This is a genomic window from Pseudactinotalea terrae (assembly GCF_009733845.1).
Classification (GTDB): domain Bacteria; phylum Actinomycetota; class Actinomycetes; order Actinomycetales; family Beutenbergiaceae; genus Pseudactinotalea; species Pseudactinotalea terrae.
This window is the reverse complement of sequence record NZ_WNXZ01000004.1, coordinates 1-57671: the sequence shown is the minus strand read 5'-3', so window position 1 is coordinate 57671 and position 57671 is coordinate 1. Positions and strand designations below refer to the sequence as shown.

Annotated in this window: 49 protein-coding genes (1 of these 49 running past the window's edge); 26 read left to right on the top strand and 23 right to left on the bottom strand. The window is 70.8% G+C overall.

Going from position 1 to position 57671, the window contains the following annotated elements; genetic code table 11:
• The 5 genes in view from GPA03_RS14140 to GPA03_RS14120 are tightly spaced (at most 47 nt apart) and all read right to left on the bottom strand, a layout consistent with a single transcriptional unit that may run on beyond the window.
• On the bottom strand, positions 1-1120 hold the 5' portion of the coding sequence (locus tag GPA03_RS14140) for an FAD-binding oxidoreductase (RefSeq protein ID WP_156252684.1). It extends 563 nt beyond the left edge of the window; only the first 1120 of its 1683 coding nucleotides appear in the window; it begins with the start codon at positions 1118-1120; the stop codon falls past the left edge of the window.
• 43 nt (positions 1121-1163) lie between these two features.
• Complete coding sequence (locus GPA03_RS14135) at positions 1164-1907, bottom strand: lysophospholipid acyltransferase family protein (RefSeq protein ID WP_162458379.1); 744 nt, start codon at positions 1905-1907, stop codon at positions 1164-1166.
• Positions 1904-2704 carry an SDR family NAD(P)-dependent oxidoreductase gene (locus GPA03_RS14130; protein WP_241681308.1) on the bottom strand — a complete coding sequence of 267 codons (801 nt, stop codon included), beginning with the start codon at positions 2702-2704 and terminating at the stop codon, positions 1904-1906. Before GPA03_RS14130 ends, GPA03_RS14135 begins: the two co-directional genes overlap by 4 nt.
• Complete coding sequence (locus GPA03_RS14125; RefSeq protein WP_156252682.1) at positions 2701-5010, bottom strand: HAD-IB family hydrolase; 2310 nt, start codon at positions 5008-5010, stop codon at positions 2701-2703. Before GPA03_RS14125 ends, GPA03_RS14130 begins: the two co-directional genes overlap by 4 nt.
• 47 nt (positions 5011-5057) lie before the next feature.
• On the bottom strand, positions 5058-7367 hold the full coding sequence (locus tag GPA03_RS14120) for a glycoside hydrolase family 3 N-terminal domain-containing protein (RefSeq protein ID WP_156252681.1): 2310 nt from the start codon (positions 7365-7367) through the stop codon (positions 5058-5060).
• Between the two features lie 47 nt (positions 7368-7414).
• Here GPA03_RS14120 and GPA03_RS14115 point away from each other — a divergent pair, with 47 nt between their 5' ends.
• Positions 7415-9817, top strand: a complete 2403-nt coding sequence (locus tag GPA03_RS14115) for an AAA family ATPase (RefSeq protein ID WP_241681307.1) — start codon at positions 7415-7417, stop codon at positions 9815-9817.
• On the opposite strand, the gene GPA03_RS14110 is transcribed toward GPA03_RS14115, so the two are convergent.
• Together GPA03_RS14110 and GPA03_RS14105 are read right to left on the bottom strand one after the other, a co-directional pair.
• Positions 9744-10409 carry a DUF6461 domain-containing protein gene (locus GPA03_RS14110; RefSeq protein WP_156252680.1) on the bottom strand — a complete coding sequence of 222 codons (666 nt, stop codon included), beginning with the start codon at positions 10407-10409 and terminating at the stop codon, positions 9744-9746. The genes GPA03_RS14115 and GPA03_RS14110 overlap by 74 nt on opposite strands.
• 10 nt (positions 10410-10419) lie before the next feature.
• Positions 10420-11427 (bottom strand): PHP domain-containing protein, encoded by a 1008-nt coding sequence (locus GPA03_RS14105; protein WP_156252679.1) that lies wholly within the window; start codon positions 11425-11427, stop codon positions 10420-10422.
• A 40-nt stretch (positions 11428-11467) separates the two neighbouring features.
• Between GPA03_RS14105 and GPA03_RS14100 the strand changes: the two genes are divergently transcribed.
• From GPA03_RS14100 to GPA03_RS14055, 10 genes are all read left to right on the top strand, one after another.
• The gene (locus GPA03_RS14100; protein WP_162458378.1) at positions 11468-12097 is read left to right on the top strand and encodes a maleylpyruvate isomerase N-terminal domain-containing protein; all 630 of its coding nucleotides are present in this window, start codon (positions 11468-11470) and stop codon (positions 12095-12097) included.
• 47 nt (positions 12098-12144) lie between these two features.
• A complete protein-coding gene (locus GPA03_RS14095) occupies positions 12145-12903 on the top strand; it encodes a GntR family transcriptional regulator (protein WP_156252677.1) in 759 nt (252 codons plus the stop codon).
• Between the two features lie 204 nt (positions 12904-13107).
• Positions 13108-13833 carry an isochorismatase family protein gene (locus GPA03_RS14090; protein ID WP_156252676.1) on the top strand — a complete coding sequence of 242 codons (726 nt, stop codon included), beginning with the start codon at positions 13108-13110 and terminating at the stop codon, positions 13831-13833.
• 59 nt (positions 13834-13892) lie between these two features.
• Positions 13893-14588 (top strand): cysteine hydrolase family protein, encoded by a 696-nt coding sequence (locus GPA03_RS14085; RefSeq protein WP_156252675.1) that lies wholly within the window; start codon positions 13893-13895, stop codon positions 14586-14588.
• 26 nt (positions 14589-14614) lie between these two features.
• Positions 14615-16240, top strand: coding sequence for an ABC transporter substrate-binding protein (locus tag GPA03_RS14080; protein WP_156252674.1), 1626 nt, complete (start codon positions 14615-14617; stop codon positions 16238-16240).
• 4 nt (positions 16241-16244) lie between these two features.
• Positions 16245-17195 carry an ABC transporter permease gene (locus tag GPA03_RS14075; protein WP_162458377.1) on the top strand — a complete coding sequence of 317 codons (951 nt, stop codon included), beginning with the start codon at positions 16245-16247 and terminating at the stop codon, positions 17193-17195.
• 40 nt (positions 17196-17235) lie between these two features.
• Positions 17236-18228 (top strand): ABC transporter permease, encoded by a 993-nt coding sequence (locus GPA03_RS14070; protein WP_156252672.1) that lies wholly within the window; start codon positions 17236-17238, stop codon positions 18226-18228.
• Positions 18207-19232: an ABC transporter ATP-binding protein gene (locus GPA03_RS14065; RefSeq protein ID WP_206673572.1), complete on the top strand. Its 1026-nt coding sequence runs from the start codon at positions 18207-18209 to the stop codon at positions 19230-19232. The genes GPA03_RS14070 and GPA03_RS14065 overlap by 22 nt, the downstream gene beginning before the upstream one ends.
• Complete coding sequence (locus tag GPA03_RS14060; protein ID WP_156252671.1) at positions 19229-20254, top strand: ABC transporter ATP-binding protein; 1026 nt, start codon at positions 19229-19231, stop codon at positions 20252-20254. The genes GPA03_RS14065 and GPA03_RS14060 overlap by 4 nt, the downstream gene beginning before the upstream one ends.
• Positions 20255-20296: 42 nt before the next feature.
• On the top strand, positions 20297-21526 hold the full coding sequence (locus GPA03_RS14055; RefSeq protein WP_156252670.1) for an MFS transporter: 1230 nt from the start codon (positions 20297-20299) through the stop codon (positions 21524-21526).
• A 3-nt stretch (positions 21527-21529) separates the two neighbouring features.
• Here GPA03_RS14055 and GPA03_RS14050 read toward each other — a convergent pair whose 3' ends face one another.
• On the bottom strand, positions 21530-21877 hold the full coding sequence (locus GPA03_RS14050; RefSeq protein WP_156252669.1) for a YciI family protein: 348 nt from the start codon (positions 21875-21877) through the stop codon (positions 21530-21532).
• Between the two features lie 163 nt (positions 21878-22040).
• Between GPA03_RS14050 and GPA03_RS14045 the strand changes: the two genes are divergently transcribed.
• Entirely contained in the window at positions 22041-23840 is a 1800-nt protein-coding gene (locus GPA03_RS14045) for a 13E12 repeat family protein (protein ID WP_156252668.1), read from the top strand.
• 117 nt (positions 23841-23957) lie between these two features.
• On the opposite strand, the gene GPA03_RS14040 is transcribed toward GPA03_RS14045, so the two are convergent.
• The 5 genes from GPA03_RS14040 to GPA03_RS14020 all read right to left on the bottom strand — a co-directional run bounded on the left by GPA03_RS14040 (position 23958) and on the right by GPA03_RS14020 (position 28269).
• The gene (locus GPA03_RS14040) at positions 23958-24806 is read right to left on the bottom strand and encodes an SRPBCC domain-containing protein (RefSeq protein WP_156252667.1); all 849 of its coding nucleotides are present in this window, start codon (positions 24804-24806) and stop codon (positions 23958-23960) included.
• Positions 24803-25123, bottom strand: a complete 321-nt coding sequence (locus tag GPA03_RS14035) for an ArsR/SmtB family transcription factor (RefSeq protein ID WP_156252666.1) — start codon at positions 25121-25123, stop codon at positions 24803-24805. Before GPA03_RS14035 ends, GPA03_RS14040 begins: the two co-directional genes overlap by 4 nt.
• Positions 25124-25228: 105 nt before the next feature.
• Positions 25229-25951, bottom strand: a complete 723-nt coding sequence (locus GPA03_RS14030; RefSeq protein WP_156252665.1) for a ThuA domain-containing protein — start codon at positions 25949-25951, stop codon at positions 25229-25231.
• Positions 25948-27063 carry a Gfo/Idh/MocA family protein gene (locus tag GPA03_RS14025; RefSeq protein WP_170296895.1) on the bottom strand — a complete coding sequence of 372 codons (1116 nt, stop codon included), beginning with the start codon at positions 27061-27063 and terminating at the stop codon, positions 25948-25950. Before GPA03_RS14025 ends, GPA03_RS14030 begins: the two co-directional genes overlap by 4 nt.
• A gap of 3 nt (positions 27064-27066) precedes the next feature.
• Positions 27067-28269 (bottom strand): ROK family transcriptional regulator, encoded by a 1203-nt coding sequence (locus GPA03_RS14020; RefSeq protein ID WP_156252663.1) that lies wholly within the window; start codon positions 28267-28269, stop codon positions 27067-27069.
• Between the two features lie 135 nt (positions 28270-28404).
• Between GPA03_RS14020 and GPA03_RS14015 the strand changes: the two genes are divergently transcribed.
• From GPA03_RS14015 to GPA03_RS13990, 6 genes are all read left to right on the top strand, one after another.
• Entirely contained in the window at positions 28405-29160 is a 756-nt protein-coding gene (locus GPA03_RS14015) for a sugar phosphate isomerase/epimerase family protein (RefSeq protein WP_156252662.1), read from the top strand.
• Positions 29157-30260 carry a Gfo/Idh/MocA family protein gene (locus GPA03_RS14010; protein WP_156252661.1) on the top strand — a complete coding sequence of 368 codons (1104 nt, stop codon included), beginning with the start codon at positions 29157-29159 and terminating at the stop codon, positions 30258-30260. Before GPA03_RS14015 ends, GPA03_RS14010 begins: the two co-directional genes overlap by 4 nt.
• 130 nt (positions 30261-30390) lie before the next feature.
• Positions 30391-31509 (top strand): Gfo/Idh/MocA family protein, encoded by a 1119-nt coding sequence (locus GPA03_RS14005; RefSeq protein WP_194239526.1) that lies wholly within the window; start codon positions 30391-30393, stop codon positions 31507-31509.
• A 47-nt stretch (positions 31510-31556) separates the two neighbouring features.
• Positions 31557-32519, top strand: a complete 963-nt coding sequence (locus tag GPA03_RS14000; protein ID WP_156252914.1) for a sugar phosphate isomerase/epimerase family protein — start codon at positions 31557-31559, stop codon at positions 32517-32519.
• 51 nt (positions 32520-32570) lie between these two features.
• Positions 32571-33170, top strand: a complete 600-nt coding sequence (locus GPA03_RS13995; RefSeq protein ID WP_156252659.1) for an HdeD family acid-resistance protein — start codon at positions 32571-32573, stop codon at positions 33168-33170.
• Between the two features lie 18 nt (positions 33171-33188).
• Positions 33189-34115 carry a guided entry of tail-anchored proteins factor 1 gene (locus tag GPA03_RS13990; protein WP_156252658.1) on the top strand — a complete coding sequence of 309 codons (927 nt, stop codon included), beginning with the start codon at positions 33189-33191 and terminating at the stop codon, positions 34113-34115.
• Here GPA03_RS13990 and GPA03_RS13985 read toward each other — a convergent pair whose 3' ends face one another.
• Positions 34116-36254, bottom strand: coding sequence for an MGH1-like glycoside hydrolase domain-containing protein (locus GPA03_RS13985; protein WP_156252657.1), 2139 nt, complete (start codon positions 36252-36254; stop codon positions 34116-34118).
• 16 nt (positions 36255-36270) lie between these two features.
• Positions 36271-37209 (bottom strand): aldo/keto reductase, encoded by a 939-nt coding sequence (locus GPA03_RS13980; protein ID WP_156252656.1) that lies wholly within the window; start codon positions 37207-37209, stop codon positions 36271-36273.
• 89 nt (positions 37210-37298) lie between these two features.
• Between GPA03_RS13980 and GPA03_RS13975 the strand changes: the two genes are divergently transcribed.
• The 5 genes from GPA03_RS13975 to GPA03_RS13955 are packed head-to-tail and all read left to right on the top strand — an operon-like array spanning position 37299 to position 41944.
• Positions 37299-38072 carry a DeoR/GlpR family DNA-binding transcription regulator gene (locus GPA03_RS13975; RefSeq protein WP_156252655.1) on the top strand — a complete coding sequence of 258 codons (774 nt, stop codon included), beginning with the start codon at positions 37299-37301 and terminating at the stop codon, positions 38070-38072.
• The gene (locus tag GPA03_RS13970; protein ID WP_156252654.1) at positions 38069-39187 is read left to right on the top strand and encodes a four-carbon acid sugar kinase family protein; all 1119 of its coding nucleotides are present in this window, start codon (positions 38069-38071) and stop codon (positions 39185-39187) included. Before GPA03_RS13975 ends, GPA03_RS13970 begins: the two co-directional genes overlap by 4 nt.
• Entirely contained in the window at positions 39184-40200 is a 1017-nt protein-coding gene (gene pdxA, locus GPA03_RS13965; protein WP_156252653.1) for a 4-hydroxythreonine-4-phosphate dehydrogenase PdxA, read from the top strand. The genes GPA03_RS13970 and pdxA overlap by 4 nt, the downstream gene beginning before the upstream one ends.
• A gap of 33 nt (positions 40201-40233) precedes the next feature.
• Complete coding sequence (locus GPA03_RS13960) at positions 40234-41127, top strand: aminoglycoside phosphotransferase family protein (protein ID WP_206673571.1); 894 nt, start codon at positions 40234-40236, stop codon at positions 41125-41127.
• Positions 41128-41158: 31 nt separating this feature from the next.
• Positions 41159-41944, top strand: a complete 786-nt coding sequence (locus tag GPA03_RS13955; protein WP_156252652.1) for a hypothetical protein — start codon at positions 41159-41161, stop codon at positions 41942-41944.
• A 10-nt stretch (positions 41945-41954) separates the two neighbouring features.
• Here the strand turns inward: GPA03_RS13955 and GPA03_RS13950 are convergent, their stop codons facing one another.
• The 4 genes from GPA03_RS13950 to GPA03_RS13935 form a co-directional block, all read right to left on the bottom strand.
• On the bottom strand, positions 41955-43118 hold the full coding sequence (locus GPA03_RS13950; protein ID WP_156252651.1) for a Gfo/Idh/MocA family protein: 1164 nt from the start codon (positions 43116-43118) through the stop codon (positions 41955-41957).
• Between the two features lie 11 nt (positions 43119-43129).
• Positions 43130-44488 carry a cryptochrome/photolyase family protein gene (locus tag GPA03_RS13945; RefSeq protein WP_162458376.1) on the bottom strand — a complete coding sequence of 453 codons (1359 nt, stop codon included), beginning with the start codon at positions 44486-44488 and terminating at the stop codon, positions 43130-43132.
• Between the two features lie 39 nt (positions 44489-44527).
• Positions 44528-46477 carry a penicillin-binding transpeptidase domain-containing protein gene (locus GPA03_RS13940; protein ID WP_156252650.1) on the bottom strand — a complete coding sequence of 650 codons (1950 nt, stop codon included), beginning with the start codon at positions 46475-46477 and terminating at the stop codon, positions 44528-44530.
• Positions 46478-46650: 173 nt separating this feature from the next.
• A complete protein-coding gene (locus GPA03_RS13935) occupies positions 46651-48348 on the bottom strand; it encodes an MDR family MFS transporter (RefSeq protein ID WP_156252649.1) in 1698 nt (565 codons plus the stop codon).
• A gap of 91 nt (positions 48349-48439) precedes the next feature.
• Here GPA03_RS13935 and GPA03_RS13930 point away from each other — a divergent pair, with 91 nt between their 5' ends.
• From GPA03_RS13930 to GPA03_RS13920, 3 genes are all read left to right on the top strand, one after another.
• Positions 48440-49054 carry a TetR/AcrR family transcriptional regulator gene (locus GPA03_RS13930; RefSeq protein ID WP_156252648.1) on the top strand — a complete coding sequence of 205 codons (615 nt, stop codon included), beginning with the start codon at positions 48440-48442 and terminating at the stop codon, positions 49052-49054.
• A gap of 150 nt (positions 49055-49204) precedes the next feature.
• Positions 49205-50956, top strand: a complete 1752-nt coding sequence (locus tag GPA03_RS13925; protein WP_156252647.1) for an ABC transporter ATP-binding protein — start codon at positions 49205-49207, stop codon at positions 50954-50956.
• The gene (locus tag GPA03_RS13920) at positions 50953-53034 is read left to right on the top strand and encodes an ABC transporter ATP-binding protein (RefSeq protein ID WP_421958421.1); all 2082 of its coding nucleotides are present in this window, start codon (positions 50953-50955) and stop codon (positions 53032-53034) included. Before GPA03_RS13925 ends, GPA03_RS13920 begins: the two co-directional genes overlap by 4 nt.
• A 6-nt stretch (positions 53035-53040) precedes the next feature.
• Here GPA03_RS13920 and GPA03_RS13915 read toward each other — a convergent pair whose 3' ends face one another.
• The 4 genes from GPA03_RS13915 to GPA03_RS13900 form a co-directional block, all read right to left on the bottom strand.
• Positions 53041-54093, bottom strand: a complete 1053-nt coding sequence (locus GPA03_RS13915; protein WP_156252646.1) for a Gfo/Idh/MocA family protein — start codon at positions 54091-54093, stop codon at positions 53041-53043.
• Positions 54093-55376, bottom strand: a complete 1284-nt coding sequence (locus GPA03_RS13910; RefSeq protein ID WP_162458375.1) for a sulfatase family protein — start codon at positions 55374-55376, stop codon at positions 54093-54095. Before GPA03_RS13910 ends, GPA03_RS13915 begins: the two co-directional genes overlap by 1 nt.
• A complete protein-coding gene (locus GPA03_RS13905; protein WP_156252644.1) occupies positions 55373-57004 on the bottom strand; it encodes an extracellular solute-binding protein in 1632 nt (543 codons plus the stop codon). The genes GPA03_RS13910 and GPA03_RS13905 overlap by 4 nt, the downstream gene beginning before the upstream one ends.
• 56 nt (positions 57005-57060) lie before the next feature.
• Positions 57061-57671, bottom strand: a 611-nt coding sequence (locus tag GPA03_RS13900; protein ID WP_156252643.1) for a carbohydrate ABC transporter permease, incomplete at its 5' end; no start/stop codon positions are given.

Below are 57671 nucleotides of genomic sequence, written 5' to 3'. Positions count from 1 at the left end.
TCGCGGCGCCGCCCTCGTAGCCGATGTAGGAGATGCAGACCTTCTCCAGATCCCATCCACGCTTGGCCAGCAGGTCGAACACCAGCGGCCCGAGCTTGCCGGACAGCGAGGTCGACTCCTTGCGCGTCGCCAACGAGAAGCCCGTCTCGTTCGCATCGCTCACGCGGGTGATCGACGGCGAGGCGTCCGACGTCGAGATGTCCCGCATCGCGCCCAGACCGGCCGCCCAGTTCGGGAACAGGTAGGCGATGACCTCACGGTTCTCAGGGAGCCTGTGGACGTTGACCCACGCCTCGGTGATCACGCCGAGGCGGCCCTCCGAGCCCAGGATCATCTCGCGCACGCTCGGCCCTGTGGAGGTCGAGGGCAGCGGCCGCAGCACCAGCACCTTGCCGGGCTGCACCACCCGCATGCCGCGCGCGATCTCACTGATGTCCCCGTACCGGTCGGACTGCATGCCCGATGAGCGGGTCGCGATCCAGCCGCCAAGTGTCGAGTGCTTGAACGAGTCGGGCTGGTGCCCCATCGTCCAGCCCCGCGGGTTCAGCTGCGCCTCGATGTCCGGGCCGAGACCGCCGGCCTGGATGCGCGCGAGCCCCGAGCCCTCGTCGATCTCGAGAACCTGGTTCATCCGACCCATGTCGAGAGAGACGATCGCCCGGTCCTCGTGCGCGGGTGGGGTCAGGCTGCCCGAGATGTTCGAACCGCCGCCGAACGGGATCAGCACCGCGTTCTTCTCGATCACGAGGTCGACGACTGCCTGCACCTCCGCCTCGTTGGCCGGGTAGACCACGGCGTCCGGGACGCGCGGCAGGTGGCCCGCCCGCACCCACACCAGGTCGCGCATGCCCTTGCCGTAGGTGTGGACCACACGGTCCATGTCATCGGTGATGACATGGTGATCCCCGACGGCGGAGCGCAGCGCCTTCCCGAGATCCTCACCGAGGCGGGACTCGGGTACCTCGATGTCGTCGAACTGCGGCGGCGGGGTGCCCGGCAGCGACAGGTCGATGCCGATCTTGTCCAGCACGAACGGCGCGAAGTGCGGCTTGTCCTCGTGGTGGAAGGCGATGCCCTCGACACCCCAGCCCCACCACTTCTGGTGCGTGACATCACTCATGCCTGGTTCTGCTCCTTCGCCGGGTCTGCCGGGTGGTTCATGGTCACGAGGCGTCTTCTTGCGCGTCGAGGTGACGGCCGCGACGGCGGTAGCGGTCCTCGTCGTGGATGAGCACCGTGGTCGACTGGGTCGTGTACATGGCACGGACGCGGCCCTCCACGCGGGCGTTGAAGTCGGCGAGCGACTCGCCGGCCCGCACGCGCAGCGGCTTGCCGATCAGCAGCTTCACGGGCGGGCGACCGGGCTTGGGCCAGTTCCGGCCCACCGGCATCGCCTCGTGCGCCCCGACGATCGCGACCGGCACCACCGGCACCCGCAGCGCGCGGCCGAGGGCGGCGGCCCCCGGCTTGAAGGACTTCATCACGCCGTCGCGCGAGCGCGTCCCCTCGGGGAAGATGCACAGCGGCACCCCCGAGCGCAGCAGCGAGACGCTCAGGCCGGCGTTCTTCGACTTCCGCACGCCTCGGTCCACGGGGTAGGAGTTGAAGAACAGCCCCACGAGGTTGCTGCGGATCGGGTTGTTGTAGAAGTAGTCGCCCGCGGTCGCGGTGGCGAGGTCACGCGTGAGCGTGTACGGCAGGTAGGTGAACATCGTCGCGGCGTCGAGGTGGCTCGAGTGGTTCGCGACCACGATGAAGGGACCCTGCAGCCCCTCCACGTTGCGCTCACCCTCGACCGTGACCTTCACCTCGGCACCGATCACGGTGCGCAGGATGAAGCGCTGACACACGTACCGCACGGCGCGGTGCCATGCCCAGTGGTAGCGGTCGCTCGGCTTCCGGCTCACCCCTTCGCCCCCTTCCGCAGCATCGCGGTCCCCCACCGCACCAGCCCGCGCGGCGCGTGCCGGATGAGAAAGGCGATGATCGCGAACCTGGTCGAGGGTATCGAGCGGTCCTTGCCGCGCTCGAGGTCGTTGAGCGCGTCGCGGACCAACCGGTCGGACTCGAGCCAGAGCCAGTCAGGGATCTTCGACGTGCGGATCTCGGCCCGGTCGTGGAACTCGGTGCGTACCCAGCCGGGGATCAGCGTCAGCACCCGCACCCCGGTGCCCTCGAGCTCGAGCGACAGGGCGTCGGAGAACGTGTTCACCCAGGACTTGATCGCCGAGTAGTTGTTCTGGGCGATCATCCCGGCCACCGAGCCGATGTTGATGATGGTGCCGTGCCCGCGCTCCGCCATGACGTGCGCGGCGTTGCCCGCGAGCACGAGCACCGCGCGGATCATGATGTCGACGGCGCGCGTGTGGACCGAGAGATCGCCGGTCGCGATCGGGTCGTGCAGGCCGTGGCCGGCGTTGTTGACGAGGACCTCGACCGGGCGCTCCTCGTCGCGCAGCCGGGCTGCGACCTTCTCGACCTGGTCCTGGTCGCTGAGGTCGGCCTGAAGGACCTCGACGTCGACGCCGTAACGGCGGGTCAGCCCGTCGGCCACGCTCGCGAGCCGCTCGGGATCCCGAGCGACCAGCACCAGGTCGCAGCCACGCGCGGCCAGCGCGCGTGAGAACGCGTACCCGATGCCGGAGGTGCCACCGGTCACCAGCGCGCGGCCGTGCAGCGGCGAGAGCCCGTCGATGCCGCTCACCGGCGCGTCTCCGATCGAGACCGACCACCGCCGGGCAGCGACCCCGTGACGCCACCGACGACGCTGCGCGCGATCGTGCCGAACCTGCTGTCGGCCGCGTGGGTCCAGGACGCCACCGGCCACCGCTTCTCGCGGGCGTAGCGGTACAGGTTGGCGTCGGGGTTCACCACGGTCGGGTGCCCCACCAGCTCGAGCCACGGCCGGTCCGCGTAGGTGTCGCCGTAGCCGTAGGAGTGCGCGAGGTCGTAGCCGTGCTCGCGGGCGTAGCGGCCCAGCCACGTGGCGCGCGCCTCGTCCACCAGGGGCGAGATCGCGAGGTGCCCGGTCCAGCGGCCCTGGGCGTCGACCTCCATGGAGCCGGAGACCACGTCGTCGAACAGGTGCGCGATCGGCTCCACGAACACGTCGATCTGCCCGGTGATCAGCACGAGCCGGTGACCGGCCGCCCGGTGCGCCTCGATCCGCTGCATCGCCTCGGCGAGCATGCGCGAGCGCAGCAGCGGAGCGACCTTGGTCGCGACCAGGCGGCGCAGCTCGGCCTCGTCGGTGCCGGCGTAGCGGCGCATGAACGAGCGGATGAAGTCGCCACGGTCGCGCTGCTCGGCCTGCAGGTAGGTCATCGAGCGACCGACCATGCCGCCGACCTCGCCGAGCGCCTTGTGCGGGCCCTGCGCCATCTCGACCCACACGTAGGTCTCGAGCAGGTTCGCGGCAGCGATCGTGCCGTGCAGGTCGAACACCGCGAGCACGTCGGAACGCTCGGGCAGCCTCACCGGCCCGCTGCCGTTGGTCTTGCCGCGCTGCTCGCGCGCCCGCATCAGGCCCGGAACGTTCGGGATGTGCACGGTCTGCAGGTAGTACGGCCAGTCGATCTCGGTGACGTCGAAGCCGTGCTCGGCCTTGCGCTCCTCCGGCAGCGCGTCGTGCAGCGCACGCGTGCGCGCGTCATCGAAGATCACCTCGGTCTGCGTGTACGGCTGGTACAGGTCGGTGAACTTGCGCAGCGTGCGCAGGTCCCGCTTGGCCTTGTAGATCCCGGAGATCCATGTGCGGGTGGTCTCGTTCGCGGGCAGCTTCCCCACCAGCTTGTCGGCGACCTCGACCGCCTTCTCGCGGCGGCGCAGGCTCCGCTCGACCGCCGGACCGTTCGGGAACGTCCAGTTGGGCACCTGCACGAAGCTGCCCTCGTCGTCGCGGAGCGGGTGCTCGCGGAAGTAACCGCGGATCAGCCCGACGACCTCCCCGAACCGGAGCGGGTTGGTGAGCCCGGAGCCGACCTGGAAGTACTGCGCCTGCCCCACCGGCGGCGGCGAGGCGGCGGCCGCGAGGATCGCGTTGACCGCGTGGTCGACTGGGATCACGTCGAGGATCGTGTCGTGCAGCGCCGGGAACTCGGGGAGCATGCCGCGCCCGTACGCCGCGATCAGCGGGTCGGCCACCTTGAAGCCGTCGATCCAGCCCGGGTACGGGTGCTTGAGCGAGGACTCGATGATCGTGGGGCGCACCACCGAGAGCCGGTGCTCGCCGCTCCACAGCTGCTCGGCCACGCGCTCGCCGAGCGCCTTGGTGAAGGTGTAGACGTCGGGCCAGCCCAGCGACAGCGCGCGCGTGCGGCCGGCCTCGACCAGACGGTCGTTGACCCAGGCCTTGCGCGCCTCCTCGGCCGCGGCCGAGACGGCCTGCGCACCGGCACGGCGGTGCGCAGCGCGCGCCTGCGCGAGCATCGGCTTGAGCAGGTCGGGGCGGCGCGACGCCGCTTCCGCCTCGTCACGGGCCGCGAGCGCCCGGGCGGTCTCGAGGCTGCGGTCGATCGTGTGCTCGAGCGAGCGCTCCTCGGAGACGCCCTTGCGCAGACCAGCCACGTAGCAGGTGGACACGTGCACCACGTGCGGGTCCGAGCCGGAGCGCAGCAGCGCCTCGTACAGGCTCACCGGGCCGTCCACGTTGGCGGCGAACGCCTCGTCGATCGGGAGATCGAAGGAGACCGTCGAGGCCGAGTGCACGACGACGTCGATGTCACCCGGGAGGTCGGGGACGTCGCCCAGGTCCCCCGAGATCACGGTGACGCGGCTGGCAGCCTCGGCATCCGCCGTCGAGGCCCCCACGCGCTCACGCCAGGCCGAGAACACGGGCTTGCGGAGCAGCTTGTCGACGCGCATCTGCGCGGTGAGAGCGCCCCGCGGCCGCACCAGCAGGCTGACGCGGGTCGACGGATAGGCCGAGAGCAGCTTCTCCAGGACCGCCTGTCCCACGAAACCGGTCGCCCCGGTCACCAGGACATGCGAGTTGCTCAACGGATCCGACACCGAACAGACTTTACGCGGAACGACGGGTGTCCGTGGTCCCCGCCGGCTCACCGCTCACCGAACCGTTGGAGCAGCGCTGCCAGCGTCTCGGTCGTGAACGCCCGGCTCAGCCCCATCATCGGCACCTTGACGATCGGCATCGCCGCGAGGAACGCGTGCATGGCCGCGTCACCCGCGGCGGGATCGAGGATCGTTCCGAGCTCCTCGACCTCGGCCATCAGCGCAGGCCCGGCCTCCGGATGGGCGAGCCACTCGGCCACGGTCGAGTACGCCGTCAGCGGCGCCACGAGGGCCGGCGCCACGATCTCGATCTCGGCGCTCAGCGGCAGGTCGCGCGAGGACGCGCCGACCGCGACCGCCACGGTGCCCGGCTCGAGGACCCACTCGTGCCGGCGGACGTCCCAGTGGCTGAGGTCGCGCCGCGTGAGGGTGAGCTCCACGGCGCGGCTCTCCCCGGGCGCCAGCTCCAGCCACGCGAACCCCCGCAGCTCTCGCGGGGCCCTCGCGATCGCCGATCCCGGCCGCCCCACGTACACCTGCGGCACCGCCACGCCGCTGCGGTCACCCGTGTTGGTGACCTCGAGGCCGACGCGCACGACGGCGTCCCTCGCCCCCGTCTGCTCGGTCACCTCCGTCGCTTCGACGGCGAGCCCGGCGTACTCGAAGGAGGTGTAGGTCAGACCGTGGCCGAAGGGGTAGGAGACGTCGGCGCCGACCGCGTCGAGGCCGCGGTAGCCGATGAACAGGCCCTCGCCGTAGCGGACGGTGCCGTTCTCGCCGGGGAAGCTCAGCTGCGCCGGGATGTCGGTGAGGCGCCGCGCGATCGACTCGGCGAGCCGCCCGGAGGGTGCCGCGTCCCCCGCGACGAGGTCGATCGCGGCGCTGCCGCCGGCCTGGCCGCCGAGCCACAGCTCGAGGATCGCGTCGGCGTGCTGCTCCCAGTCGGCGACCGCGACCGCCGCGCCGTTGGCGAGCAGCACGATCGTGCGCTCGGCGACGGCGGAGACCTCACGGAGCAGCTCGACGTGGCTCGCGGGGATGTCGAGGTGGGTGCGGTCGTAACCCTCGGACTCGTCGATGGCGGGCAGCCCCAGCACCAGCACCGCCGTGGCACCGCGCGCCGCTGTCACCGCCTCGGCGCGCAGCTCGGCGTCGGAGCGCGGGTCCGCCACCTCAGCCTCCGCGAGGCGGTAGCCGGGGAAGAACGGCACCGCCGTGCCGCGCTCGGCGAGCGCGCCGACCATGCTGTCCAGGCGCGTCGGGTTGACCTGCGAGGAACCCGCACCCTGGTAACGCGGGGTGCGCGCGAGCTCCCCGATCAGCACCACGGCCCCGGCCGCACCCTCGAGATCGAGCGGGAGGGCGCCGTCGTCGTTCTTGAGAAGGACAGCGGTCCGGGTGGCGACCTCACGCGCGAGGGCGTGGTGCTGCTCGACGTCGAACGAGCCGGGCTCGGCGAGCGCGGCCTGTGCACGGGCGACCATCTGCAGCACGCGGGTGACCGCGGCGTCGAGGTGGGCCTCGTCGAGGTCGCCCGCGCGCACCGCCTCGACGATCCGGGCGTCGTTGATCCCGAACGAGGCGGGCATCTCGAGGTCGAGGCCCGCGGCCACCCCGGCCGGGCGGTCGTCCACGGCGCCCCAGTCGGAGACCACGAGACCCTCGAAGCCCCACTCCTCGCGCAGCACCTCGGTGAGCAGCCACGGGTGCTGCGAGGCGTAGGTGCCGTTGACCTTGTTGTAGGAGCACATCACGGTCCACGGCTGCGCGCGCGTGATCACGGTCTCGAAGGCCGGGAGGTAGATCTCGCGGAGCGTGCGCTCGTCGACGCGGGCGTCCACGCGCATCCGGTCGGTCTCCTGGTTGTTGACGGCGAAGTGCTTGAGCGAGGTGCCCACGCCCTGGGACTGGATGCCGGTCACCAGCGCGGCCGCGAGCTCACCGGCGAGATGCGGGTCCTCCGAGAAGTACTCGAAGTTGCGGCCGCACAGCGGGCTGCGCTTCATGTTGACGCCGGGTCCGAGCAGCACCGCGACCTCGTTCGCGCGGGTCTCGCGGCCGAGCGCCTCGCCCACCCGGAGCATCAGCTGGGGGTCCCAGGTGCTGGCGAGACCCGCCGCGGAGGGGAAGCAGGTGGCCGGGACCGAGGCGTTCAGGCCGAGGTGGTCGGTCGCTCCCGCCTGCTTGCGCAGCCCGTGCGGGCCGTCGGTGACCATGACGGCGGGGATCCCGAGGCGGTCCACCGCCTGCGTGTGCCAGAAGTCCTGGCCCGAGCACAGCGAGGCCTTCTCCTCGAGCGTGAGCTCGCGAAGGATCCGGGGGATGTCTGCCGCTGCGAACGTGCCGGTCTCGGTCATGCCACGCACCTTATTGAGGAGTCGGCGCCCGCGGGCATGATGTGCGGGTGAGTGATCCTTCGCCCGTGCTGCAGGTCACCGAGGAGTTCAGCCGCGCGCTCGACCTCTTCGAGGGCGGCAGCAACCTGTTCCTCACCGGCCGGGCCGGCACGGGCAAGTCCACGCTGGTGCGGCGGTTCGTCGAGAGCACCGACCGCCGGGTGGTGGTCGCCGCTCCGACCGGGATCGCGGCGCTCAACGTGGGTGGATACACGCTGCACCGGCTGTTCGGCTTCCGACCCGACACCTCGCTCGCGGACGTGCGTTCCGGGCGCTACTACCCGGGCCGGTTCGCCGCCACGATCGCGGGCCTGCAGACCCTCGTGATCGACGAGGCCTCGATGGTTCGCGCCGACCTCTTCGACAAGGTCGCCGCCGCGCTCGAACGGTTCGGGCCGCAGCGCGGCGAGGAGCTGGGTGGGGTGCAGGTCGCGCTCGTCGGCGACCTGTTCCAGCTCCCACCCGTGGTCTCGACGGCGGAGGCCGGGCACCTGGCCTCCGCCTATCCCACGCCGTACTTCTTCTCAGCGCGGGCCTACCGGCCCGAGATCTTCCCGACGGTCTCGTTGACCACGGTGTTCCGGCAGCAGGGCGACGACAGGCTCACCTCGGCGCTCAACGCGATCCGCGAGGGCACCCTGCTGAGCTCGGCGCGTTATGAGCTGGACGAGCGTGTCGATGTCGACTTCGAGCCGCCCGCCGCCGAGATGTGGCTGACGGTCGCGCCCACCAACCGGGTCGTGACCGCACGCAACAACGCGCGCCTGGAGGCGATCGACGAGCCCGAGATCGTGCAGCACGCCTGGGCCAGCGGTGACCTCGACGGGTTCGACCCACCTGTCCCCGACGTGCTCCGGTTCAAGGTCGGCGCCCAGGTGATGCTGCTCAACAACGACCCGAGCGACCGGTGGGCCAACGGCACGCTCGGCACGATCGTGGGGTTCGACCCCCATGACCAGGCTGCCACGGTGCGGCTGCAGAACGGGCGAGTGGTCGCCGTCGGGCATCACACCTGGGACGTGACCCGGCCGGTGGTGGCGGGCGGCTCCATGCGGCACGAGATCGTGGGCACGTACACGCAGCTGCCGTTCACGCTGGCGTGGGCGATCACGATCCACAAGAGCCAGGGCCAGACGATCGACCGGCTCGTGGTCGACCTGCGTGGCGGCACGTTCGACTACGGGCAGCTGTACGTGGCGCTGAGCCGGTGCACCTCGCTCGAGGGGCTGGTGCTGCGGCGGCCGGTGCTGCCGAAGGATATGAAGGTCGACCGCAGGGTGGTGCGGTTCCTGCAGGGCAGCGCGGGCAGCGGCGCGAAGCACCGCCGCTGCGCCATCGGGGTGCTGACGGTCGGCGAGGAGGGGCAGCGGTCGCGGCCGCGACCGGTGGAGCTGGCGGTCGCGTTCGAGGACGGCACGGCGATCAGCACCCTCGTCAATCCTCAGCGCGACCTCGCCGACGCGCGCTCGGCGTACGGGATCGGCGTCGACGACGTGCTGCTCGCACCCACGCTCGCGCAGGCGTGGGCGGTGATCGCCCCGATGCTGGCGGGGTGCACGCCGGTGGGCCCGGATGTGGACGAGCTGCTCGGGTTGCTGGATTTCGAGCTCAAGCGGCTCGGGCACGTGATCGTGCTGCCCCTGGGTGTGCCCACGCGGGGCCGCGCAGGTGGCCGGAAGGCGCTCGAGCGGGCAAGGGCGGCGCTCGCCGCGGCCGAGGGGATCGACGGCGGTGGGGCGGCCACGGCTTTCGCACTCACCGACGAGCTCCCCGACGCGGGCTGCCTGGTGAGCCGCGACGCGGGGGTCGAGGCACCAGCCCTGGTCGAGATGCCGATGCTGTCGGCCTACCTGGAGCTGAGCCGACAGCTCGGCCCGCTGCTGCGGGGGGAGGCCGAGCAGGTGGAGCTGATCGCGGGTCCCGAGGCCGGACCGGCACGCGAGGTGATCGCGACCCAGCTGCGCGAGGCCGCCGCTGCCACGCCACTGACCGCCGAGGTGGTGCGGCGGCTGCAGGCGGTCGAGAAGTCGCTCGGGCTGAGCGTCCTGTCCGAGGAGCTGCTCGCCGAGAGCGCGGTGCCCGACATCGCCTCGGTGCTGGTCACGGGCACCCGGGTGTGCTTCACGGGCATGATCCAGCTCCCCGACGGGCGGCTGCTCGACCGAGACGACGCCCACGACCTCGCCCTGCGCGCCGGCCTCGTGCCGGTCGCCAACGTGAGCAAGACCCGCTGCGACGTGCTCGTGGTGGCCGAGGCCGGCACCCAGTCCGGCAAGGCCCGCAAGGCGCTCGAGCTCGAGAAGCCGGTCTACACGGCCGAAGAGTTCCTCGCGTGGTTCAGGGAGACGACGGGGGTGTCAGCGAGTACGCCGTCGGCCGTGCCTCCAGCTCCGCCCAGAGCTCGCTGGTGAGCCACGCACCGGTGAGCTCCTGCTGAGCTTCGATCCCCCAGCGCAGCTGCTCGACCAGATCCTCCGGCGGCGCACCGATCTGCTCAGTCAGCTGCGGCAGTCGCTCGATGCCGTGGGGCTGTCCGAAGATGCCGGCGACGACCTCGCCATCGACCGCAATCTCGACCTCGGTGTCGTAGTTGACGCTCCAATAGACCATCACCGCCGTACCGCCCTGCGAGGCCGCTTCGAGCACCGCCGGGTTCGTCCCGACGTATCCGATGGGCTCGACGACGATCACCCCCTCGCCCACCGGGGCGATGACCGCCCATGCCGGCTGCTCGCCCCCGGTCCACGGCGCGTCGAGGTGCTCGCTGGGCAGCACCGGGGCACCACCTGCACCGAACGCCGCGAGCACGGTGTCGAGGCTCGTACCCCCGATCGCGGTGATCGTGGCGGCCTCGAAGGCGTCGACCGCCCAGTCGGGCTCGCTCGAGTGCGATACATCCGCGCTCGACGGCGACATGCCCGTGCGCTCCGGGTCTGCTGCTCCCCCGCCGGTGCACGCGACGGCGAGCAGCGCCACGGCTGCCGCCACTGCTCCGTACGTCACCCTGCGCACGTCAGCGGGTCCACGCGAGCAGGTCGTCCGCCGCCATCGTGTTGATGATGCGGTCACGCTCGATGCCGAGCTTGGCCACGCGCGCGCACCCGTAGTCGAGGAAGTCGAGCTGGCCGGGGGCGTGGGCGTCGGTGTTGACGGCGAACTCGCAGCCGGTCTCCATGGCGAGCTCCAGCAGGTCGGTGGGTGGGTCGCGCCGCTCGGGGCGAGAGTTGATCTCGACCGCGACGCCGAACCGGCGGCAGGCCTCGAACACCAGCTCGGCGTCGAAGGTCGACTGCGGCCGGGTGCCACGGCCTCCCGTGATCAGCCGGCCGGTGCAGTGCCCGAGCACGTCCACGTGCGGGTTCGCGACGGCGTGGACCATGCGGCGGGTCATCTGCTCGGCGGGCATGCGGAGCTTGGAGTGCACCGACGCCACCACGATGTCGAGCTCCGCGAGCAGCTCGGGCTCCTGGTCGAGCGCACCGCCATCGAGGATGTCGACCTCGATGCCGGTGAGGATCCGGAACGGTGCCAGCTCGGCGTTGAGCGCCTTGACCCGGCGGATCTGGTCGCGCAGCCGGTCGGCCGAGAGCCCGTTGGCGACCGTGAGGCGCGGCGAGTGGTCGGTGAGCACCAGGTACTCGAGCCCGGTGCCGATCGCAGCGGCTGCCATGTGCTCGATCGGGGAGCCGCCGTCGGACTCGTGGGAATGCGTGTGCAGGTCGCCCCTGATCCAGGCGCGCACCTCGGCGGCTCCGGGTGCCAAGGCCTCCGCGCCCGACTCGAGCTCGGCGAGGTAGTCGGGCACACCGCCGTCGAGCGCCTGGGTGGCGACCAGGGCGGTCTTGGGCCCGACGTCGGCGAGCTGGGTGAGCTGCCCTGCCGCCGCCAGCTGGGCGACCTCGTCGGGTCCGATCGCCTCCAGCCGGTCCGCAGCCTTGCGGTAGGCCTTGATCCGGTGGGTCTGCTCGAGCTGGCGCTCCAGCAGGAACGCGATGCGGCGAAGCGCGACGACGGGGTCCACCCCGCCATCTTCCCGCGCCCAGCGGATATATCGTGGTCGCATGCCGCTGAAGTTCGTCCGGGCTGTCGAGGCGATCACCCCGCTGGTGCGCTCGCCCGAGGTCGCGGCGCGCTGGGACGAGGAGTCAGCGCTCCCGGGCATGACGGTCGGCGGGCTGACCCGGCACCTGGTCAGCCAGCCGGAGTGCGCGGTCGAGTTCCTCGCGATCGAGTTCCCCACCGACCGGGTACGGGTGCTGTCACTGATCGAGTACGCCGACCAGCTCGACTGGCTCGACGCGCCCACCGACGCGCCCGAGAACACCTCGATCCGGGACGACTTCAACGAGATGGGCGGCGCCGGCGTCGAGGACTCGGTCGCGGTGCTCGACGCCGCACTCGCCGGCCTGGGTCCCGCCATCACAGCCGCCGGCCCGACGACGTTCGTGCCCTGGCAGGGCTGCGCGCTCGCGACCGACGACTTCCTCGTGATGCGGTTGCTCGAGACCGTGGTGCACGCCGACGACCTCGCGGTCAGCGTCGGGCTGCCGACGCCCGCCTTCGAGCCTGAGGTCATGGAGCCGGTCGTGGAGCTGCTGGCCGCGCTCGCGCTGCGACGGCGCGAGCCGATCGACGTGGTGCGTGCGCTCGCAAGGGCTGAGCGAGAGCGCGGGCCGACCTCGGCGTTCTGAGGCGGTCGTGTGACATCCTCGAAACACCCGCCGGTTAGCGTCCGACCGTGGCGCAACCGATCGTGGCGACCTGGCGCCGCGCGCGTGATGCGCGCCGGCTGGCGAACGTGCTGCGCTCGCACATCCTCCGCCAGTACGGCACGGGACAGCGCTTCATGAGCGAGCAGGACCTCGCCAGCGCGTACGCGGTCAGCCGCAACCTCGCGCGCGACGCACTCGCGCTCCTGCAGGCCGAGGGCGTGATCTCGCGCCAGCAGGGCATGGGCACCTTCGTGGCGTCGTCGAAGCAGCTGAACGGTGGTCACGGACCGGTGCGCGGGTTCTCGTTGCGCGAGGGCGCGTACCACGAGGTGCTCGCGCTCGGCCCGATCCCTGCCACGACGCCGGTCGCGGAGATCCTGGAGGTCTCGATCGACGAGAGCGTGGTGCTGCTCGAGCGGCGCACCGTCGTGGCCGCGGAGCCGGTCGCGATCTGGACCAGCTACCTGCCCAGCGGCATCGCCGGGGACCTCGGGCCTGAGGACCAACGGCTCTGCGGTGACTACTACGACGTTCTCGACGAGCTCCTCGTGGACGAGGGCGGTGTGCTGGGCGTCGAGCAGAACGTCGATGCCACGGTCGCTCGGGGTGATGCCGCCCAGCTTCTCGGCGTCCCCGAGGGGTCAGCGCTGATCCGGATCGAGCGCCGCGTCTACTCGGGCGCCAAGCGCGTCGTGGACTACGGCTTCGGTGTGCTGCGCGCCGATCGGATCGCCATCGGGACCTGGCAGACGCGGGGTCCAGCGGTGGTCCCGGCCTTCGCCTGAGCAGCGGCAACCCATGCGCAGGGGGTGCGCAAGGGTGGCGTAACCAGGGCGCTTCGCACCATCGGTACAGGTCAGCGCCCCGCAGCGATGCCTGGCACCTGAATTAACGGTGCAGAAATCGGCGGGGTCCCCGGCGCGACACGGGACTGCCCCAGCCTTCATCTCACAGCCGTTCCACCACCGACGTGAGAAGTGAAGGCCACCATGGACGAGATCTGGACCCCCTTTCTGACCGAGCAGGACGTCGAGCACCTCGCGTCCTCGGGCTGGGCCAAGACCCAGCCGTTCGGTTTCGGCAGCAAGCCGGCCCTGCTGATCATCGACGACTATTACAGCGTGCTCGGGCTGGACCGCGAGCCGCTGATGGAGTCGGTGAAGAAGTGGCCGATGTCCTGCGGGCTGCAGGGCTGGGAGGCGATCGACCGGACCGTGCCGCTGCTCGAGGCGGCACGCGCCACGGGCATCCCCGTGATCCACGCCAAGGGCATGGATCGGTTCCCCTCGCCGTGGGCGGCCAGCCAGCCCGCCAGCCGCCGCCCCACCGACCTGCTCACCGAGGCCGAGAAGGCCCGGGGCGGCGAGATCGTCGCCGAGCTGGCCCCGATCGAGGGCGAGGTCGTCATCGAGAAGGCCGCCGCCAGCGCCTTCCACGGCACGCCCCTGAACTTCCACCTCAACTATCTCGGCGTCGACACCGTCATCGCGTGCGGCGAGACCACCAGCGGGTGCGTGCGCGCCTCCGTGGTGGACGGCGCCACCTTCCGCTTCCGCATGGGCGTGGTCGCCGAGTGCTGCTTCGACCGCACCGAGGCCTCCCACGCGATGAACCTCTTCGACATGCACACCAAGTACGCCGACGTCGTCGACGTCGCCTCGACGGTCGCGTACTTCGAGTCGGTTGCCACCCAGCGCACCCGCACCGCCGCCTGACCCGACCACCGCACCCACCCACAGACGGCTCCCGCCGCCCGCCCCGAAGGAGAAACACCATGACCTGGACCGCCCCGCCCGCTCGCGTCGTCCTCGACATCGAGATGCCCCAGCCCCGCCCGTTCGAGCTCGACCCCGCCACCACGCTCGTGCTCGTGGTCGACATGGAGAACTTCTTCGTGCACAACACCGAGCGATTCTCCTCGCGCATGACCGACACGATCGAGGGCAACAAGCGCCTGATCGAGAAGGCCCGTGCCGCCGGCGCCCCGGTCGTCTACATCCAGTCGGTGCGCAAGCCGGAGGCTCTTGAGGTCACGCGCTTCGGGTGCAACCCCATCCTGGCGGAGGGCTCCGACGGCGTGGAGATCGCTCCCGAGATCGCTCCCCTGCCGGGTGAGCCGGTCGTGCAGAAGTGGAGCCACGACCCGTGGGCGGGCACCACCCTCGAGCAGGTCTTCGCCGACCTCGGCGCCGACCCCCAGAGCTGGACCGTGCTCGTCACCGGGGTCTCCGCGGCCGTGTGCGCGCATGCCGCAGCGCTCGGCTGCAGCAACCGCCACTACATGACCCTCATCCCGATGGACTGCACGGCCGCCGGCTCGGTCGAGGAGGAGGCGCGGGTCTACGCCCAGTACATGAGCGGAGGCTACGAGTTCAACATGGCCTTCACCCACAGCGAGCTCGTCGAGTTCGTCCCCGGCGCCGTCGCCGCCGAGACCCAGGTCCGCGAGCGCACCCCGCTCACCGTCTGATCCCCCCCTCCTCCTAGGAGCCCCACGTGAGACGTCTCCCTTCACGCCGCCTCGTCGTCGTTCTCGGCAGCGCGTTGCTGCTGTCCGCCTGTGGTGCCGCCGGTCAGCAGGCGCCGACCTCGGACGAGTCCGGCTCCGCCTCCGACGAGCCGCCCGCCCTCACCGAGATGGTGGCGCCAGAGGACCGGGTGCTGGCCGATGACCAGAACCTGGTGGTCCGGCAGTACTCCGAACCGGTCGGCTTCGACCCGGCCACGCTGTTCCGCATCGACACCGAGATGATCGCGCTCAACATCTACAACGGGTTGACGTCGTTCGACCCGGTCACGGGTCAGCCGTTGCCGGGTCTCGCCGAGAGCTGGGACATCTCCGAGGACGGCCTGGTCTACACGTTCAACCTCGTCGAGAACGCGACCTGGCACTTCGACTACGGACCGTTCACTGCTGCCGACGTCGTCTACAGCTACGAGCGGATCCTCGACCCGGCCACCGGTTCGCAGTACCGCGCAGAGCTGGGCAGCATCCAGGAGATCGTCGCGCTCGACGACTACACGGTGCAGATCACTCTGAACGCACCCGACGCGAACTTCCTGCTGCAGGTGACCAACAACCACCAGGGGCAGATCGTCAACCAGCAGGCGATCGAGGACTTCGGGGCCGACTACCCCCGAAACCCGGTCGGCACAGGCCCGTTCTACCTGGAGTCCTGGACGCCGAACGCGACCCTGGTGCTGCAGCGTCACGAGGACTACTTCCTCGGCGCCGCGGATCTCGAGAGCGTGACGTTCGAGCTGATCACCGACGCCGCAGCGGCCGAGACCGCCTTGCTCAACGGTGAGGTCGACGCCGCGGCCGGCATGAACAGCCTGAGCGCCGAGCAGTTCGACCGCGTCTCCTCGACCGAGGGGATCTGGGTCAGCACGGCCGAGGGGTACACCACCAACGCCTGGTTGTTCGGCTCGGAGTTCGAGCCGTTCAGCGACCAGCGGGTGCGTCAGGCGTTCGTGATGGCGCTCGACAACACCGCGATCCTCGAGGCCATCGCGCCTCACAGCGCGCAGTCCTGGCAGGGAATCCTGCCGCCGTGGATGGCGGAGACCGACACCTCGATCGAACCCATCCCCTACGACCCCGACGGAGCCAAGCAGCTGCTGGCCGAGGCCGGGTATCCGGACGGCTTCACCGTGCGGCTGATCACCACGGCACCGACCGAGACCGCGATCCTGCAGCAGGACTTCCTGGCACAGGTGGGCATCACGCTCGAGTTCGACATCGTCGAGGTCCCGGTGTTCAACGAACGGCGCCAGTCGGGTGACTTCGACCTCTCGTTCCGGGTGTACCCGGCGATCAACCCCGACACGCTGCTGCGGGGCTACCTGCACCCCGAGAACGCGGCACCGATCGGGATGAACGGGTCGAAGTACGACAACGCCGAGATCACGGCGCTGCTCGACCAGGCTCGTTCCGAGCTCGACCAGGATGCGCGCTACGCGCTCTACGCACAGATCCAGCAGATCGTCGCCGACGAGGTCATGTACCCCGCCTCCGCGGCCACGAACCAGAGCTGGGCGATGTCGGAGACCGTGCGCAACGTCCAGGTCAACCGGCTGGCCGGCGTGGACCTCTACCCCGTCTACATCTCGGCGGAGTAGGCGGATGCTGCGCTACGCAGGGCGCCGGATCACCGCGATGATCCCCGCGCTCCTGGTGATCATCGTGCTGGTGTTCGCGCTGCTGCGGATGATCCCGGGTGATCCGGCGGTCTTCATCGGTGGCGAGAACATCGGCCCCGAGGCGCTGCAGGCGCTGCGGGAGCGGCTCGGCCTGGCCGCTCCGCTCCCGCAGCAGTTCCTCGACTACCTCGCCTCGCTCGCGCGGTTCGACCTCGGCCGGTCGCTGCACACCCAGCTGCCGGTCACCTCGATCATCGGCAACGCCATCACCTTGACGGCGACGATCGCGATCACCTCCACGGTGCTCGGGCTGCTGATCTCGGTACCGCTGGGCGTGGTGGCGGCGTACTCCAAGAGCAAGGGTCGCAACCGCGGCGACGGCGCTCTGATGGCTGTCGTGATGGTCCTGGACAACGTGCCCAGCTTCTGGCTCTCGCTGCTGCTGATGCTCGGGCTCTCCTACGGGCTGGGTCTGTTCCCGATCTCGGGAGCGGTCTCCTGGTCCGACCCCGGCGCGATGGCGGCGCGGCTGGCGCTGCCGGTCATCGTGCTCGCGATCGGGCAGGTCGCGGCCCTGACCAGGGTCACCCGGTCCGCCGTCGTCGAGACGCTCGGCAGGGACTACGTGCGCACCGCCCGCGCCATGGGCACGCCGGAACCCACGATCCTGTTCCGGCACGCACTGCCCAACGCGGCGCTGCCGATCATCACGATGACGGGTCTCAGCTTCGGCCGGCTGCTCGCCGGCACGGTGATCGTGGAGGCGATCTTCTCGATCCCGGGCATCGGCACCCAGCTGATCCAGGCGATCACCGGTCGCGACTACCCGGTGGTGCAGGGCCTGATCCTCGTCTACGCCCTGATCTTCCTGACGATCAACGTCGTCACCGACGTCGTCTACACCCGCGTCGATCCCCGCGTGCGGCTCGCATGAGCGCCGCGCCCACCCCCGCAGCCCACCCACGGAGGTCCCGATGACGCTCCACAGCACCGAGACACGGCCGCCCGAGGCCACCGCCCCGCCAGCGCCCGACGCCACCGCCGAGGTCGCACCTGCCGCCGCTGCAGCCCCAACCGAGCCGAGCATGGTCCGGGCCGGCGTCCGCAGCTTCTTCCGGAACCGGAACAACGTGATCGCCTGCGCGATCATGGTGCCGCTGGTCTCGATCGCCCTGCTCTCACCCTGGCTCCCGCTGGGCAACCTCACGCAGTCGAACCTGCTGGCGTCGTTGGCGCCACCCAGCCTCGAGCACCCGTTCGGCACCGACAAGCTCGGCCGAGACATCCTGGCGCGCACGTTCGCCGGGCTGCGGATCTCGATCCTGGTCGGGCTCGCCGCGGCGACGATCTCGCTGCTGGGCGGCATGATCATCGGCACGCTGGCCGCGACGCTCGGGAAGCGGGTCGATGCGGCGGTCTCCAGCCTGGTCGACGTCCTCATGGCCTTCCCCGCCGTGCTGATGGCGATCGTGATCGTCGCGGTCTTCGGCCCCGGTCCCGTCCAGCTGATCATCGCGCTGGGGATCGCATCGATGCCGGCGGCGATCCGGCTGCAGCGCTCGCTCGCCCTGAGCATCGTCTCCAGCACCTACATGGACGCCGCCCGGATGGCGAACGCCTCCGCGTGGTGGAACGTGCGGCGGCACATGCTGCCGAACAGCGTCGCTCCGATGATGGTGGTGGCCTCCATCTACGCCGCCGAGGCGATCCTGGCCGAGGCCGCGCTGTCCTTCCTCGGGCTGGGCGTGGTGCCGCCGACACCCTCGCTGGGCAACATCATCGCCGACGGCCAGAACTACCTGCGCGAGGCCTGGTGGATCTCGACCATCCCCGGTCTGACCATCGTGCTGCTGTCGCTGAGCCTGCACTTCTTCTCCGACGGCGTCCGGGAGCAGCTCGATCCCGCCCTCCGCGCCACCGTCATGCGCGCACGAAAGGAACGCCGATGGATGCGTCGCAGCAGATGAGCCCGGAGATCGCCGTGGAGGTGCGCGGGCTGAGCGTCGAGTTCCCGACGGCGAACGGACCGGCCCGGGCGGTGACCGACGTCAGCCTGTCCGTGGCACGCGGCGAGCGCCTCGCGATCGTCGGAGAGAGCGGCTCGGGCAAGAGCGTGCTGTCGCTGGCGCTCATGGGCATCGTCGGTGGCTCGGGCACGATCACCGGAGGCGAGGTGTGGCTGCAGGGTCAGGACCTGCTGGCCCTGAGACCTGAGCAGCTGCGCCGCGCCAGGGGACGGGACATCGCGATGGTGTTCCAGGACCCGGGCACCTCGCTCAACCCCGTGATCTCGATCGAGGCGCAGATCGTGGCACCGCTCCGCCGTCATCTGGGCCTGTCACGGGCAGCGGCGCGCGAGCGCGCGCTGCAGCTGCTCGCCGAGACCGGCCTGCCCGACCCGGCGCGGACCCTGGCCGCGTTCCCGCACCAGCTCTCCGGCGGCATGCGGCAGCGCGTGATGATCGCGATGGCGGTCGCGTGCGAGCCCACCGTGCTGCTGGCCGACGAGCCGACGACGGCGCTCGACGTCACCATCCAGGCCCAGATCGTGGACCTGCTCTCCCGGCTGAGCTCCGAGCGCGGCTCCGCGGTCGTGTTCGTCACGCACGACATGGGGCTGGTGGCGCGGTTCGCCGACCGTATCGCCGTCATGTACGCCGGGCGCATCGTGGAGTCGGGTCCGGTGCTCGACGTCTTCGCCGCTCCGCAGCACCCCTACACGCGTGGGCTGCTCGCATCGATCCCGGCGGTCGACGGGCCGCTGCCCGACAGGCTCACCCAGATCGACGGCTCTCCTCCCCCGCTGACCGAGCTGCCTGCAGGGTGCGCCTTTGTCGACCGGTGCCCCTCGGCGCTGCCGCAGTGCAGCTCGTCCCAGCCGGCGTTGACCGAGCGCAGGCCCGGGCAGGTGGCGGCCTGCTGGGCGACCGCGACCATCGACGTTTCCCACCGAGAGGCGGTATCGGCATGACGACCACGGAGCACGACCTCGAGATCGAGCTCGACCCCAAGCCGGTGCACGACCGACCCCTGCTCGAGGTGATGGGGCTGACCAAGCACTTCACGGTCGGCCGGGGTCGCACACGAGCGGTCGTCCGCGCGGTCGACGGCCTCGACCTGACGATCCGCCGTGGCGACACGGTGGGCATCGTCGGTGAGTCGGGGTGCGGCAAGACCACCACAGGTCGGGTGCTCGCCGGTCTGGAGTCGCCTACCGGCGGCGAGATCGTCGTCGACGGGCGCCAGCGCGTGGACGAGTCCACGAGAGCCAGCCGTCGGGACCTGCGCTCGCTCCGCCGTCGGATCCAGATGATCTTCCAGGACCCGCTCGCCTCGCTCGACCCCCGGATCCCGGTCGGCGAGTCGATCGTGGAGGCGCTGGCCACGCAGAGGATCGGGACACCGCAGGAGCGGCGCGCCCGCGCGGTCGCGCTGCTGCAGCGCGTCGGCCTGAGCGCCGCGATGGCCGATCGGTATCCGGCCGAGTTCTCGGGCGGTCAGCGCCAGCGCATCGGGATCGCGCGAGCACTCGCCGTCGGGCCCGACCTCGTCATCGCCGACGAACCGACGAGCGCCCTCGACGTGTCGGTGCGTGCGCAGGTGGTCAACCTCATGCGCGACCTGCGCGACGATCTCGGCGTCGCGTTCCTATTCATCTCGCACGACATGGCCACCGTCCGGTACCTGTGCGACGAGGTCGTCGTGATGTATCTGGGGCGGGTGATGGAACGGGCACCTCGGGAGGCCCTGTTCGCGGAGCCGAAGCACCCGTACACGCAGGCGCTGCTGGCTGCGGTGCCGGTTCCGGACCCGGTGCGCGAGGCCCAGCGCGAACGGGTGGTGCTCAGCGGCGACCTGCCGAGCCCGGTGGCACCGCCGCCGGGCTGCCGGTTCAGCACGCGGTGCCCGCTGGCCACCGACCTGTGCCGCACCACCGAGCCCGAGCTCACACCGCTGCCCGGCGGGCGGGCAGCCGCCTGCCACTACGTCTGACCCGACCCGTTGACGAGAAGGCCCGGCACCGTGAGGAGAACCATGCCCAGAACACGCGTGATCAGCGCGAACCTGGTGATCGTCGCCGGGCTGGTGGCTGCCACCCAGATGTCGTGGGGCGTGGTGATCCCGGTGATGCCCGTGCTGGCGGAGAACCTCGACGCCAGCGTCACCGACCTGGGGCTGCTGATCGCGCTGTTCGGGCTGGGTCGGTTGTTCGCCAACATTCCTGCGGGGCGGTTGGCCGAGCGGGTGAACCAGAAGTGGCTGCTGCTCGCCTCGGTGGTCGCCGTCGTGGTGTGCATGGCGCTCAGCGGTTTCGTGAACGACCTGCAGCAGCTGTTCGTGCTGCGGGTGCTGACAGGGATCGGTGGCGGCTTCGCCGTGACGGTCGGCAACACCTTCATCACCTCGACCACCGCACCCTCCAGTCGTGGTCGGGCGCTCGGGACGCTGCACGCTTTCCAGCTGGCCGGTGGTGCCCTCGGACCGGCCGTGGGCGGCTTCGTGTCCGCCTGGAGCGGACCCGCCGCCGCCTTCCTGGTCTCGGGGGCCGCGGCTGCGGTGTTCGCCGTCGCAGGGGTGGGCTGGCTGAGAAGCCCAGCGCGGCACACCCCGATGATCACCGCCGACGCACCCGCCGTCGTCGCGCGGCAGTGGCTGCTGCGCGACCGCAGCATGGTGGCGATCTGCGTGGTCGGCTTCGCGGTGTTCTTCGCTCGTTTCGGTGGCCAGCAGTTCCTGGTACCGGTTCTCGCCTACGAGCAGGCCGAGATGACCGAGGCACAGCTCGGCCTCGTGCTGGGCGTCATCGCCGGCCTCAACATCGCGCTGATCGGGCTCGCCGGGTGGTTCACCGACCGGTATGGGCGCAAGGCCGTGATCGTGCCCGCGATGCTGATCAGCTCGTTGGCGTTCCTGGGCTACTCGTTCGCGACGACGCTCAGCACGTTCATCATCGTGTCCCTGGTCGTCGGGCTGTTCACCAGCGTGGCTGCACCCGCGCAGGTCGCCTACCTCGCCGACATCGCGCCCGTCGGTCGGCAGGGCAGCGCCGTCGGGATGTATCGGACCTTCGGGGATCTCGCGGCGCTCGTCGGGCCCGTGGTGCTCGGGGTGCTGGTCGAGCAGCAGGGTGGGTGGACCGGCGTGGTGACCGTGAGCGCGTGCGGCACGGCCGCGACCCTCTTCTTCTGGGCCCGCGCGCGCCGGACCCGCCCGGTCGAGGCTCCCGCGCCAGCTGAGAAGGCGGCCGCCGCAGCGGCCGCCTGAGGTTCAGCCGGGCATCTGCACGAACTCGCGGACCTCGACGGCGTTCGCCCAGGCCATCGGGTGTCCGGCTGCGATCGCGACGGCGTCGTCCATCGAGTCCGCCTCGATGATGTCCAGGCCGACGATGACCTCGCTCACCTCGGAGAACGGGCCCTCCGTGCGCTCGACCTTGCCTGCACGCACGCGGACGGTGGCTGCCTGCGAGGCCGGCTGCAAGGGGTCGCCGGTGACGTACTTGCCGGCGTCGACGACGCCCTGCCACCACTTCTCGACGTCGGGTGCCTGCTCGCGGTCCGCCTCGCTCGCGGGGACGGTCGTGTCGGTCGTGATGAGGAGCAGGTAGTTGGCCATCAGAGTTCTCCATCCGGTTCGTGGTGTCTGTCAGCGTGCGCTGACACCAGGGTGACGGATTGGGCTGACGGAACTCGACAAATGGATCGACAGAGAGCCGCTCGCGGTCCTGCACGATCTCACCGCAGTGACGGATGTCGGTGGTGCGTAGTTGAGTTCTCGTATGGATGTTCTACCTCTAGGTCTGGTCGGTGACGGGGCGCTGCGCGCTGCCGTGGCCGCTGATCGTGAGGTGACGCGCATGGAGGGTGCTCGGCTCGATCATCTGGCGCAGTACCTGGCCGAGGCCCGGCAGGGCTACGTGGCGCCGCCGGTGGTGCTGCCCGGTGAGGAGCTGTTGCTGCGGCTGGGTGGGGTGGGGACCCCGGAGGTGGCCGAGTTCACGGTCTGCGAGGTAGCCGGGGCGCTGGGGCTGTCGCAGGCCGCCGCCACGGGGTTGTGCGCTGACGTGCTGGATCTGACGTTCCGGTTGCGGGAGGTCGCGCAGTGCGTGCGCGCCGGGGTGCTGCCGTTCGTGCGTGCACGGATGATCGCGCGTCGCACCCGGGAGCTGTCGGTGGCCGAGTGCGTGCTGGTGCAGGCGCGGTTGATGCGCCTGCGTGACTCCGGGCGGGGTCCGATGCCGGTGGCAGCGCTGGTGCCGATGGGCAGGCTCAAGGACATGGTCGACCAGGCGGTGCTGACCGTGCGTGGCCCCGAGACGGTGGCGCAGGCCGAGGCGAAGGTGGCGGCGTCGTTGTACGTGGAGGTCGTGCACCAGGCCGGCGGAGCCACGGATCTCGCGGCCGCCGATGCGGCCCGGTTGGATGCCCTGCTGGATGAGATCGCGGGCTGGTTGGCCCAGGTCGGCGACGAGCGCCCGAAGAAGATCCTGCGTGCCGTGGCTCTGGGCCTGCTGGCCGATCCCGACCTGTTGAGCGCCCTGTCCGAGATGCAGACTCAGCAGCCCAGCGCAGGCAACGACGTCGGTGCCGCACCCGACGAGCTGGTCGACTCGGACGTCCCCGCGGCTCCCGTCCCCTCCCCTGTCCCTGCCGAGACGCCCGCCGCAGCGGGAATCGCGGGCCTACCTGCAGGCGTGTTGGAGAAGCTGAGGCGGATGCGGTCCACGGTGCTGTACGTCCACCTGGATCGGGCGTCGGAGACGTGGTGCGAGGAGAAGGCCGGTGCGCTGAGCAAGGAGCAGGCACGTCAGATCGTGGGGCACTCCAACGTGGCCATCCGGCCGGTGCTGGACCTGGCCGAACCGCTGACCTACACCGGGTACGTGGCACCGCCGAAGCTGAAGGAACAACTCGCACTCCTGAACGCCGGCTACTGCACCTTCCCCTATTGCACCAGACGCGCACGCGTCAGCGACGTCGACCACCGACGCAGCTACGCCACCGGCGGCCCGACCGCCACCGCCAACACCCATCGACCCTGTCGCAAGCACCACCGCGTCAAGGACAAGGGCGGCTGGCGGGTCGTCAGTCCCGCCCCCGGGATCTGGATCTGGACCTCCCCAGCCGGTGCCCTGTGGCTCGTCACCAATGGCACCACCACGCCACTGAACGGCATCTTCACCGCGCCCCAGAACCGCATCGTCACCATGCCCCCGGACGTCGGCTCCATCGCCTTTCCGGACGGCACTCTCTCCACGTCACTGGACAGCGGTTCCACGGTGCTCGCACTCGGAAGCGGTCGCGAAGCCGGCGCCACACCCACGGGCGACGGACACGCACCGACCGCAGACCCAGCGGCCGAAGGCCGAGAGGGCTCGCGCGCCTCCGAGACCAAACCGAGCACCGGATCGAGCAACACCTATCCCGCGGCCGTTGATCCGGGAGCCTCCAACCCGGCAGCCTCAGTCCCGCCCAGCGCCGGAAATACCCGCGGACCCAAAGACGCCGGCACCCCGACCAACCACCCACTGACACCCGACGAGTACGACGTCACCTACAACTTCATCGACACCGGCTGACGCCACCCACGCCGACGGTCGATCGCGATCGCTAGTCCAATCTACGTTAGGGCCTATACAACTGTAGACCGGTGTATCAGCGCCGCCGCTTCGGAGCTGGCGTCCGTTTGCCGACCGTCAACTCACAGCGCCGAGCCGTGCGGCCTCGCGAACGACGTGACCGATCGCGCCGGCGCCCCACTGGTCGACGGCCGCCTCGATCTCCGCCTCGTCCGTCCCCGTGACCTCGAGTATCAGACGCGCGCCGTGGCCGGTGCCCTGTCCCAGGGTGAGTCGGACGACGTCGCCCGGCTCGGTCGCGGCCGTGGTGAACGAGAACTGCGCCGGCGGCTCACACTCCGTCACCGTCCCGAGCACGGCGGCGGGCGCTGCGAAGGGCCGGAACTCCTCGCCCACGGCGGGGGCTGGCGAGCCGCCGAAGAACAGGTCCCATGCCACGCCAGCCTCGCAGATCAGCTGCCGCTCGAAGAGCACCCGCCACCCGGTCTCGGTCCGGTCGATCACCGGCCGGTCGAGCGCGAAGTGCGTGACGAGCTCCTCGTGCCGCGCCTCGCCGCGATCCGCGACCTCGGCCGGCCGCCTATCGGCCAGCACGTCCGCGACCGCGGCCAAGCACTGCTCCCAGCCCGTCGCGAAGCTTGCCGCTCCAGCGCGGTCATCGAAGTGGTGGGTGAGGACGAGCTCGGTGGCGTCGCCGTCAGCGACGAGCTCGAAGTCGAGCAGGTCATCCCCCCAGGTGAACGCGAGCCTCGTGGGCGCGTCGGCCACCTCGACCCGCCCTTCTCCGGCGGAGCCGTAGCTCACCACGGCGCCCACCTCAGCCGTGATCGAGACCTCCGTGGGGAACCAGGTGCGCAGACTGTCAGCCTCCGTCAGCGCGCGCCACACCCTGTCGATGGGATGGGGGTAACGGCGTCGGATCCGGATAGCGGTTCGCGCGCCGTCGATGATCTCCGGGTTGCTCATGGCTCGTCCTCTTCCTTCATCTCGTCCAGCTGGGCACCGAGCAGGTCGAGCCGGTCCTCCCACATCCAGCGGTAGGGCTCCAGCCACTGCGCGACCTCCGCGAACGCCTCGGGACGCAGGGCGTACCGGCGCTTCTGGGCCTCCGGGACCGCGACGACGAAGCCGGCGTCCCGCAGCACCCTCAGGTGCTTCGAGGCCAACGGCTGACTGATGCGCAGGCTGTCGACGAGCTCGTTGACCGTGCGCGGTCGCGCCCGGAGCTCGGCGAGGATGTCCTGCCGAACGGGATGAGCGAGCGCCTCGAACGTCACGGCCATGCCGAAAGCATGCCATGATCGTTATATAACGTCAAGGGCATGTTCTGCCGCAGTATCGGAATGTCTACGTGGTCTGGCAGAGACCCCGATACTGCGGCAGCGACCTCAGGCGAGCGTGCGGGGCGAGTTGCGAACCTCGGGCTGCTGGCGCTTGGTGTCACGGGCCGCCCACCGCACTGCGTTGGCGATCACCTTGCGGATCTGCGGGTGGAAGTACACCGGGTACTCCTGGTCGCCGGGCGAGAAGTAGAAGACCTTGCCCTGCCCGCGGCGGTAGGTCATCCCGGAGCGGAAGATCTCGCCACCGGAGAACCAGGACGCGAACACCAGCTCCTCGGGCGGCGGCACGTCGAAGAACTCGCCGTACATCTCCTGCTGCTCGATGACGAACGGCTGCTCGACGCCCTCGGCGATCGGGTGGGTCGGGTCGATGGTCCACACGATCTCGCGGTCCTGTGCGTTGCGCCAGGCGAGCGAGCACGTGGTCCCCATCAGCGTGATGAAGATCTTCGAGAAGTGCGCCGAGTGGAGCACGAGCAGCCCCATGCCGCCCAGCACGTGCCGATGCACACGCTCGACGACCTCGTCGGCCACGTCGTCGTGCGCCATGTGGCCCCACCACAGCAGCACGTCGGTCTCGGCGAGCACGGCCTCGGAGAGCCCGTGCTCGGGGTCGGCCAGCGTCGCGGTGCTCACCGTGACCTCGTCGCCCAGCAGCTCGGTCAGACCCTCGGCGATCGCGCCGTGGATCCCCCCGGGGTAGATCTCCTGCACGACGGCGTCCCGCTGCTCGTGCCACCCCTCGTTCCAGACCAGCACCCGGATCATCGGGCCACCTCCACCTTCTCCGTCAGCTCGCTCATGGTCACTTCTGCACCCCGCTCGGCGGACAGGTACGCCGCCTCGAGGATGCGGGTGCGGGTCGCGCCGATCGTGCCGTCGTGCTCGGCCCACGAGCTCGGATCACCGATCACCGCCAGGAACTTGTCGACGACGGCGGTGTGCCCCAGGCTCTCCGGCACCGGCAGCACGACGTCCTCGGACCCGTCGGGCGCCGTCGCGAACAGGGTCACCACGGCCGGCGCGTAGTCGATGGTGCGCAGCTCGATGCCACCGTCGGTGCCGTAGAGGGTGATCGCCATGTCGTCACCGCTCGGCCGGTGCGTGGCCCAGCTCGCCTCCAGCGTGACCGAGCCGCCGCCCTCGAGCCGCAGCAGCATCACACCGAGGTCCTCGACCTCGAAGGCGGAACCGGCGGCCTGCTTCTCGTCGGGCCCGCCACCCAGCCCGCGCGGCCCGAGCTCGGCGTGCGTGACACCGGAGACCGTGAGCACCTTCGGCTCACCCAGCATGTGCAACGTGGCGTCCAGCATGTGCACGCCGAGATCGATCAGCGGACCGCCGCCCCCCATCTCCTTGTTGGTGAACCAGCTGCCCAACGACGGGATGCCGGACCGCCGCCACCACTCGGCCTTCGCGTGGTACACGCGCCCGACCGCGCCGGCCGAGACCTGCTCGCGCATCGCGGTGATGTCGCCGCGGTAGCGGTGGTTGAAGGCCACCTCGAGCACCCGGTTGTTGCGCCGGGCGGCCGCCACCATCGCGTCGGCCTCGGCCGAGGTGCGCGCCATCGGCTTCTCGGAGAGCACGTGCAGCCCGGCGTCCAGCGCGGCGATGGTGGCCGGTGCGTGCAGGAACGTCGGCACCGCCACGCTCACGGCGTCCAGCTCCGCCTGCTGCAGCAGGTCCTCCCACCTGTCCACCGCGACCGGCACCCCGTGCTCGGCGGCCAGCTCCTCGCGCAGCGCTGTCTCCATGCCCGCGAGGCCGACCACCTCGACATCCGGTCTCGTGACGTACCGCGCCAGGTGCGACCGGCCCGCCCAGCCGAGCCCGATGACACCGACCCGCAACGGGCGGTCAGGGGGAGAAGCAGTCATCAATCAGTCCTCTCGAGCGAGCCAGGAAGCGATCGCCTCGGGGGCGAGCGCGTGGCGGGCGGCCATGATCGCGGCGCCGAGTGCGCCGGCGTTGCTGTCCCCACGGGCGGGGACGATCTGAAGGCGCTCGGTGGCGAGCGGCAACGAGTGTCGGTACACGACCTCGCGGACACCGGCGAGCAGGTCCTCTCCCGCTCGCCCGATGGTCCCGCCGATCACGACGACGGAGGGTCCGAGCACGTTGACGACGGTCGCCAGCACCGCGCCCACCTCGCGCCCGGCCTGGCGGACCAGCTCGATCGCGGTGCGATCACCGGCACGCACGAACGCCACGACGTCGGCGCTCGTGCGTGCATCCACGCCCGCCTCGCGCAGCCGGGCAGCGATCGCCGGGCCGCTGGCGATGTCCTCGAGCTCGCGCTCGTCCTCGGGCGGTCTCGGGCTGTCCGCTGCCCACGGCACCCGCACGTGCCCGAGGTCGCCCGCGGAGCCACGCGCGCCGCGCTGCAGTGTCCCGCCCATGACGATCCCCGCCCCGATCCCGGTGGAGACCTTCACGTAGAACAGGTCGTCGGCCTCGGCCCACCAGGTGGCGTGCTCGCCGAGCGCGAGCACGTTGACGTCGTTGTCCACCAGCACGGTCAGGTCGGGAAGCCCCAGCTCGGCCTGCACCAGCGCGGGAACGTCCACACGATCCCAGCCCGGCATGATCGGCGGGTTCACCGGCCGGCCGGTCACGTGCTCGACCGGCCCGGGCAAGCCCAGGCCCAGCGCGGCCACATCCGCCCAGGGGCGTCCGACGCCGTCGAGCAGGGATCCCGCCGTGCCGAGCACGGCCGTCAGCACGGGCTGGGGACCATCCGCGATGTCGAGGTCGATCGTCTCGGCACTCAGCACTCCCCCGGCGAGATCGCAGACCGCGACCGTGCCGTGCGTCGCGCCAAGATCGATCCCGACGACGACCCTCGCCACCGGGTTGAAGGCCACCCGGGCGGGAGGCCGGCCGCCCGAGGACGCGGCAGCCCCGGCCGGGGCCAGCACACCGGCGCGCAGGAGCTCGTCGACCCGGGCGGACACCGTGGAGCGCGACAACCCCGTGAGGTGCGCGATCTCCGCCCGAGTACGGGGAACGCCGTCGAGCATCAGCTCGAGCGGGCCGCCCGGACCCGGACCGGCAGCACGACCGGCAGGCGTTGGCGGCGTCATAGTTATGAGTACAGCACAGCGCACTACTGCTGATCAATCCTTGGACTTCTGATTGACCCGTCCGCAAAACTGTGTGAGCGTTGAGGTCGACACCCGCGGGCGCGCTCGTCGTGCCCACATGACGAAGGAGCACGTGTGCCCACCTCACCCCTCTCGGTCCAGCTGTACACCGTGCGCGAAGCGGCCGCCGAGGACCTGACCGGAACCCTGCAGCGGATCGCCGAGATCGGCTACGAGCTCGTGGAGCCGTACGCCTTCACCCGCTTCCCGGACCTGGGGGAGGCGCTGAGGGCCAGCGGCCTGCGCGCCCCCACCACCCATCAGGGCTTCCTCACCGCCAGCGAGGCGGAGCAGGACGAGATCTTCGCCGCGGGCGCCGCGCTCGGCATGGAGCGAGTCATCGACCCGCACTACCCCGCCGAGAACTGGGCCACCACCGACCAGATCGCCGACACGGCCGCGCGCCTCAACGCCGCCGCCACCGTGGCCGCCAAGCACGGCATCACGGTCGGCTACCACAACCATGCGTTCGAGCTCGAGAGCCGGCCCGAGGGTGCCGAGGGTCGCTCCGGCCTGGAGATCCTCGCCGAGCAGCTGAACCCGGAGGTCGGCCTCGAGGTCGACGCCTACTGGGCGGCCGTGGGCGGCGAGGAGCCGGTCGCGCTGCTGCAGCGCCTCGGCGACCGGGTGATCGCGGTCCACGTGAAGGACGGCCCGGGCACCAAGGAGAACCTCGACCAGGTCGCTGTCGGGTCGGGCAGCCAGCCGATCGCCGAGATCCTCAGCGCCACCCCGCGCGCGCTGCACGTGGTCGAGCTCGACGACAGCCGCGACGACCGCTTCCACGCGATCGCCGACAGCTTCGCCTTCCTCTCCGGGATCCGGGCATGACCCGGACCGGACGCGCGGGCGTCGGCATCATCGGTGCGGGAAACATCAGCACCCAGTACCTGAAGAACCTCACCACGTTCGGTGACGTCGAGGTCCGGTTCGTCGCCGACCTCGATGTCGACCGCGCTGCCGCGCAGGCGGAGGCCTACGGCGTGCCGCGCTCCGGGACGGTCGCCGAGCTGCTGGCCGACGACGAGATCGAGGTGGTCGTCAACCTCACCGTGCCGGCCGTGCACGTGCAGGTCGCGCAGCAGATCCTCGCGGCGGGCAAGCACGTGTGGAGCGAGAAGCCGTTCGCGCTCGAGCGTGAGAGCGGCCGCGCGCTGCTCGCCGAGGCGCAGTCGGCAGGACTGCGGGTGGCCACCGCTCCCGACACCTTCCTCGGTGCCGGCATCCAGTCCTCGCTGCGCCTCATCGCCGAGGGTGGCATCGGGGAGGCGCACGGCGCGCTGACGCTGATGCAGTCGCCCGGGCCCGAGTCGTGGCACCCCAACCCGGCGTTCCTCTTCGACATCGGCGCGGGGCCGCTGTTCGACATCGGCCCGTACTACCTGACGGCGCTGGTCCAGTTCTTCGGGCCGGTCACCCGTGCGCAGGCTGTCACCTCGAAGTCGCGCGTCGAGCGCGTGATCGGGTCCGGGCCGCTGGCCGGCCAGACCTTCCCGGTGAACGTGCCCACCCACGTGGCGGCACTGCTGGAGTTCGAGAGCGGGCAGAGCGCCCAGAGCACCTTCTCGTTCGACTCGCCCCTGGGGCGCACCCAGTTCGAGATCACCGGGACCGACGCGACCCTGACCGTTCCGGACCCGAACACCTTCTCAGGCGACCTCACGCTCACCCGGGCGAAGTCCGACCTCGAGACCCGCCCCTCCGAGGGCTCGGCCGCGGGCCGCGGCACCGGCGTCGTCGAGATGGTCCGCGCGATCCGTGCGGGCGTGCCCGAACGAGCCTCTGGCGAGCTCGCGTTCCACGTGCTCGACGTGATGCAGTCGATCATCGAGGCCGGCGAGGGGCGCGAGCCGGTGGACGTGACCAGCACGGTCGACGTGCCGCCACCGCTCGAGGTGGACTGGGACCCGGCGGAGACGACGCTCTCGTGAGCGCCGCGCCGCCGATGACCGTCCGTCAGACCACCCCGTGCGGTGAGATCGCACGTCCACGGCGAGATCGCACATGCCGCTGTGCGATGTCACCGGCGGTGTGCGATCTCAGCACCACGGGGGCCAGCCGATGACCGCGCTGCCGGGCGCAGGAGTCGGCGTCGGCGTCATCGGCGGCGGCTTCATGGCGCAGATGCACTCCCGGTCGGCGCTGCTGGCTGGGGCGCGGCTGGCCGGCGTGACCGCGTCCTCACCCGAGAGCTCGGCGCGCGCGGCCCAGCGGCTGGGCTTCGAGCGAGGCTACGGCTCGCTCGAGGAGCTGCTGGCCGACCGCACGATCGACGTGGTGCACGTGTGCACCCCGAACGCGCTGCACGCCGAGCAGGCCTCGGCCGTGATCGCCTCGGGCCGCGACGTCGTCTGCGAGAAGCCGCTCGCCACCACGGTGGCGGCCGCGACCGCGCTCACCGAGCAGGCCGCGGCGGCGAACGTGACCGCGACCGTGCCGTTCGTGTACCGCTTCCACCCGCTCGTGCGCGAGGCCCGGGAGCGGGTGGCGCGCGGCGAGACCGGCCGGCTCCTCACGGTGGCCGCGAGCTACCTGCAGGACTGGCTGCTCACCTCCGAGGACGACAACTGGCGCGTCGACACCGATCTCGGGGGTGCCTCGCGGGCGTTCGCCGACATCGGGTCCCACCTCGTGGACCTGGTCGAGTTCGTCACGAACGACCGCATCACCCGGATCGCCGGCCGCACCCGCACGTTCGTCACCGACCGGGCTCACCACGAGCAGGTGACGAACGAGGACGCGGCAGCGATCGTCGTCGAGACGGCGAGCGGTGCCATCGGCACCCTCCTGGTCAGCCAGGTGGCCCCGGGTCGCAAGAACCGGCTCCACCTGGAGATCGCCGGATCGGCGCAGTCGCTCGCGTTCGACCAGGAGCACCCCGAGACCCTCTGGATCGGGCGCCGTCGAGGCAGCGAGCTGCTGCCGCGCGATGCCGACCAGAACAGCGACGCGGCGAACCGCTACTCGGTCGCCCCCGGCGGTCACCCGCAGGGTTATCCCGAGGCCTTCGCCTCGTTCGTGGCCGACTCCTACGCCGCCGCGCGCGGCCAGGAGATCGACGGCCTCCCCACCTTCGCGGACGGTCTGCGGGCCGCCGTCGTCACCGATGCCGTGCTGCGCGCGGCGCAGACAGATGGTTGGGTGGACATCCCGACCCCGTTCAGAGGAGAGCGTTCGTGAGTGAGTCCCGACTGCCCGTCACCCTGTTCACCGGCCAGTGGGCCGACATGCCGTTCGAGGAGCTCGCGCGGCGCGCGTCGGAGTGGGGCTACGACGGCCTCGAGATCGCCGCGTCGGGTGACCACCTCGACCTCAAGCGCGCCGACGAGGACGACTCCTACGTCGCCGAGCGCCTCGAGATCCTCGACCGCTACAACCTCAAGGCCTGGGCGATCAGCCACCACCTCGGTGGCCAGGCCGTGTGCGACGACCCGATCGACTTCCGCCACCAGGCGATCCTGCGCGACTACGTGTGGGGCGACGGCGACCCCGAGGGCGTGCGGCAGCGCGCGGCCGAGGACATGAAGCGGGCTGCGCGGGTGGCGCGCAAGCTCGGCATCGACACGGTCGTGGGGTTCACGGGCTCGAAGATCTGGCCGTACGTGGCGATGTTCCCGCCGGTCCCGGCCTCGGTCATCGACGAGGGCTACCAGGACTTCGCCGACCGCTGGAACCCGATCCTCGACGTGTTCGACGAGCAGGGCGTGCGGTTCGCGCACGAGGTGCACCCGAGCGAGATCGCCTACGACCACTGGACCAGCGTGCGCACCCTCGAGGCGATCGACCACCGCCCGGCCTTCGGCTTCAACTGGGACCCCTCGCACATGGCGTGGCAGGGCGTCGACTCGGTCGCCTTCATCACCGACTTCGCCGACCGGATCTACCACGTGGACTGCAAGGACACCCGGATCCGCCCCGCCTCCGGCCGCTCGGGCATCCTCGGCTCGCACCTGCCCTGGGGCGACCCGCGCCGCGGCTGGGACTTCGTGTCCACCGGCCACGGCGACATCCCGTGGGAGGACGCGTTCCGCGCGCTGGCCTCGATCGGCTACGACGGCCCGATCTCGGTCGAGTGGGAGGACGCCGGCATGGACCGCCTGCACGGAGCCGCCGAGGCGGTCGGGTACATCCGCTCGCTGCTCTGGAACCTCCCCGAGGCCAGTTTCGACGCCGCCTTCAGCAACCAGTAGACCGGCCGGGTGTAGGTTCCAGGTCTCGGGTCCGGACCGACGGGAGCTCCCATGACCACGACACCCGCCCCGGTCGAGGCGCGCACGCTGGCCACCACCGTGTGGTGGCTCGTCCTCGTGCAGGGAATCCTGGCGATCGCCTTCGGCATCGTCGCCATGTTCTTCCGGGACGCGACGCTGCTGACCATCCTCGTGTTCTTCGGCGTCTACTCGATCCTCGACGGCGTGCTCGCCGTCTGGGGCGGGCTCCGGAACCGTGAGGAGGGCTGGGGCTGGATGCTGTTCCAGGGCATCGCGGGCATCGCCGTCGGCCTGCTCGCGCTCCGGTTCCCGAGCACGACCGTGATCGCGCTGACCTTGCTCGTGGCGTTCTGGGCGCTCGTGATCGGAGCCATCCGGATCTGGGGGGCGTTCGAGCTGCGCCGGTTCAAGGCGCAGGGCTGGCTGTGGGCGCTCGTGGCCGGCATCGCTGCGCTGCTGTTCGGTCTCGCCCTGCTCATCAACCCCGGCTACGGGGCGGTGACCCTGATCTGGCTGATCGGCGTCACCGCGTTCGTGTTCGGCGTCGCGCTGGTGATCAACGCGATCCTCGTGCGCAAGGTCGTGCTCGACTTCGCGGACGACGGTCTGATCAACGACTCCGCGGGCTGAGTGGCATAGCGTCGGAGCATGACGACGGCGGGGCGCGGCTTGGCAGGGATCGCGCGTGATCTGTACGGGGTGTCGCCGGCCGAGTTCACGGAGGCGCGGAACGCCCGCGCGAAGCGTGCCAAGGCTGAAGGTGACCCCGACCTGGCGAAGGCCGTCGCCGCGCTGCGGAAGCCGAGCATGGCCGCCTGGGTGGTCAACCTGATGGTGCGGCAGCTGCCGGAGCGGATCGGGGAGCTCGTCGCGCTGGGTGACGAGATCGGCGAGGCGCAGGACGCCATGGACGCCGCCATGATGCGGACCCTCACCAAGCAGCGCCGCACGCTCACCGCTGCCGTCGCCAAGGAGGGCGCAGCTCTTGCCGCAGAGATGGGGCAGAAGGTCTCGGCCTCCGTGATCGAGCAGGTGCAGAACACCCTGACGGCCGCCATGACCTCGGACTACGCCGGCGAGGCAGTACGCAGCGGCGTGCTGCTCGCCCCGATCGAGGCGACCGGTCTCGACGTCGTCGACCTGTCGGAGTCACTGGCCCTCCCGCTGTCGGTGCTCAGCGGCCGGGTGCAGGTCACCCAGGACCGACCGGACGCCCCCACCGATCTCTCCGCCCGGCGCGCCTCCGCGAAGGCGAAGGCGGCCAAGGAGGTGGCCGACGCCAAGGCGGAGCTGACCGGCTCCGAGGCCGTCGCCGTCCGGACCGGCAAGACGATGCGGGCCCGCAAGGACAAGGTCCGCACGCTGCAGGCGCAGGTGCTGCAGGTCCGCGCGGAGCTCGACGAGCTGCTGCGCCAGGTCGAGGCGCTCGAGGACAAGCTCGAGCCGCTCAACGACGACCTGCAGGCCGCGCAGGACAGCTACGCCGACGCCGAGGCGATGGACATCGCGGCGAAGGCTGCGGTCGAGAAGGCCGAGCGCCGGCTGGCCAAGGCGCGGGCTGCTGCGAGCCGGTAGTCAGCGCGCCGCTCGCCGGTGGTCGCAGACCTGGGGGTCCCAGGCCACGGTGACCCCGTCCGGACCGAGCGGACCGGCGTGCACGGCGGCGCCGTGGCAGCTCAGCTCCACCCGGCGGGCGCCGCGAGCGCCCGTGATCTCGACGTCGAGCACGTGCGCGCCGATGCGCACCCCCCGCATCGCGATGTCGTCCACGCCCACCTCGAGCGGCCGGATCCGCAGCTCGTCCGGACCGGGCTGCAGCCCCACCACGTAGCGGACCAGCAGGTCGATCAGCGAGGAGTGGTTGTAGTCGGGTTCGTCGCTGATCGGCTCGCCGGTCAGCGGGTCGTAGTGCTCCACCAGGTACGGGACCGCCGGGTCGCCGTCGCGGAAGTGGGACCGGAGGTAGGACCAGAGCCCGGCCGAGAACTCGGCTGCGAGGTCCTCGTCATCGTGGCGCAGCGCAGCCGTCCCGATCGCGTCGAGGGCGAGCCCCGTCGTGTAGGGCCAGGCCGGTCCGTTCCACATGCAGCCGTTGCGACCCTTGATGAAGTTCCCCATCCAGCCGCCCTGCGGCCGGAACGCGGCACAGTCCTGCGCCACCGAGGGGTAGCGCAGCGAGGTCCCGAACAGCTCAGGCCCGATCGCCGCACGCAGCCCGGTCAGGTGCTGCTCGTCGGTGATGCCCGCCCACCACGGGTAGAAGCCGACCACGTTGCGCACCCGTGCCTGCTCGTCGGTCTCGTGGTGCAGGTCGTAGAAGAACCCGGTCTCGGCGTCCCACTGCTTGGCGAGCACGGCCTCGCGCACGGTGTCCGCGATCGCGGTCAGCTCGGCCGCCCGCGGGTCGTCGCCGATCAGCGAGGCCGCCGCGCGTGCGTTCTGATACGTGTAGATGGCGCGGTCCACGCGCTTGAGCGGCGTGAAGGTCGCCGGGTCCTTGGCATCGGTGGGGTAGTCGTGCCAGTACCAGTAGCTCGGCTGGTACTCCTTGCCGGTGCGCTTGTGGTCCGACTCGACGGGGAGCTCGTCCGTACCGGCGCGCAGGCCCACGCGGTGCTCACGCAGGGCTTGCCTGACGGCGGTCTCCACCGCGGCCTCGGGCAGCGAGTCCCGCCCGTGCACCTTCGCGAACTGGGCGATCGCGAACCCGTAGTAGTTCGCATACCCCTTCGACCGGTGCCGGATCTTCGTGGCGCACAGCTGACCGTCCTCGGTCTGCGTCGCCGCCGCAGCGGTCATCACCGCGGACCCGATCGCGGGGTTGCCGTGCCAACGCAGGTCGACCACGTGGAACGGCGACGACAACGGCACCAGCATGCTGAACTCGTGCCCGACGACGGTCCAGGGCTCCTTGGTGTGCTTGTGCGAGCGACCCTCGGTCGCCGTCAGCCCCTGCAGGTATCCCAGCTGCGGCTCGGTCAGGCAGGAGCGCAGGATGTACCAGCGATAGGCCCAGGCCCGGTCGAGCATCGTCGACCCGGTCCGCAGCTCGGGGACCTCGTCGAACCAGCCCTGGTACTCGGCGATCTGCCGCTGCAGCAGTCCCGGGTCGACGGCATCCCAGTCGCTGGTCTGGTCGATCACCGGATCCGCTGGGTCACCAGAGGTGTGCCGCATCGCGGCCACCAGCCGCACCTCGTACCGCTCGCCCGGTGCGACCTCGACGCCCGCCCAGATGGCCGGGTCGGAGGTCGTGATGGAGAGCTGGATCGAGAAGTCGTACTCGGTGATCTCGCGTTCGCCGCGCACCCGGCCGTCGGCATCGAGACGGCACCACTGCCGGTCGAACGTCGCGCGCACCGTCACGGGCTCCGTGCCCTCGTTGTGCCACGTCTGGATGCTGACGGCCTCGTCGGTCCACGTGACGAACCGAGCCTCCTCGAGCAGCACCCCGCCGCCGAACCGCTGCCGGCTGCGCAGGTGCGACGGGCGCCAGGTCCCCTCGCTGCGCTCGGGTGCGGCCGGCCGGTCGGGCGCGACCGTGAACAGCAGCGGCACGTTGATCTTGTGGACGTAGTCGATGCTGCCGCGGAAGCCGGGGACGTCGTCGAGCACCTCGGCCCACAGCCGACGCCCGGTGGGCCCCAGCAGCAGGCTGCCGGGTCGCGTGCGCAACCCGCGATGAGGGCCGGTGAGTGCGTCGTCGATGATCATGCTCGACCCTTCGAGGTCATCGGGCGTAGGAGGGCGCGGCGTCCTGGACACCCTGGGTGCGCCGGCGCACCTCGGCCTGCAGGTCCTCGGGCAGCGGACCGCGTGCGAGCGCGGCCAGGTTGCTGCGCACCTGCTCGGGCGTCGAGGCGCCGACGACCACCTGGGCGACCTGCGGGTGCGAGCAGGTCCACCGCAGCGCCAGCTCGGCGAGCGGCATGCCCGCCGCTGCCGCGAGCTCGGTGAGCTGGTCGACGACCGCGAGGAACTCCTCGGTCCAGTACCGCCCGCGGTACATCTCCGCGAGGAGCGAGTCGGCGAACCGGCCGCCCTGGGGCGTGGACCCGGAGCGGTAGCGGCCCGAGAGCAGCCCGCCGGCCAGCGGGTTGTAGACCACGACCTCGACGTCTCGCTCCTTCGCGAACGGCAGGAAGTCGATCTCGAGCGTGCGCGCGATGGGGTTGTAGAGCTGCTGCGCCCGAGCCGGTGCGGCCACCCCCTGCGCGCGGCACTCCGCAGCGAGCTCGGCGATCTGCCAGCTGGCGTGGTTCGAGGTGCCGAACCGGCTCGCGAGACCGGCGGCGATCACCTCGCCCACTCCCGCCACGGTCTCCGCCAACGGCGTGTCACGGTCGGGCTTGTGCAGGTAGAGGGTGTCGAGCCGCCGCCCGAGCTTCTCGACGCTGACCTGCGCGCACCGGACGATCTCCGTGCGGGAGAGCGGCCCGCCCGCGACCGGCTGCTGCATCCCGACCTTGGAGGAGACGCGCACGCGCTCGGGGAGTCGCGCCACGATGCGCCCGAGGATCTCCTCGGTCCGGCCCTGCGCGTAGGTCACGGCCGTGTCGAGCTCCGTCACACCGAGCTCGACGGCGGTGCTCACGATCTCGCTCGCGCCCGCCTCGTCGACCGTGTCGCCGAAGGGCATCGTCCCGAGCGCCGCCTCGTCCATGAGCATCCTCCGACGGTGTCGTCATCGCTACGCAGGCCGCGCAGAACGCGCAATAACCTACCAGGAGAATGCGCGTTCTGTGCGACACTGGCGCCATGGCCCGGAAGACCGACGTGCGGCGCGAGCAGATCGTGAGGCTGGCCTCCGACACCGGGCTCGCGAGCGTCGACGAGCTCGCCGCACAGCTCGGTGTCACGCCCTCGACGATCCGCCGGGACCTCGCCCAGCTGAGCACGGCGGGCCGCCTCGCTCGCACCTACGGCGGCGCGATCGCTCCGCACGCGCACCTGGAGAGCTCGCTGCGCGAGCGTGAGCGGGAGGGCTACGCGGCGAAGTCCGCCATCGCCGGCTGGGCCGCGGCCCAGATCGAGCCGGGCGAGACGATCCTTCTCGACGCCGGCTCGACCACCGCGCTGCTCGCGCGCCGCCTTCCCGAGGACCTCGACCTCACGGTGGTGACCGCGAGCATCCCGGCCATCACCACGCTGCAGGCACGAGGCGACCTCGAGCTGATCTCGCTCGGCGGCCGGCTGCGTGCGCTGTCCCAGGCGTTCGTCGGCCCGCTGACCGAGCTGGCGCTGCAGCGGCTCACCTTCGACCGCATCTTCCTCGGCGCCGACGGCGTCGCTGTCGACGGCGCGATCTGCGAGGCCGAGCTCGACCAGACCAGGCTCAAGGAGCTGCTGGCCGGGCGCTCGCGCGAGGTGTACGCGCTCGCCCACTCCGCCAAGCTCGGCCGGGCACCCTTCAACAGCTGGGCGCGTCTCGACGGCGAGTGGACCCTGGTCACCGACAGCGCGGCCGATCCTGCCTTCACCTCCGCGTTCGCGACCGGCGGCCGCAGCGTGGTCACGGTCGACCCGGCATGATTCCCGCGCACGTCTGGGCCGACGATCTCACCGGCGCCGCCGAGGTCGCCGACCTCCTCGCGCTCCGCACCGGCCGCACCGTGGTGCTCTCGCTCGACGGCGCCCCCGGGCCGGCGGGCGCGATCGTGGTCCACGACCTCGATCTGCGCCACTCCTCTCGTGCGGACGCGCACACCGTGATCACCGCGCGGCTCGCGCGGATCGCGCCGAGCGAGCGCGTGTTCGTCAAGCTCGACTCCCAGCTCCACGGCCCGGTCGCGGGCTACCTCGCCGCGATGGTCGACGGCGGTCGCCGGACCCTTCTCAGCGCCGCCAACCCTGCCTTGGGCCGGGTCACGAACGGCGGCGTCCACCGGGTCTCCGGTCCCGATGGCGCCAGCACCCGTCTCGGTGACCTGCTGGCGGGCGTCCGGCACCGCGTGGTCGATCGAGACACGCTGGTGCCGTTCGGTCCCGCGCCCGCGGTCCTGGCAGCCGATGCCACCGACCAACGAGACCTCGACGCCCTGGCGAGGATCGCCGTCGACCATGGCCTCGACCTCGCGGGCGGGGCGGCGCTGCTGGCCGCCCTGCTCGAGGGCGGGCACCTCCCGCCCGCGCCTGCTGCCGGTGCCAGCAACCGCCCGGGCACGGACCGCGCGTGCCTCGTCGCCGTCGTCGGGAGCAGCGAGCCCGCAGCACGCGCACAGCTGGACGCCGTGCGCCGGCGCGCGGACGTCCTCACCCTCGACGTCAGCCCGGGCCGTGTCCCGGCGGCGATCGCTGCTGCCGACGCCGCCCTGGCTACCAGCCGGGACGTCGTGCTCGCGCGATCGGCGGCCGGAGGTGCTGAGGATCTCGCGGCGCTGGCGCACGCGGCGGCTGCGGTGCTCGCCGACCGCGACCCGGCGGCGACCTCGACCCTGCTCACCGGTGGCCACACCGCGCGACTCGTGCTGGATCGGCTGGGCGTGCGGACGCTGACCGCCGTGCCCGACCGGCCCGGCGCCGTCGTCAGGCTGCGTGCACCCTCGGGCTTGACCATCTTCACCAAGCCCGGCAGCTACGGCGGCACGCACGCTCTCGCCGACCTGCTCGACTCCCTCCCGCCCGCCTCTCACCAGGAGCTCCGATGACCCAGACCAACGCCGCCGCACCGATCGCGGTCACGATGGGCGACCCTGCGGGCGTCGGCCCCGAGGTGTGCGCAGCTGCGCTGGTCGATGCCCAGGTGCTCGCCGCGTGCACGCCGGTGCTGATCGGTGACACCGGTCGGATGCGCCGTGCGATCGAGCTGATGGGGGTGCAGGCCGAGGTCCACGAGATCAGCTCCCCCGACCAGGCGCAGCCCGGTCCGCACCGGATCGAGGTGCTGCAGGTCGGCGAGCTGCCGGCCGACCTCGCATGGGGTGCGGTCAGCCCGCTCGCCGGGCACGCGGCCTACCGGTACATCGAGGAGGCCGCGAGGTACGCCGTCGCTGGTGCGGTCTCGGCGATCGCGACCGCACCGATCAACAAGGCCGCGCTGCACGCCGCCGGGCACGTGTTCCCCGGCCACACCGAGCTGCTCGCGCACCTGACCGGCACCGAGGAGGTGTCGATGATGCTGACGACGCCCCAGCTGCGGGTCATCCACGTCACCACTCACATCGGGCTCGTCGACGCGATCGAGCGCATCGACGCTCCGCTGGTCGAGCGCACCGTGCGCCGCGGCATCGAGGCGCTGCAGCGCGCCGGCATCGAGCGCCCGCGCGTGGGCGTGTGCGCCATCAACCCGCACGCCGGCGAGAACGGGCTGTTCGGCCGCGGCGAGGAGGCCACCAAGATCCAGCCCGCCATCGACCGGCTGCAGGCCGAGGGCCTCGACGTGCGTGGACCGCTGCCCGCTGACACCGCCTTCTACCTCTCCAGCCGGGACGAGTTCGACCTGATCGTGGCGATGTACCACGACCAGGGCCACGGCCCGGTGAAGGTGCTCGGCATCGAGGAGGGCGTCAACGTCACCGTGGGGCTCCCGGTGATCCGCACCTCGGTGGACCACGGCACCGCCTTCGACATCGCCGGCCGGGGAACCGTGATGCCCGCGAGCATGGTGCAGGCACTGCTGCAGGCAGCGGACCTCGCAGCCAGTGCCGCGGCCGTGAGCTGAAGGCGCCGCCCCCCCCCCGCTACCGTGGTGGACATGGCCCGCATGCCCGTGGCGGAGGTGGAGGTCACGCCCGAGCTGGTGCGTGACCTGCTCGCCGACCAGCACCCCGACCTCGCCGACCTCCCGATCACCGTGCTCGCGAACGGCTGGGACAACGTCATGCTCCGACTGGGTGACGACCTGCTCGTCCGCGTGCCACGGCGCCAGCTCGCAGCGGTGCTCGTGGAGCACGAGCAGGCTTGGCTCCCGGCGCTCGCCCCGCGACTGCCGACGGCGATCCCGGCACCCGTGCGCACCGGTCGCCCCGCGCTGGGCTTCCCCTGGTCGTGGTCGGTGCTGCCCTGGCTGCCCGGGCGACCGCTCGCGCAGGTACCGATGAAGGATCGGGGGCGCTCCGCCGTCGAGCTCGGTCGGTTCCTCGCCGCTCTGCACGTCCCCGCACCCGAGGACGCGCCGGAGAACCCGGTGCGTGGCGGGCCGTTGAGGTTCCGGGAACCGCTGGTGACCGAGCGCGTCCAGCGACACGCGCCCGCGGACGCCGAGCGGCTGCTGACGCGATGGCGGGCGGAGGTCGCCGAGCCGGATCCGCCCGGTCCGCCGCTGTGGGTCCATGGTGACGTGCACGCCCTGAACGTGCTGCTCGACGGCGAGGCACTCGCCGCCGTCATCGACTGGGGTGACATCACCGCGGGTGATCCGGCGTGCGATCTCGCGATCGCGTGGAACGGGTATGACGTCGAGGCCGGAGCGGCGCTGCGCGCGGCCTACGACGCCCACGCCACCCACCACCTGGACCTCGCGCTGCTGTGGGACCGCGCGCACGCGTGGGCGCTCCACTTCAGCATGGTGCTGCTCGAGTCCTCCGACGACCACCCCGAGCTGGCCGCCGTCGGACAGCACGGATTGTTCCGGCTCCTCGAGTCGTGAGTTGTGCGACGCCAGGCGCGATACTCACCCGATGACCGTTCGACGCCTCACCACCGCGACACTTGCCTGCCTCGCCACCCTGACCCTCGCCGCCTGCGGCTCCGGGGTGGGAGGCGGCTCCACACCCGCGCCGGACGAGAACGCCACGATGACCAGCGAGCCGGCGCCCGAGCCGAGCGAGACGCAGGAGCCGAGCGAGGCCGTCGCCCTCCCCGAGTGCGAGGGGTTCCTCTTCGAGAGCGGCGCCGAGATCGCCGGCCAGGTGCTGGCGGACTGCATGGCGGCGGCCATGTTCGCCGCGGGCTCCGGCTCGCAGATCGTCAGCAGCAGCGACGGCAGCACCTCGCACGTCGACTTCGAGTGGACGCCACAGTTCTCGATGTACTCCCAGGGCGACGCGTCGTTGGTCGTGAAGAGCGACGACGGCTGGGTCCAGATGGACGGGCGCTGGGTGCGGGGCGACCAGGGCTCGAGCGATCCCGAGGAGGCGCTGGCGGGCGGGGTCGTCGAGCTCGCACGGTTCTTCGGTGACCCGCGGGTGATGACGAGCGCCTGGACCCAGACCGCATGGGAGCTCGTGGACCAGCGAGCCGTGCCGGCCACCGGCGCGGTCTCCGAGACGGCGTGGCTGCTCGAGCCGCAGGGCACCTTCGAGATGCTGGGTGTCACGGTCAGCGAGGCACAGCTGTGGCTCGGCACCGACTACCTCGGCGTCTACTACGTGGGGACCGGCACCTTCGGCGGCATCAGCGCGACCACCAGCAACACGTTCACCCAGTGGGGCGACCCGGTCGAGATCCCGGACCCGGGGGTCTGACCAGGGGCGGTCAGCGCCGCTGGTGCGCGGCGAAGTAGGCAGCGACCTCGGCGGGCACCGGAGGGATCGGTTGCGGCGCGCTGCCGCTGCGGAGCGAGGCGGCACCGGCCACCCCGGCGGCGACCGCGTCGCGCGCGGCCACGGGCGAGGTGTCGGTCGGGGCGCCGGTGCGCACGAACTCGACGAACTCCGCGACCGTGCGCGGGTCGGCGCCACCGTGACCACCCTCGGAGAGCTCGATCGGGTACTGCACGTCGCCGCGCTCGGAGTACCCCGTGCGGCGGTTCCACACACGGATCTCCCCGCCGGCGGCGTCGCCCGCGTTCTCCAGCCGCCCCTCGGTCCCGATCACGGTGTAGTTGCGCCAGTAGTCGGGCGTGAAGTGGCACTGCTGGTAGCTGATGAGCACACCGTTGTCCAGGCGCCCCATCACCATCGAGATGTCCTCGACGTCGATCACCGGGTTCATCTCGGTCTGCGACAGCGGCGGCCAGCTGTCGTAGGAGTGCCAGTCGGTCATCACGCGGTCGCGGTTGTCGCGCCGGTCGGTGATCTGGCCGTAGATCGCGAGATCGCCGATGCCGACGACCTCCCGGGTCACCGAGCCCGCCAGCCAGTGGATGACGTCGAGGTCGTGCGCACCCTTCTGCAGCAGCAGGCTCGTGACGCGGGCACGCTCGGCGTGCCAGTCCTTGAAGTAGTAGTCGCCGCCGTCACCCACGAAGTGGCGGCACCAGACCGCCTTCACCTCGCCGATCTCGCCGCGCTCGATGATGGCCTTCATCTGCCGCACCACCGGCATGTGCCGCATGTTGTGGCCCACATAGAGCTTGGTGCCGGTGCGCTGCGCCACCTGAAGGATCCGGTCGGCACCGTCGATCGTGATCGCGATCGGCTTCTCGAGATAGACGGCCACGCCCGCCTCCAGCAGCTCGACAGCCACTGCCTCGTGCGTGTCATCAGGGCTCAGCACGATCGCGGCGTCCAGGGCCTCGCTGGCGAGCATCTGCGCGACCGACCCGAACCGCTGCACCTCCCGCCCGATCACCGCGGCGAGCCGCTCCGATGCCGCCGGGTCCGGGTCCGCGAGCGCCACGACCTGCGCGCCCTGCAGGTGGCCCACCAGGGCGACCCGCGCGCCGGCGCCCACCACGCCCACCCGTAGCTCCGTCATGCAGGTCCTCCTCAGGCGCCGCGTGCGGCGTGATAGCGGTGAAGCGCCTCGCGGCGCTCCTCGGCGTGGTCGACGATCGGGGCGGGGTAGCCCGCGGGCGGACCCCCATCGGCATCCCAGGGATGATGTACGACGGCGGCCGGCAGGTCGGCGAGCTCGGGCACCCACCGTTTGACGTAGGTGCCGTCAGGGTCGAACTTCTCTCCCTGCAGCACCGGGTTGAACACCCGGAAGTACGGCGCGGCGTCGGTGCCGGTCCCGGCGACCCACTGCCAGCCGTGCTGGTTGTTCGCCAGGTCACCGTCGATGAGATGGTCCATGAAGTGCGCGGCTCCGCGGGTCCACTCCTGATGCAGGTCCTTGACGAGGAACGAGGCCGCCAGCATCCGCACCCGGTTGTGCATCCAGCCCTCCTGCAGCAGCTGCCGCATGCCGGCGTCCACGATCGGGTAGCCGGTCTCACCCCGCTGCCAGGCCCGGAAGGCGGTGTCGGCGTCCGCTCCGGTGTCGAACGCCATCGAGGCGAGCTCGTCGTGGAGGTACCCGTGTGCCGAGCCGGGCCAGAAGTGGAGCACCGCGCCGTAGAACTCGCGCCAGGCCAGCTGGCGCCGGTAAGCCTGCGCACCCTCGCTGCGCAGGCGGCCGAGGTCCGCGAGCATCGTGCGCGGATGGATGGTGCCGAGCTTGAGGTGCGGCGACATCCGGGAGGTGGCGTCACGATCAGGGCGGTCCCGGTCCTCCTGGTAGCCCTGCACGTCCTCGTCGAGGAACTCCTGCCACCGCTGCCGCGCCGCCGCCTCGCCCGCGCCGGGCAGCGTGGCCTCGTGGGCCGGTTCCTCCGGCAGCTCCTCCGAGGGCGCCGAGCGCCAGCTGACCGCGGCGGGGTCCGACGGCGCGGGCGCTCGCCACCCGTGGTCGCGCCAGGCCGAGAAGAACGGTGTGAACACCTGGTAGGGGTCGCCGTCGGGCTTGGTCACCCGGCCGGGAGCGACGGCGTACGGGGACCCCGTGGGCACGAGCGGCACCGTGAGCGCGCGCGCCACCCGCTGGTCACGGCTCGCGCCGTACGGGCTGAAGTCCGCACTGATGTGGACGGCGTCGGCACCCACCTCGTCGACCACCGCCGGCACCACCTGCTCGGGGCGGCCGGTGCGCAGCACCAGGATGCCGCCGTGCTCGGCGACCTCCTCGGCGAGTGCGCGCACGGCGCGCAGCAGGTACGCGACGCGGGGCGCCCCGCCGTCGAGCAGGCGCGGGTCGAGCACGAACATCGCGAGCACCTCCGCGCCCTCGGCGGCCTCCAGGAGCGCGGGGTGGTCGCGCAGCCGCAGGTCACGGCGGAACCACAGCACACGAACCGGCAGCGACATCCGCTCACGCTAGCGTCCGCACCCGGAGAGCGGAAACGCTCAGCCGGCCTCCGCCCAGTCGGTCTCCGCGGCGAGGGTGAGGAAGTCCTCGATGATGGGACCAGCGGTCGCGGTGCCGTAGTCCCCGACCTCCACGAACACGGCGACGGCGAGGTCGCCCTGGAACGCGATCATCCAGGCGTGCGTGGCGGGCGGGTCGTCGGTGCCGTACTGCGCGGTGCCGGACTTGGCGCCCACCGGGTCGCCGGGCACGTCCTGCAGGAACGTCGAGCTGCCGCTGCTCACCACGCCGTACATCAGCTGCTGCAGCTGGGTGGCCTCGGCGGAGGTGAGCGGCGCCGCGGCCGGCTCCGGCGGCGCGGCGTCCTCCGTCGTCACGAGCACCGGCGTCACGGTCTGCCCCGCCGCCACCGATGCGGCCAGACCGGCCATCGCCAGCGGCGACACCAGCACACCGCCCTGGCCGATGAAGTCGGCTGCGTGCGTGGTGCCGGTCGCGTCCGCCGGCACCGTCCCGGAGAAGTAGGGGAACGGCCAGCTCACGCCCTCCGGCATCGCGGCCCCGATCCCGAGGCTCGCCGCAGCGGCATGGAGATCCGCCGCCGAGACCTGCTCGTGCTGCGCGATCAGCGCGGTGTTGCACGACTGCGCGATCGCCTCGCTCAGCGGGATCGTGCCCACCGAACCGGCCGGATAGCCGGGGTAGTTCTCGAACTCGTAGCCCTCCACGGTGAGGGTGGGCGTGCACTCGACCTCGGAGTCCGGCGTCAGCCCCGCCCGCAGCAGCGCGAGCGCCGTCGCGATCTTGAAGGTGGACCCGGCCGGGTACTGACCGACCGTGGCCGTGCTGAAGCCCTCGCCGGCCGGGCCGGAGGCTGCGGCGAGCACCGCACCCGTGGATGCCTGGATCGCGACGATCGCGCTCGGCGAGGTGACGCCGGCCAGCCGGTCCTCCGCGTACGCCTGCAGCGTGGTGTGCAGGGTGGTCTCGAGGTCGGCGCCGTCGACCGGGTCCGAGCTGGACAGCTCCACCTCACCGGCCGCACCGGTGAGCGTGACCTCCATCCCGGGGGTGCCGCGCAGCTGGGCGTCGTACAGGCGCTGCAGACCCGAGAGCCCGACGACGTCCCCTGCCTCGATCTGTCCCTCCGAGCCCTCGATGATCTCGGCCGTGGCCTCTCCCACCGAGCCGAGGATCGGTCGCGCAAAGGTCGGGGTGGGGGCGAGCAGCATGAGGTCGTCGACGATCAGCACGCCCTGCATGACACGCAGCTCGTCCACCGAGTAGGTGTCGGCCTCGCTGCTACGGATCGTGATCGCCACGACGAACGCCTTCTCGCCGGCACCTGCCACGCGGTCGACGTAACCCTGCACGTCGTCGAGCGCCAGTGCCTCGCCGAGGGCCTGCGCCGCCGCTTCGTAGTCGGCCGCGGCGAGGTTCTGCTTGTCGATTCCGATCCGCATCACCGGGCGCTCCTCGACGAGCACCTCACCCCCGAACCCGGTCACGTCGCCGCGCTCACCGATCACCCGGCTGATCGCGATCGTCGACTCCTCGTCGGCGTCGGGATGCAGCACGCCCGGGTGCCAGACGGCGGTCCAGGCCTCGCTCTCCCCGCTCGGCACCAGCTCGAGCCTGGCGGCGGAGCTGAGCACGAGCGGCTCGGTGTCCTCGCCCATCTCGAACGTCCACGTCAGCGCGACGTCCCGCAGCGTGTCCGTGCCGCCGTCGGCGTCGGCGACCTCCGTGATCTCTCCCGCGGTGACCTCGCGCGGGAACTCAGCCAGATCGCCGAGCAGCGTGGTGAGCTGCTCGGCGGCGAGCGCCGGGTCCGCCACGGGTGCGCCGTCGAAGGTCCCATCGGTGAGGTCCGCCGCGAACGCCTCGGCCACGGGGCCCGGTTCGGGGTCGGAGGCGCTGCAGGCAGTCAGACCGATTCCGGCAGCGAGCACCATCGAGGCCAGGCCGGCGAGACGTCGTCGGGTCATGCCCGCCACCCTACGGAGGTCCCGAGGCCCGGGAGCCGAGCGGCACACACCCGCGCGAATCCTTCACAGTGCGTCCGCGACGGGCCGCCGACTCAGGTCTGGGCGCGCCTCGGACCACCACTGTGTGCACGCACGGGTGGGGCCGGGCAGCACACCGCGGGAAGCAGAGGCGCTCAGGTGCGCGCGCGCTCGCGCGGGTCGAGATCGTCCGCGGCCTCGTCGGTGACGTCGACATCGACGAGGTGCGCCGCCTCGGCTGCGACCTCGGCGACCGCCGGGGACTCGCCGGGCTCCTCGGGCTTCGGGCTCTCGTGCAGGGTCTCCCGCAACGGGATCGCCTTGATGAAGAGCGTGGCGACGGCCGCGATCAGCACGATCGGGATCGCGACGACGAACACCTGGTGGAGGGCGTCGGCAAGGCCCATCCGGATGGCGTCCTCGACGGCGTCGGGCAGTCCGGCGAGCACCGTGGGGTCGAGCACCGCGTCGATGCCGATCTCGGTGCCCTCGGGCATCTGAGCAGCTGCGGCGGGGTCGAGGTGCTCCACGATCGAGGACTGCAGCCGCCCCGCCATCACGGTGCCGAGCACGGCGATGCCCACGGTGCCACCGGCGGACCGGAAGAACTGCGTGGCCGAGGTGGCGATACCCAGGTCGCGATGCTCGGCGGTGTTCTGCACCACGAGCGTGTACGTCTGCATCGTGGCGCCCAGGCCCAGGCCGAGCACCACCATCGCGAGCGTGAGCTGAGCGTAGGAGCTGCCGTAGTGGAGCTGGGTGAGCAGCCCGAACCCGGTGAGCATCAGCACGGTGCCCGCGACCATGAAGGCCTTGTACTTGCCGGTGCGGGTGATCAGCACGCCGATCACCATGCTGAGCACGATCATCGACAGGCTCATCGGCATGACGATCGCGCCGGAGCTGGTGGCATCGGCCTTCAGCACGCCCTGGGCGTACACCGGGATGTAGAAGATCGCGCCGAACATGCCCATCGCCACGGTGAGGCTCGCGATGTTGGAGGCCGTGAAGGTCCGGTTGCGGAACAACCGCAGCGGGATCACCGGCTCGACCGCCCTGCGCTCGATCATCACGAAGGCCACGAGCGCGACCACGCCGACCACGTACAGCCCGACCACGTTGAGGTGGCTCCACGGGTACGTGGTGCCGCCCCAGGAGGTGGCGAGCAGGATCGCGACGAGCGCGACCGTCAGCGTGATGATGCCCCAGACGTCGATCACCGCCTTGCGCGGGGTGTGCGGCAGGTGGAGGTTCTTCACGATGAAGACCAGACCGACCAGGCCGAACGGGATACCCACGAAGAACAGCCAGCGCCAGCCGAAGTTGTCGGTGATGACGCCACCCGCCAGCGGACCCGCGATCGAGCAGATCCCGAAGACGGCGCCCATGATCCCCTGGTACTTGCCACGGTGCCGCGGCGGGATCAGGTCGCCGATGATCACCTGCGACAGCGGCATCAGCGTGCCCATGCCCAGGCCCTGGATCACGCGAGCGCCCACTAGCCACCAGAAGTCCTGGGCGATACCGCTGAGGACCGAGCCGGCCATGAAGACCACGAGCCCGGCGATGTAGAAGGGCCGGCGGCCGTAGAGGTCGGAGAGCTTGCCCACGACCGGGACGACGACGGCGCTCGCCAGCATCGCGGAGGTCGCGAGCCAGGAGTAGTGCTCCATCCCGCCGAGCTCGGCGACGATGATCGGCAGCGCCGGCGAGACGATCGTCTGGCTGATCGCCGCGACGAACATGCCGATCATCAGCCCGATGAAGACCGCGCGCGCGGCCGGGCTCAGCTGGAAGGGCGCCGGCGCGGTCGGGGCCGCGGTGTCGCGCCCGGGGCGCGTGCTGGAACGCATGGTGACGGGCTGTCCTCTCGAAGACTCCATGCAGCGTACGCCAATCTTGCACACACTGCAAGATTGCAGTCGATGCAGTACGATGTCAGCTATGACACAGCTGGTCGAGGCGTCGGAGCCCGGGCTGCGCGAGCGCAAGAAGCGGGCCACCCGGCGCGCCTTGCAACGTGCCGCCCTGCGGCTGGTGGCCGAGCACGGTCTCGACGACGTGACCGTGGAGCAGATCGCCGCCGAGGCCGATGTCTCCGCCCGCACGTTCTTCAACTACTTCGGCACCAAGGAGGATGCGCTGTCGGCCATCGACGCCGAGGCGGTGGACGAGAACTGCGCGGCCCTCGCCGCGCGTCCGGCCGACGAGCCGCCGCTGGTCTCTCTGCGCGCCGTCTTCGTGGCCCGCGCCGAGGAGGTCGCCGCCGACACCGAGTTCTGGCGCTACCGCGCCGCGGTGGCGAAGGCCTACCCCGACGTGTTCGCACGCGTGCTCAGCGCGTCGATCGCCTCGGACTACAAGGTCGCCGCGGTGCTGGCGGAGCGGATGGGCGTGGATCGGCACATCGACCCGCGCCCCGGCCTGCTCGTCGGCGCCGCCAGCGTGGCCCGCCGCACCGCGATGCACGTCTGGCTCGCCAACGGTCAGGACCGCCCGCTGGTCGAGGTCCTCGAGGAGTGCTTCGACAGGATCGCCGCGCTCGACCAGATCGACTGAGCCTGCGGCTGTCAGCCCCGCCTACGCCGAGCGCGAACGCGTGCGGATCTCCACCTAATTGACGATGCGTCATGTCGGAGGGCGGGTCTAACCTCAACGACGCAACTCGCGCTCAGCCCTGCCTTGTCCGCCCTCGTCGAATCGCACCCTATGAATCTGCTCCGACTGTCCCTGCGCTATGCGGCGCCCTACAAGAGCTGGGTCGCGGCCGTCGTCGTGCTCCAGCTCATCTCCACGATCGCCGCGCTCTACCTCCCCAGCCTGAACGGCCGCATCATCGATGAGGGCGTCAGCACCGGCAACACCGACCTGATCTGGGACCTCGGCCAGCAGATGCTGATCTGGTGCGGCGTGCAGGCCGTCACCGCGATCGCAGGCATCTACTTCGGCGCCAAGACGGCGATGGCCGTGGGCCGCGACATCCGCCGCGGCATCTACAGCAAGGTCGACAGCCTCGGCGCTCTCGACATCTCCTCGATCGGCACCGGCTCGCTGATCACCCGCAACACCAACGACGTCCAGCAGGTGCAGATGCTGGTGCTGCTGACCCTGAACTTCATGGTCACCACCCCGATCATGTGCATCGGCGGCATCATCATGGCGCTGCGCGAGGATGCCGGGCTGTCCTGGCTCGTGTGGGTCTCCGTGCCGGTGCTGTTCCTGATCGTCGGCCTGCTGGTGCGCGTGCTGCTGCCGCTGTTCCGCCAGATGCAGGACCGGATCGACCGCATCAACAGCGTGACCCGCGAGCAGGTCGTCGGTCTGCGCGTGATCCGGGCGTTCGTTCGGGAGCCGTTCGAGAAGGAGCGGTACGCCGCCGCCAACGCCGACATCACCGACACCTCGATCCGGGTCGGCAACGTGTTCGTGCTGATGTTCCCCTCGATCATGATGGTGCTGCACATCGTCACCGCCGCCGTGCTCTGGTTCGGTGGGTTCCGGGTCGACGAGGGGCAGATGGACGTCGGTCAGCTCAGCGCGTTCCTGCAGTACGTGCTGCAGATCCTGGTCGCCGTGATGATGGGCACGTTCATGGTGATGATGGTGCCGCGCGCGATCGTGTGCGCCGAGCGCATCGAGGAGCTGCTCCACACCGAGTCATCGATGCCGGTCCGTGAGAGCGATGTCGTCGAGGCACCGGACGTCGACATCACCGTGGGCCGCGTCGTGTTCGACCACGTCACCTTCGGGTACCCGGGCGCTGAGCGCCCGGTCCTCGACGACATCGCGTTCGTCGCCGAACCGGGCACCACCACGGCGATCGTCGGCTCCACCGGCTCCGGCAAGACCACCTTGGTCAAGCTGATCCCGCGCCTGTTCGACCCCCAGTCGGGCTCGGTGAAGATCGACGGCGTGGCTGTCGACACCCTGACGCGTCACCAGATCGCCGGGCTGGTCGGGCTGGTCCCCCAGAGCCCGTACCTGTTCTCCGGGACGGTCGCGACGAACCTGCGGTTCGGCAACGCGCAGGCCACCGACGACGAGCTGTGGCACTCGCTGGAGGTGGCGCAGGGCGCCGACTTCGTCCGCGAGAAGACGGGCGGTCTCGACGCCAGGGTGTCGCAGGGGGGCACCAACGTCTCGGGCGGGCAGCGCCAGCGGCTGTGCATCGCGCGGGCCCTGGTCGCCCAGCCCAAGGTGTACGTGTTCGACGACTCGTTCTCAGCACTCGACGTCGCGACCGATGCGCGGCTCCGTGCCGCGCTGGGCGAGGCCACCGGCGGTGCGACCGTGATCATCGTCGCGCAGCGGATCTCCACGGTCCAGCAGGCCGACAACATCATCGTGCTCGACGACGGCAAGGTCGTCGGTCAGGGCACGCACGACGAGCTGCTCGAGAGCAACGAGACCTATCGCGAGATCGTCGATTCCCAGATGAGCATCGAAGGAGCCGGACGATGAGCGCGAACGAGCCGAACGCCGTCGCTGTGGCCGAGGAGGGCACGGAGGACGAGGTCGAGTTCACCCCCGGTGCCGATGACATGGGTGCCTTCGGTGAGGGCGCGGCACCGCGCAAGCCGAAGAACTTCTGGCCCTCGGCCAAGCGGCTCTTCGGGTTGCTCGCTCCGCACAAGGTGAAGTTCGGGATCGTGGTGGCGCTGGTTGCCGCCTCGGTGGTGCTGACCGTGATCGCGCCGCGGATCCTCGGCCAGGCGATGGACGTCATCTTCGACGGCGCGATCGGCCGCTCCCTCGGCGACTTCGCCGGGATGGACATCGCACAGGTCGTCGAGATCCTGCGACAGCAGGGCCAGGAGGACCTGGCGGACATGCTCGAGGGCGCCGCCGGGATCATCCCCGGGCAGGGGATCGACTTCTCGCGGCTGGCCGAGCTGATCGGGATCGTGCTGGCGCTGTACATCGTGGCGTCGGTGCTGATGTGGGCGCAGGGCTACATCCTCAACCGCATCGTCATGGATGTCATCTACAACCTGCGCAAGGACATCGAGGACAAGCTGCACCGGCTGCCGCTGTCCTACTTCGACACCCGTCAGCGCGGCGACCTGATGTCTCGTGTGACCAACGATGTCGACAACATGCAGCAGGCGCTGCAGCAGGCGTTCAGCCAGCTGGTGCAGTCAGCGCTGCAGGTGATCGGCATCGCCGTGATGATGTTCATCGTGTCCTGGCAGCTGGCGCTGCTGGCGCTTATTGCGCTGCCGCTCTCGGCGATCATCGCGGGTGTGATCGGGTCACGATCGCAGAAGCTGTTCACCCAGCAGTGGAAGAGCACGGGCGAGCTGAACGGGCACATCGAGGAGTCCTACTCGGGCCTCGAGCTGGTGCGCGTGTTCGGCCGCGACAAGGAGATGCTCGAGGAGTTCGACAAGCGGAACGCCACCCTGTTCTCGAGCTCGTTCGGCGCGCAGTTCGTCAGCGGCATGATCATGCCGCTGATGCAGTTCGTGAACTACCTGCAGTACGTGCTGATCGCTGTCGCGGGTGGGCTACGGGTCGCGTCGGGGACCCTCACGCTGGGTGATGCCACCGCGTTCATCCAGTACTCGCGCGAGTTCGCGCAGCCGCTCGGTCAGATCGCCGGCATGGCGAACATGCTGATCTCCGGTGTGGCCTCGGCCGAGCGCACGTTCGAGCTGCTGGACGCCGACGAGCAGGAGCCCGACACGGCGGAGGCGCACCTGCCCTCGCGTACCGATGGCCACGTGGAGTTCGACGACGTGTCGTTCTCCTACACGCCGGACGTGCCGCTGATCGAGAACCTCTCGTTCTCGGTGGAGCCGGGGCAGACCGTCGCCATCGTGGGCCCGACCGGAGCCGGCAAGACCACCCTGGTCAACCTGGTGATGCGCTTCTACGAGCTCGACGGCGGTCGCATCCTGCTCGACGGCGTCGACACCACGAAGCTGAGCCGCGCCGAGCTGCGCGGTCAGGTCGGCATGGTGCTGCAGGACACGTGGCTGTTCGACGGCTCGATCATGGAGAACATCCGGTACGGGCGTCTCGACGCAACCGATGAGGAGGTCATCGCCGCGGCCGAGGCCACGATGGTGGACCGCTTCGTGCGGCAGCTCCCCGAGGGGTACGAGACCGAGGTCAGCACCGAGGGCGGGTCGATCTCGGCCGGTGAGCGGCAGCTGATCACGATCGCGCGGGCGTTCCTGGCGAACCCCTCGCTGCTGATCCTCGACGAGGCCACCTCGAGCGTGGACACCCGCACCGAGCTGCTCGTGCAGCACGCGATGGCTGCCCTGCGCACCGACCGCACCAGCTTCGTCATCGCGCACCGGCTCTCCACGATCCGCGACGCCGACACCATCCTCATGATGGAGCACGGCCGGATCGTCGAGCGCGGCTCGCACGACGAGCTGCTCGAGGCGAAGGGCGCGTACTACAACCTGTACATGACCCAGTTCCTCGGCGGGCGCGAGGAGCCCGAGACCGAGGTCGCCATGGCTGGCGGCGCGCCCGCGGGTGACTTCGCACCCGCCCCGGCCGAGGATGCGCCGCCTCAGGGCTGAGCTCGCTCAGACCGATGCCGGCCCCTGCTCGTTCACGAGCGGGGGCCTGCGTCGTCCCACGACGGCTTGCGCTGTAGCGGCCAAGGCGGCGCGGGTCGCGGCGACGCCGTCCCGCCCGCTCGGCAGCTGGTGATCCTCGCCCCGCAAGGCCTTGGCCAGCTCCGCGTACATGCCGCCGAACGACTTCTCGTGCGCCCACCCGAGATCGTGGGTGCCCGCACGGTCGACGAGCAGGAAGTCGCGGTCGTCGCGTCGGTAGCGGATGACGCCATCGGTTCCGATGACCTCGTACGTGAAGGTCTTGGGCACGGCCGGCGCCCGGTGCCCGTAGGCCACACTGATCTCCACCATCACCTGCGCACCACCGCCGCTCAGGTGTGCCGTGATGTGCTCCGGCGCATCCACGCCGTCGAGATCGTCGAACCAGACCCCGGTCGCGTGGTCCACGGCCAGGTCGGCATCGAGCCACCATCGCGCCAGGTCGATCTGGTGCACGCCGCAGTCGACCAGCGGCCCGCCCTCGAGCATCCGACCGACTCGACGCCCGTTCACCCCCGTCCGCGCCTCTCGGTCCGCGAACACCCCGTGCAGGTCCCACAGGAACACCATCCGCAGAGCGCGCACCTGCCCCACCGCACCTGCGGCGACCAGCTCGTGGATGCGCCGGGCCACCGGCGAGAACCGGTAGGTGAACCCCACCCACAGCGCGACTCCGGCCGCCTCCATCCGGTCCACCATCGCCAGCGAGGTCGCCTCGTCGACGGCGAGCGGCTTCTCGCACAGCACCGGCACACCTCGCTCGGCGGCCCACGCGACGTTCTCCGCGTGCACCCCCGCGGGCGAGGTCACCACGAGCGCGTCGATGTCGGGCATCTCCTCGAGCGTGCGCACACGGGCCACGCCGTCCGGCACCGACACCTGCGCCAGCTGCTCCGGCGAGACGTCGCACACCGCGACCAGCTCCAGCCCCGGCTCCGCCACGATGGCCGGCAGGTGCCCGTACCGCGCCACCTCTCCGCAGCCGACCAGACCGACCCGGCCGGGTCTGGTCGTGGTCATCACCGGCTCCCGGTGGTGACGACCGGCACCGGGACCGGGCCGCGTAGCAGGGCATCGTCCGTCGAGCACAAGAAGCTCTCGAGCCGTTCGCGCAGGTCGAGCAGGACCGTCTCCACCCGCGCGTCGTCGACCAGGTTGACGCTCTCCCCGGGGTCGGCCTCCAGGTCGTAGATCTCCTCCGGTGGTCTCGGTGCCAGATGCGCATCGCCCATGCCGCGCCGCGTGGGCGACGCCTCGAGGTCGGGCGGCAGGTCGAGCAGCGGCCTGGGCTCGAAGTTGCGGATGTACTTGTGCGAGTGCGTGCGGACCGCCCGGATCGGGTCGTAGTCGGCGTGATAGGTCTTCTCGAGGAACACCTCGCGCCGTGACGCCGGGAAGCCGCTGCGCAGGGTCGACGCCACGCTGACGCCCTGGACGTCGTCGGGCACGGGGATCCCGACGAGGTCCAGCAGCGTCGGGACGACGTCGACATGGCTGACCAGGCCGGTCTCCCGACGCGGTCCGGACGCCCCGATCCCCGGCGGGACCCGGATCATCAGCGCGACATGCACGCCAGGGTCGTAGAGCGTGCTCTTGGCGCGCGGGAAGGGTGCACCATGATCGGTGGTGAACACCACGATGGTGTCGTCGTCCAGCCCGTTGCGGCGCACGGCATCGAGGATCACGCCGAGCCCACGGTCGGCGACCCTGATCGACCCGTGGAAGGCGGCCAGATCCTCTCGCGTGTGGTCGTTGTCCGGCAGGTACCCGGGAACCGTGAGCTGGTCCGGGGAGTCCGGCGGGTAACGGTCCGCCGGCCAGTCGCGGTGCACCTCGAACATGCCGCAGACCATCAGGAACGGCTGATCGTCGGGTCCTCGATCGTCCAACCATCGCGCAGCGGCGTCCGCGACGTCGGGCGCTCGATGGCTTCCCTGGCTGAGGCGTTCGGCGAAGCCCAGCCGATCGCCGTCGGCCGACTCGTGCTGCAGCCCCACCAGCACGGTGCGATACCCGGCCTCGGCCAGGTGCATCGGCAGCGGCCGTTCGCCCTCGCTGTACTCCCACCCTCGATGGGTCAGCCCCTGCAGGCCGTTGCTGTGGGGATAGCGCCCGGTCCAGAGCGCGCCGCGCGCGGGGCTGCACAGCGGGCTGGTGCTGAAGCACCGCTCGAACACGGTGGACTGCTGCGCGAGCGCATCGGTGTGCGGTGCCTCCACATCATGCCCGTACGCAGGGAGATGGGTGCCGAGGTCGTGCCAGTGCACGACGACGATGTTGGGTCGGCGCATGCTGCCGGTCACGCCTGGTTCTGCTCGTAGGCCTCGGTGAGCTCGTCGCGGATCTGGTCGCCGCCGTCGCTCTTCCATCGCTTCACGGCCTCGGTCCACGCCGACACCGGGCTTCTGCCCGCGAGGATGTCGGTCTGGACGTCGCCGAGCGCACCCCCGATCTGCGAACCCTTCCGCGACTCGGTCTCGGAGAACAGGTCGGAGGCGGGGTTGGCGATCGCGGTCGGCACCAGCGCCGACTGGACGTCGTACATGGTCTGCGCGACGTCGGGCTTGCCCGGCACGTAGTTGACCCATGGGCCCTCGCCGATGTACTTCAGACCCAGCTGCGACTCGCTCTGCCCCTTGTCGTTGAGCACCGGCTCGCCGTCGACGAGGTCGTGGTGCACGCCCTCGAGGCCGTAGTTCTTGAACAGGTGCTCCTCGCTTCCGAACGGGGCCGCGAGATAGTTGAGGACATCGAGCAGGGCTTCCGCACGATCGGCGGAGTCGATGCTGACGCCGGTCAGGTTGTGGGTCGCCGGCCCCAGCCAGATCGGGGCGGCACCACCGCCGTCGATCGCAGGAGGGACCACGATGCCGAGCCGCATGTCCCCCGCTGCCGGCCGCATCGCCAGCGTGGGCCAGGCAGCGTACGTTCCCTCGAACATGCTCGTCGTCCCGCCGACGACCCAGGTCTGCCGCTGCTGGTTGTCCGCCGAGGTGGTGTCCGGGTGGACCAAGCGCTCTTCGACGAGTCGCCGACCCTGTTCCAGCGCCTCGAGCTGACGTTCGTCCTCGTTGGCGCTGATGAGCACGCCGTCGTCGCCGACCGACCAGCCGTTGGCGATGCCGTGCGCCTGTCGGATCAGCTGCATCGGCACGTTCGACAGGGCCCAGGTGTTCCCGCCGGTGAGCTCACGGAAGATGGCGACGAGGTCCTCCCAGGTGGTGACGTCGCCGTCGATGCCCCGGGCCTCCAGCACATCGTCCCTCCGGTAGAGGGCCGGGCTGCTCTGCGCGCCGCGGGCGATCGGCACACCGTAGATACGGCCGCCGTACACGCTCGACTTCCAGCTGTCGGTGGGGATGTTGGCGAGGAACGGGTAGTTCTCGATCGCGTCGCCGCTGAGCAGGTCGGTGAGGTCGGCGGCACGCTCGCGCAGCAGCGCAGGCAGCCCGGGGATCCCGCCGGGGAAGAAGGTGAACAGGTCGGGGAGCCGGTCGCCGGCGACCGTGGTCTGGAACCGGTCGGTGAAGTCGCCGCTGGGCACCAACGTCACCGACAGGGTGAAGCCCAGCCGCTCGTTGAGCTCCTGCCAGAACGCGTTCTGGTCCATCGAGGGCGGCACCGGGGTGTTGGTCAGCGAGAAGACACCGACATCGGCACCGTCACCGGGAGGACCTGACGTCACCGCCTGCGGGTCGCTCGGGTACCGCAGCATGGTGTCGCTGACGCCGTTCTCACCCACGAGATCGGGCACGAAGCCTTCGTAGGGAATGTACGTGGGAAGGGCGACGGTGCTGTTCTCGGCCTCGGGCCCGGTGTCGCCGCGGCCCTCGTTGCTGCATGCCGAGAGCGTGCCGCCGAGGGCGGCCAGTCCGCCCATGGCCAGGGTGCCTTGGAGCAGTCGACGGCGGGCGATGGGTGTGGATGACATGGGGGTTCCTCCTGAGGGGTTTCCGGGCGCGGCTGTGCGACCCGGGTGGGGTGGGGTCAGCCTTTGACGGCGCCGGTGAGCATGCCTTTGGCGAAGTGGCGTTGCAGGAAGGGGTAGATGATGAGGATGGGGATGATGGAGATGACGAGGATGGCCATCTGGATGGTGGTTTGGGGTGGGAGGGTGGTTTCGGCGCCGAGTTCTTGGGCTCCGAGTTGGGTGCCGTCCACGACGTAGGTGCGCAGGACGAGTTGTAGTGGCCATAGGGCGGAGTCGGAGAGGTAGAGCATGGCGTTGAAGAAGGCGTTCCAGTAGCCGACGCCGTAGAAGAGGCCGACGACGGCCAGGACGGGGCGGGCCAGGGGGAGTCCCATGTGCCAGAAGAGTTGCCATTCGCCGGCGCCGTCGATGCGGGCGGAGTCCATGACTTCTGCGGGGAGGCCGACGAAGAAGGCGCGGACCACGATGACGTTGAATGCTGAGACCGAGGTGGGGATGATGATGGCCCAGAGGGTGTCGAGCAGGCCGAGTTGTTGGACCACGAGGTAGCTGGGGATGATGCCGGGGTTGAACAGCAGGCTGATGAGTACGAGCAGCAGCAGGGGTCGGTTGCCGATGGTGTGGCGGCGTGAGAGGGCCCAGCCCAGCATCGCGGTCAGGGTCAGGC

Coding starts and splice junctions, on each gene's coding strand:
- GPA03_RS14120 (WP_156252681.1), bottom strand. CDS start 7,367: ATGACCGAGACCGGCACGTTCGCAGCGGCAGACATCCCCCGGATCCTT.
- GPA03_RS14100 (WP_162458378.1), top strand. CDS start 11,468: ATGCCGCTGAAGTTCGTCCGGGCTGTCGAGGCGATCACCCCGCTGGTG.
- GPA03_RS14090 (WP_156252676.1), top strand. CDS start 13,108: ATGGACGAGATCTGGACCCCCTTTCTGACCGAGCAGGACGTCGAGCAC.
- GPA03_RS14085 (WP_156252675.1), top strand. CDS start 13,893: ATGACCTGGACCGCCCCGCCCGCTCGCGTCGTCCTCGACATCGAGATG.
- GPA03_RS14075 (WP_162458377.1), top strand. CDS start 16,245: ATGCTGCGCTACGCAGGGCGCCGGATCACCGCGATGATCCCCGCGCTC.
- GPA03_RS14070 (WP_156252672.1), top strand. CDS start 17,236: ATGACGCTCCACAGCACCGAGACACGGCCGCCCGAGGCCACCGCCCCG.
- GPA03_RS14065 (WP_206673572.1), top strand. CDS start 18,207: ATGGATGCGTCGCAGCAGATGAGCCCGGAGATCGCCGTGGAGGTGCGC.
- GPA03_RS14060 (WP_156252671.1), top strand. CDS start 19,229: ATGACGACCACGGAGCACGACCTCGAGATCGAGCTCGACCCCAAGCCG.
- GPA03_RS14055 (WP_156252670.1), top strand. CDS start 20,297: ATGCCCAGAACACGCGTGATCAGCGCGAACCTGGTGATCGTCGCCGGG.
- GPA03_RS14050 (WP_156252669.1), bottom strand. CDS start 21,877: ATGGCCAACTACCTGCTCCTCATCACGACCGACACGACCGTCCCCGCG.
- GPA03_RS14045 (WP_156252668.1), top strand. CDS start 22,041: ATGGATGTTCTACCTCTAGGTCTGGTCGGTGACGGGGCGCTGCGCGCT.
- GPA03_RS14040 (WP_156252667.1), bottom strand. CDS start 24,806: ATGAGCAACCCGGAGATCATCGACGGCGCGCGAACCGCTATCCGGATC.
- GPA03_RS14035 (WP_156252666.1), bottom strand. CDS start 25,123: ATGGCCGTGACGTTCGAGGCGCTCGCTCATCCCGTTCGGCAGGACATC.
- GPA03_RS14030 (WP_156252665.1), bottom strand. CDS start 25,951: ATGATCCGGGTGCTGGTCTGGAACGAGGGGTGGCACGAGCAGCGGGAC.
- GPA03_RS14025 (WP_170296895.1), bottom strand. CDS start 27,063: ATGACTGCTTCTCCCCCTGACCGCCCGTTGCGGGTCGGTGTCATCGGG.
- GPA03_RS14020 (WP_156252663.1), bottom strand. CDS start 28,269: ATGACGCCGCCAACGCCTGCCGGTCGTGCTGCCGGTCCGGGTCCGGGC.
- GPA03_RS14010 (WP_156252661.1), top strand. CDS start 29,157: ATGACCCGGACCGGACGCGCGGGCGTCGGCATCATCGGTGCGGGAAAC.
- GPA03_RS14005 (WP_194239526.1), top strand. CDS start 30,391: ATGACCGCGCTGCCGGGCGCAGGAGTCGGCGTCGGCGTCATCGGCGGC.
- GPA03_RS14000 (WP_156252914.1), top strand. CDS start 31,557: ATGCCGTTCGAGGAGCTCGCGCGGCGCGCGTCGGAGTGGGGCTACGAC.
- GPA03_RS13995 (WP_156252659.1), top strand. CDS start 32,571: ATGACCACGACACCCGCCCCGGTCGAGGCGCGCACGCTGGCCACCACC.
- GPA03_RS13990 (WP_156252658.1), top strand. CDS start 33,189: ATGACGACGGCGGGGCGCGGCTTGGCAGGGATCGCGCGTGATCTGTAC.
- GPA03_RS13985 (WP_156252657.1), bottom strand. CDS start 36,254: ATGATCATCGACGACGCACTCACCGGCCCTCATCGCGGGTTGCGCACG.
- GPA03_RS13980 (WP_156252656.1), bottom strand. CDS start 37,209: ATGCTCATGGACGAGGCGGCGCTCGGGACGATGCCCTTCGGCGACACG.
- GPA03_RS13975 (WP_156252655.1), top strand. CDS start 37,299: ATGGCCCGGAAGACCGACGTGCGGCGCGAGCAGATCGTGAGGCTGGCC.
- GPA03_RS13970 (WP_156252654.1), top strand. CDS start 38,069: ATGATTCCCGCGCACGTCTGGGCCGACGATCTCACCGGCGCCGCCGAG.
- pdxA (WP_156252653.1), top strand. CDS start 39,184: ATGACCCAGACCAACGCCGCCGCACCGATCGCGGTCACGATGGGCGAC.
- GPA03_RS13960 (WP_206673571.1), top strand. CDS start 40,234: ATGGCCCGCATGCCCGTGGCGGAGGTGGAGGTCACGCCCGAGCTGGTG.
- GPA03_RS13955 (WP_156252652.1), top strand. CDS start 41,159: ATGACCGTTCGACGCCTCACCACCGCGACACTTGCCTGCCTCGCCACC.
- GPA03_RS13950 (WP_156252651.1), bottom strand. CDS start 43,118: ATGACGGAGCTACGGGTGGGCGTGGTGGGCGCCGGCGCGCGGGTCGCC.
- GPA03_RS13945 (WP_162458376.1), bottom strand. CDS start 44,488: ATGTCGCTGCCGGTTCGTGTGCTGTGGTTCCGCCGTGACCTGCGGCTG.
- GPA03_RS13940 (WP_156252650.1), bottom strand. CDS start 46,477: ATGACCCGACGACGTCTCGCCGGCCTGGCCTCGATGGTGCTCGCTGCC.
- GPA03_RS13935 (WP_156252649.1), bottom strand. CDS start 48,348: ATGCGTTCCAGCACGCGCCCCGGGCGCGACACCGCGGCCCCGACCGCG.
- GPA03_RS13930 (WP_156252648.1), top strand. CDS start 48,440: ATGACACAGCTGGTCGAGGCGTCGGAGCCCGGGCTGCGCGAGCGCAAG.
- GPA03_RS13925 (WP_156252647.1), top strand. CDS start 49,205: ATGAATCTGCTCCGACTGTCCCTGCGCTATGCGGCGCCCTACAAGAGC.
- GPA03_RS13920 (WP_421958421.1), top strand. CDS start 50,953: ATGAGCGCGAACGAGCCGAACGCCGTCGCTGTGGCCGAGGAGGGCACG.
- GPA03_RS13915 (WP_156252646.1), bottom strand. CDS start 54,093: ATGACCACGACCAGACCCGGCCGGGTCGGTCTGGTCGGCTGCGGAGAG.
- GPA03_RS13905 (WP_156252644.1), bottom strand. CDS start 57,004: ATGTCATCCACACCCATCGCCCGCCGTCGACTGCTCCAAGGCACCCTG.